A 50,814-nucleotide genomic window follows, 5' to 3' on the forward strand; every position below is an offset into this window, starting at 1 on the left:
TTTAAAGCTCAGTCAAAAAAAAGGATGTTTTTTGAAGGAGAGTGGCACAAAAAAAACAGTGTCATTATTTCAATCTCATGTTTTTAAACATGAGTTTTTCTGTTCCCTGTTGCCCGTTCCCTGTTCCCTCTGAATTGAGGCGCTGACGCGGATTCAGTCGAACGCTTGTCGAAACTCACGGCGGAAGCCTGTCAGCTGCCATACTATAAAAATAAGGCTGATGGTTGTTGAATAGGGATTCTGAGCAAATATCCCCACAATCGGTTAATAACTTGACAAATAATTTGCCATAGCCACTACCAAGTGTGGGGACAATATGATCACATGAAGAAATTTATTGCCATCAAGTGCTAACGTCTGATATCTCTAGTAGACTCAAAATCCACTGGGAGAACCAGCACAGGTTTTAGATTAGGACATCGCTTGAATGATGTAATCAAAGTAAGGTGCTGCTTCGGCCGCATCTTCAGCACTCAATAAATCTAATGATGCTTGCTTGAGGGAAGTGATAGCTTCAACCATTCCAGGAACAGGAACGCCCAGAGAGTTGTACATTTCCCGCACGCCCACTAAACCAATTTTTTCAATTGGTTCTTTATCGCCAGCAAGTACACCGTAGGTAATCAGGCGTAAGTACCAACCGAAATCACGGATACACAAAGCACGTTGCTTTTCACCGTAAGCATTACCACCGGGGGAGATAAAGTCAGGACGCTTTTGCCAAAGTTTTTTGGTGGCTTCTTGGACTATCTTTTTTTCATTTTCGGCGAGGGTAGTGACAATTCTTGTGCGTTGTACACCAGTTTCCAAAAATTCTTTAATACTCTTGAGTTCGCCACTACTGGGGTAGCGCAGTTCGTCATCGGCTTGGAGAATAACTTGGCTAATTACAGTCATGATTATTAAGCTGTTACGCGAAATATTATTTGCTAGTTTAACCAGTTAGAGGTACAGAAGTGAAGGGTGTGAGAAGATGGGGATGGGAACTGGGGATTGGGGATTGGGGAAAATTAAGGAAGTAATTGTAATAATTCTTCAATCACCAAATCCAAAATCCCACATCCAACATCCAAAATTGAATGACTAATGACTAATACAGCTTGGCGACAGGGTGAAGTAATTGAAGTTGATATTTCTGATTTGAGTGATACTGGTGATGGAGTGGGACGCTTTGATCAGCGTGTGGTATTTGTTCCAGACACTGTTAGGGGCGATCGCGTGCTGGTGAAATTATTACAAGTTAAACCAAAATATGCTTATGGTAAACTGGAGCAGATAGTCAAACGCTCTCCAGGACGTATCCGACCCAGTTGCATTGTGGCTGATAAATGTGGTGGCTGTCAGTGGCAGCATATTAATTATGATTACCAGTTAATAGCCAAGCGTAATCAGGTGGTTCAAGCTTTAGAACGTATTGGCGGGTTTGTTCAACCACCTGTAGACGATGTATTAGGGGCTGATTCATCCTTAGGTTATCGGAATAAAGTTACCTATCCTCTGGGTGTCTCAGCGACAGGCCAAGTACAAGCTGGTTATTACCAAAAAGGTAGCCACCAATTAATTAACTTAAATCAATGTCCCGTCCAAGACCAACGCTTAAATCCGATGCTGGCTGAAGTCAAGCAGGATATCCAAAAGCAAGGTTGGTCAATTTACAACGAACTTCGTCACCAAGGGCAAATTCGCCATCTGGGTTTACGCATAGGTCGTCGTACAGGTGAAATGCTGCTGACTTTAGTGGTGAAGGATTGGAAATTACCCAGAATAGAAAGCCAAGCAGAAGAATGGTTGCAGCGATATCCCCAATTGGTGGGGGTGTCACTAAATCGGAATAGCGATCGCACAAATGCTATCTTTGGCAACGAAACTCGTTGTATTGCCGGAGTTCCTGCCCTGCGCGAAATATTTGCTGGGCTAGAATTTCAAGTACTCCCAGATACATTTTTTCAAGTATCCACCGAAACCGCAGAAGCCCTATTAAAGGTAATTCAGTCAGAACTCAATCTTCAAGGTCATGAAGTTCTAGTCGATGCCTACTGCGGTATTGGGACTTTAACCTTGCCTTTAGCGAAACAAGCCCGGCAAGTTACAGGCTTGGAAGTGCAATCAGCAGCCGTAGAACAGGCTATTTCCAATGCCCAACATAACGGGATTAATAATGTTACATTTCAAATAGGAGCAGTGGAGAAAATCCTGCCAGATTTGGGGATTATACCAGATGTTGTATTACTTGATCCGCCACGTAAAGGATGTGAAGCTAATGTCATCAAAACTTTACTTGACTTGAAACCATCTCGGATTGTTTACGTCAGTTGTAAAGTAGCGACCCTAGCCCGTGACCTCAAATTACTTTGTAAAGATGGAACATACACTCTTACAAGAGTACAGCCAGCTGATTTATTTCCCCAAACCGCTCACGTCGAAGCTGTCGCTTTTCTGGTATTATCACCTTTGGCGTAAAGTTAGCGAATTCTTTACAAAAACCCAAATGAAAAATTTGTAGTCTAGTGCATAGTACTAATGCTAAGATCTAATTAGGCTAAAAATAGAAATTCTTTTTTTACATTGAAGTTGCATAGGCTCTTAAAAAGGTGAATTAGATTGCGTAAATTATAAAGAGGCAATTAAATAGAGTAGTTCCATACTCCTTCAAATTAATAGCAACTTAAAAGTTGTTAAATACATTAGTCAAAATAATTACAGCCAATTTTGAACCAAGCAATTCTAACTTATGTTTAGAGTCAATGCTCCCCAGCATTTTCAAAATTTAGTTTTACAGACGCTAGTTTGAAAGCAGCATGACCACCTCAATTTTTATCAGGGTGCCTGTGACAGCAAACTGATGTCTAGCTAACTAAAAGCTACGGGGTTTCTCTTGTGATTACCATTTCTCTTCGTCCAGTTGGACGTTCTTGGGGTACTATTAGTTTTGCCTCGACTCTTTATCTTTGTCCGATATTAGATTTACTATTGGCAGAAGTTCCCGCCAAATTACAAGCAGAGTTGCGCCTAGGACTTCAAGAAGCCCTAGTAAACGCAGCTAAACATGGAAATAATCTTGATCCCGGTAAATTAGTAGTAGTGCGTTTTTCCTTGATAGATAATCAATATTGGTGGATCATTTCCGACCAAGGTAGTGGATTCACACCTTTACCTGATTTCGATAGCGATCCCACAGACTATTTACCTCCAGATGAAGCCGAAAGTGGTCGCGGAATGTCTCTTCTTCATCAGATTTTTGATCAGGTAGAATGGAACCGCAAAGGAACAGAATTAAGGCTTTGTAAGCAATTAGAAACCCGTCGGTTACTATCTTTACGGCGATGAAGGCAGGAGGCATACGTAGGGGCGTATTGCAATACGCCCCTACCCTGATCCTCATCTCCGCGTCCCCGCATCACCTCATCATTTTTTCCCGTGACTTTCACAAGGAGGGGCTGAAATGGACTTATCTAGCCAACCAATAGCCTGTTCTAATCTCGCTTGAGCTTCTTGTGGCTGGTTTTTGACCAAAAACACGATCGCGGCGGCTACCTGTTCACTAGCGCGGGAATTGCGGTTAGACTTGAGACGATGCCAATCATCAGGAGAGATACTTAGTCTTTCCATCAGGGCTTGTGCCAGTTCTAAAGTGCTAATTTCATTCAGTTGACTGGTTTGAGAAATTTGAGACATAAGACTAAGTGCTGAGTGCCGTTAGCGGTAGTGGGGCGTTTAGCCCGTGCTGAGTCAAAAGTTTTTAGTTCAGAACCTTGACTAATGACCAATGACTATTGATTAATTATCCTAGTTTACTAGTTTGTCGATGAAGCCGCCCAAACAATCAACTCAACCGTCACCAGAGGAAAATCCCGAAGCCGATTTTGCACAGGAACTGGAAGAAGTGGAAAATTCCCTCTTATTATTGAAAGAACGGTATGCCCAAGTGCAAAGGGATCAAGAACAAAAGGCACAATGGCAACAAGAACTAAAAAATCTCAAGCAAAATAAGCATCAGCACCCAGGAATCAAAAAGGAGTTAAAACGCATTCAACAACAATTGGAAGCCTTAGAAATAAATTTGGAAAGCCAGTTGTTTTCTTGGACGAGTCTGAAAAGACCTTTTTGGCAAGTAGTCCGCTTTGGGGGAATGGGAGTTATTATCGGTTGGTTATTAAAATCTTGGGTTGGGTAGTTCTAATTTGGGATTGTAAAATTAGGTAGGATTGGCTTAATTGTTAATTTTTCTTAAAATAAAGACTATACACATTTACAAAATACAAATTGTAGAAAATGGTAAATCGGCGAATTGCAGAAATATTAAAAACTGGTCAACCTGAAGAGTCTTTAGTAGTTCAAGGTTGGGTAAGAACAAAACGCGAGTTAAAAGGTTTTGCTTTTTTAGAAGTTAATGATGGTTCTTCATTAGGTAATTTGCAAATTGTCATTAATCAAGATTTACCAGACTACGAAGGAATCTTAAAACAAATCAATACTGGTGCTTCTGTAGAAATAACAGGTGTACTTGTCGCTTCCCAAGGAAAAGGACAGCGCATAGAATTAAAAGCTGATAGCGTTAAAGTCTACGGTGATGCTGATCCCGATATATATCCTCTACAAAAGAAACGTCATTCCTTTGAGTTTCTACGCACCATTGCACATTTGCGTTCTAGAACCAACTCCTTTGGTGCAGTCTTCCGAGTCAGAAATGCTTGTTCAGCAGCTATTCACCAATTCTTTCAAGAAAAAGGATTTTTGTGGGTACATACTCCCATTATTACCGCTAGTGACTGCGAAGGTGCTGGAGAATTATTTAGCGTTACCAATTTCAATTTAAAGAATGTTCCCCGCACCGAAAATCAAGAAATTGATTATAGCCAAGACTTCTTTAGTAAACCAGCTTATTTAACAGTAAGTGGACAGTTAGAAGCGGAAATTATGGCAATGGCTTTTACTAACGTCTACACCTTTGGTCCCACATTCCGGGCTGAAAATTCTAATACTTCTCGTCACTTAGCAGAATTTTGGATGGTTGAACCAGAAATGGCTTTTTGTGATTTAGAAGGTGATATGGATTTAGCGGAAGAGTTTCTGAAATATATCTTTAAATATGTATTAGAAACTTGTCCAGAAGACATGGAGTTTTTCAATGAACGTATTGATAAGACTGTCTTAGAAACCGCAAATAACATTATTAATAATCAATTTGAAAGATTGACTTATACAGAAGCAGTCAAACTTTTAGAAAAAGCTGATGTTAAATTTGATTATCCTGTTAGTTGGGGTGCAGATTTGCAATCAGAACATGAACGCTATTTAGCAGAACAACTGTTTAAAAAGCCTGTGATTGTTACAGACTATCCAGCCCAAATCAAAGCCTTTTATATGCGGTTGAGTGACGATGAAAAAACCGTCCGCGCTATGGATATTCTCGCACCGAAAATAGGCGAAATAATTGGCGGTTCTCAACGGGAAGAAAGACTTGATGTGTTAGAAAAACGGGTATTAGCCCAAGGTATGAACCCAGAAGATTTATGGTGGTATTTAGATTTGCGTCGTTATGGTACAGTTCCCCATGCTGGTTTCGGTTTGGGGTTTGAAAGATTGGTGCAATTTATGACGGGTATGGGAAATATTCGGGATGTAATTCCGTTCCCGCGTACACCACAAAGCGCGGAGTTTTAATTGTAGGGTGGGTTAGGACGGTAGTCCGTAACCCACCATTATCTCTAAGTTTTCGGTGGGTTACGCTGTCGCTAACCCACCCTACGGCTATAATTGATTATGGTTTTGAGGCTTTCAATATGGTTGCTTCTCCCCAAATCTACATTACCCCAGAAGAGTATTTAGAATTAGAAGAAAACAGCCCTGTCAAGCATGAATATATTGATGGATATATCTACGCAATGGCTGGCGCTTTTGATCCCCATGTTACCATTGCGGGAAACTTGTTTACTCTACTTCGTAATCATGTCCGTGGTTCTGGTTGTCGGGTATATATTTCTGATATGAAAGCCAGAATCGAATCTTTAAATAGATTTTTTTATCCTGATATCATGGTAACTTGCGACCAACGTGATCAAGAAACACCAGGATATAAAAGATTTCCTTGTTTAATAATTGAAGTTTTATCTGATTCTACGGAAGGATTTGATAGAGGTGACAAATTCATTGATTATCAAACTTTGGAAAGTTTACAAGAATATATTTTAATTAATACAAAAAAACCGAGAGTTGAATGTTTCCGACGCAATGATGAGGGACTTTGGGTGTTACAGTCTTATGCGGGAGAACAAGCATCATTTCAATTACACAGCATTAACTTTGAAGGAACAATGACGCAACTTTATGAAGATGTAAATTTTCTTCCTCCAGGGTAATTGGCTAAAATTAACCATCTACTTGGTATTATCTCAAGTCCGGTTATTTACAGGTTATTTTTAAATCACTTATATTCATGGTGCAGCAAATGTAATTCTTTATATACGTATATGTAAAAGACCGACTTTTAATTAATTCTCTGTTGTATAGAAACTTATCAAGCCCCTATCCGCTATATTTCCTTTATAGTCGGGGAAATTAGGAGATTTGCGTGAGGTGATGTAGTGATATTTTTAGGTGATATCCGGGTTGGAAGATAGGAGTTAAGGACTGTATCATAAACTATGAATTATGAAGTTTGAATTTAGAAAATCCAAATTTGACTTCACAATTCATAATTTATGAGCTTTCAGGCTGAATGCAAAAGAAAAATTCTAGTTTTGAGTTTTGAGTTAGGACACTGTAACTCAAAACTCATAACTTTAAAATTTCACCAAATCAGCAGTGGGTTTAAGCCATTTGATTTTCAATCGCCCAACGCGCTAGTTCGGTGCGGTTGTGGAGATTGGTTTTACCCAACATATTGGATACATGGCTTTCAACAGTACGCTGACTGACATTTAATTCTTCAGCGATTTCCCGGTTAGCTAAACCTCTGGCTACAAACTGGACTACTTTCAGTTCAGTTGGAGTTAACTGCACATCAAAGGGAACCTGGATACGGGAACCGTTTTCCCCTCCCTTTGTCTGGTGTTCTTTCCAACGGATGGTTTGCTTGAGTGAGGATTCTACTTGTGCTACGAGTTCTTCAGGTTCAAAGGGTTTGACCATGTATACATCAGCACCTTTGTTCAAACCTTTAACTCGGTCTGCACTTTGTCCTTTAGCGGAGAGGAAAAGAACAGGTATCCAACTAGTACGTTCGTTTTGCCGGACTTGTTCAACGAAAGTATATCCGTCCATTTCTGGCATCATCACGTCACAGATGATCATGTCTGGAACTTCATGTTCTAAAATTTCCAGAGCTTCTCGTCCATTTTCGGCTGTGATGACTTCGTATCCCCGGAATTCCAAGTAATCCTTCACCAGCAAGATGAGGTTAGGGTCATCGTCAATCAATAGAAGTCGTTTGTGATCTTTCATGCTGGGCTCTTTCATAGCAGTGGCACTTGTCGCGCTTCGATCCATCAAGGTCTTGAATAGTTATCCTCTATGGTGGATTATTGAGATGCTGTTTTTTTCCCACTTAACTTGCCCTTGCTGCCTCGAAGTCTAAAAAGTGACGGTCACTTTCAATCTTACAGGCAGATGGATGGCAAAATTCCAGTAAAGATACGGAGAGAAACAGTATTTATAATGCGCTATTATATACTGCTTTGAAAGGGGCGGACTAAAAAAGATTGATAAAATCAAAATCCTTTTGGTTGACAACTTCAGTATTGACTGAAGATGATCCTAGTTCAAAACTAACCCCCACTTTCATTCGCTTACTGCTGCTCTGCTATCTCCTTTGGATGTTAAGCCTCTATTTCAGAGGTTTACAAGAAACGGGGTAAGTTTCTGGCAAAGGATGGGTCAAAAATGCATATCCTTCAACCACCACCATTCTGCCGATTAAGTGTTCTTGGATGATCCGCTCAATGACTTCCGGTTTCGTTTGGCTATACCAGACCCCATCTGGGTAAACTACCATTATCTGCCTAGAACAACAAACACGCAAGCAGTTGGATTTAGTTCTGAAGATGCAAATGGGATGACGAAGAAAGCATTTGGTTGAGATGTAGCTCCTTGAGAGGGTCTTGCAAGCATTTGCCGGATTCCAGACTAGCTTGTTTTCACCCGGAGTGAGCAACCACCTGCTCAGAAAAAACAGAAACCTGTCCCTTGAATATTTGCCAGTTCTAGATTGTCCAAACAATGACTTGAGGTTTTAAGTTCCACAGTTTTGGTAGTTTTGGGGATTGGACGGCAATGTTACTCATTAAGCGGCTCCCTGATTACAGTTCTATAACAATTTGCCAGCTTTGCAAATAAAGTTGTCCATATAAAAATATTCATTACCTACGCAACAAAACCTGACAACTATACTAATTAAGTACAAATACTTAAGTATAGCCGCGCTTTCATAGTTCGGGAACCCGTACACCTGGAATTATTGCCATTAGACGCTGCACTTCGGTAAATTAGCACTCAGGAGTCGAGAGTGCTAACAAGGCAAGAAAAATTTTTATGGCAGCTGTATCTCTAAGCGTTTCTACAGTTCAACCTTTGGGCGATCGCGTTTTCGTAAAAGTGACCGCCGCTGAAGAAAAGACCGCAGGTGGTCTGTATTTGCCAGACACCGCTAAGGAAAAGCCCCAAGTAGGGGAAGTAGTAGCCCTTGGTCCTGGCAAGCGTAATGACGACGGTAACCGTCAAGAAATGGAAATTAAAATCGGCGATAAGGTGCTGTACTCCAAGTACGCTGGCACTGACATCAAGCTCGGCACTGAAGAATATGTACTGCTTTCTGAGAAAGATATTCTAGCAGTCGTGATCTAAAAGGGTGATGAGGGGTATGAGGTATATGGGGACCAGAAAAAGTTTTCCCCTATGACCAATTACCAATCCCCAATCCCCAATCCCCAATCCCCAAATTCAAGACAAATTTTAAGTTATTACCTTTACCTGGATTTAGACTTATATGGCAAAGCGCATTATTTACAACGAAAACGCTCGTCGCGCTCTAGAACGCGGTATTGATATCTTAGCTGAGGCTGTAGCTGTTACCCTTGGCCCTAAAGGTCGCAACGTAGTTCTAGAGAAGAAATTTGGCGCACCACAAATCGTTAATGACGGTGTCACCATCGCTAAAGAAATTGAATTAGAAGACCACATTGAAAACACAGGTGTGGCGCTAATTCGTCAAGCTGCTTCTAAGACCAATGACGCTGCGGGTGATGGAACAACCACCGCTACCGTTTTGGCTCATGCGATCGTTAAGGAAGGCTTGCGGAACGTTGCAGCTGGCGCTAATGCGATTTTATTGAAGCGCGGTATTGATAAAGCATCTGCGTTTTTAGTAGAAAAAATTGCTGAACACGCTCGCCCTGTAGAAGATTCTAAAGCGATCGCACAAGTTGCGGCAATTTCTGCTGGTAACGACGAAGAAGTCGGCAGCATGATTGCTCAAGCTATGGATAAGGTGGGTAAAGAAGGCGTAATTTCCCTAGAAGAAGGGAAATCTATGACCACCGAACTCGAAATTACCGAAGGGATGCGCTTTGATAAGGGTTATATTTCCCCTTACTTCGCTACCGATGCAGAGCGGATGGAAACGGTTTTCGATGAGCCTTACATCTTGTTAACAGACAAGAAAATTGCTTTAGTCCAAGACTTAGTTCCTGTACTTGAGCAAGTAGCTCGTTCTGGTCGTCCTTTGGTAATTATCGCCGAAGATATCGAAAAAGAAGCTTTGGCAACTTTGGTAGTTAACCGTTTGCGCGGTGTACTCAACGTTGCGGCTGTTAAAGCTCCTGGTTTTGGCGATCGCCGTAAGGCTATGCTAGAAGATATTGCCGTCTTAACTGGTGGTCTACTCATCACCGAAGATGCTGGTTTGAAGCTGGATACCACCAAGCTAGATAACCTGGGTAAAGCTCGCCGTATCACCATCACCAAAGACAGCACCACAATTGTTGCTGAAGGTAACGAAGCTCCAGTTAAGGCTCGTTGCGAACAAATCCGTCGTCAGATGGAAGAAACCGAATCTTCCTACGACAAAGAAAAACTGCAAGAGCGTTTGGCTAAATTGTCTGGTGGTGTAGCTGTTGTGAAAGTTGGTGCAGCTACCGAAACCGAAATGAAGGACAAGAAGCTGCGCTTGGAAGATGCTATCAACGCTACCAAGGCTGCTGTAGAAGAAGGTATTGTTCCCGGTGGTGGTACAACCCTAGCTCACCTCGCTCCCCAGTTGGAAGAGTGGGCTAAGGCTAACCTCAAGGATGAAGAGTTGACTGGTGCTTTAATTGTGGCTCGTGCTTTACCTGCACCTCTAAAGAGAATTGCAGAAAATGCCGGTCAGAATGGCGCTGTTATTGCTGAACGTGTGAAAGAGAAGGAATTCAACGTTGGTTTCAACGCTGCTACCAACGAATTCGTTGATATGTTGGAAGCTGGTATTGTTGATCCTGCGAAAGTAACTCGTTCTGCGCTGCAAAATGCGGCTTCTATTGCGGGAATGGTGTTGACAACCGAATGTATCGTAGTTGACAAGCCTGAGCCTAAGGATGGCGCTCCTGCTGCTGGTGCTGGTATGGGTGGCGGAGATTTCGATTACTAATTCTCTATAATCCACTAATTTGAAAACGGCTGCTTCCGCAAGGGGGCGGCTGTTTTTTTATGGAAATTGAACCGCAGAGGCGCAGAGGGCGCGGAAAGAATATAGAGTTTCAATTCAACTTATAGATAAAAGCTGATTTTTTAGTTCTGGGAATACCATCTTTAAGGTTCGGGTGTCTTTTCGTGGTTAATGGTTAATTTTTAGCTCAAAAATCCCAATTTAATAATATACTTATCAAGCTTGAACTCTAAGTTTAACAAGTATGGAAGATTACCAGGCAGCTTTTATGGAGCGCCATACTGATACTGAAACACTGCATCCTGTAAGGAAAGTTGGGGCTATGCACTTTGGTGGTGTAACCATTGAGTGCTTACTCAAGGCAATTATTTGTAATACTCTAACTGGGGTTACAAGTCAAAACTTGAGGACACATAGTTACACAGAACTTCTTAAACAACATAATAAACTTAAATCTAGAATTGATAATTTTTCAGAAGGAAGGAAATGGCTTGATCAAGTGGAAAATCCCATGGGTCAACATTTTATAGATATGCGTTATTCTAGTCTTGAACCTGATGAATTAAATTACAAACGCTGGTTATACGCATACACAAGTATCAAAAGTTGGTTACTGAAGCAAGCTACTCAACTTTAAAGAGGTGATCAAATGCAGGAAAATTGGCAGGTTTTACTAAAACAGGAAATTACAAACCAGTATGTACAGAAGTCACAGGAATGGGTCGATGTAAATATTTCTACATCAGGTTTATTGAATTTGACTATTGTGAGTAATGCTTTTATAAGTTTATCTATTCCTCAACGTAAAGAACAAATTTCTAACTTACTTAAATCACAAGTTCCTCATTTATCTCCTGGTTTTCTTTCCTTATATACACTTGAAGAAGCTGAATCACTTAATATTTCACCACCACAGATTTTTGATCCAGCATCAATACATACTTGGCAGGATTTAGCTATCCAAGCTGCAAACCCACAAAACCAACCAACAGCACCTCAGCGCGAACTTAGTCTACCCAGAACAGTAACATTTTATTCCTTTAAAGGAGGAGTAGGACGCACTACGGCATTAACTCATGTTGCTTGGATTTTAGCAATGCGGGGACGTAAAGTTGTAGCTGTAGATTTAGATTTAGAAGCACCTGGTTTAAGTACGGCTTTTAACCTACAAGAACAACCAAAAAATGGAATTGTTGACTATTTTTATGAACGTTCCTATTTACCAGAAGGAATAAAACCGAGTATTTCCATTACTGAAATATTTGGTGAAGTGAGAATACCAAACGCTAAAGGAAGATTATTTGTTGTTCCTGCTGGTTGTCTTAGTCTTGATTATATTTCTAAGGTTGATGATCTTCATGCTAATACTGTTATTGATGGAGATCAAAATCTTTGGACTGTTTTCAAGCGAGAAATTTACGAACAATTAAAACCAGATATTCTCTTAATTGATTCGAGAACGGGAATTAATCAATGGGGAGCTTTATCATTAATTCAAGCTGCTGATGAAGCAATTATTTTTCTTTTTCCTAATGAACAAAATAAACAAGGAATAGAAGTCCTTTTGCAATCTCTTCAGAGTTTTAAAAATCTACAAATTAAATTTGTTTTTTCTCCTGTCCCTGATGTTACTAAAATTGGTTTATCTAAAGTAAAAAAAGTTTGGAAATCTTTGATTGAAAGGATAAAAACAGTAACCAATGAAAATAATGACGAGGAGGATTTAGATAATTCCCAATTAAAAATAGAAGAAGCTTTAGTAGTTCCTTACCTGTCGCCAATTGCTTTAGCTGAAAACTATCCCGTGCCAGCTTTACTAGATTATTATAATAAAATTGCCAATTTGATTGATGAGGAAACTGATGAACTCCAACGCAAAAATATTTTAACTAATTTAGAGAAACGCTGGCCAATTATTGAAAGCCTACAATTTCCTGAAGTCAATGCTGCTGATACAAAACAGAATTTGAATCTACTATTTCAGCGCACCACTGATTTTGACAAATTTTTGGATGATACAACCTGTTTGATAAGAGGACGAAAGGGAACAGGTAAAACTGCTCTGTATTCGCTTTTTCTCAAACACAAAAGTGTGGCTCAAAGACTAGCTCATGGACGGTTGGATAATACTGTATTTTTGTCGGCTCATGGCAGCTTTAAGGAAAGCCGCCCCGTTCGTGATGAATTCCAAACTATCCATCAAAGTTTGCAGCAAAATAATGGGTCATGGGAAGCTTTTTGGAGGGCTTATTTACTATTGAGGTGTCATCAAGAAGATTTATTTAAATTCCCTAGAAGTGACAAATTTAGTGAAATCAAAGAAATTATCAGTAAGTTGCCTAAAGAAAGATGGCAGTATGAATGCACTCAAGCTTTACTACAATTATCTACTCAATCTCATCTTCCACTTATAGTTAAAGATATTATAGATATAATTAATGAAGAAGCTAAAAAGAAATCTCAAAAGCTATGGTTTCTTTACGATGATTTAGATGAAGACTTTCGTAAGGTAGGAGAAGTAAGACAGCAAGCACTCACTGGATTATTTCAACTAATTCAGTCTTGTGATGCTAACAGATTAACAGCAATTAGGTTTAAAATTTTCTTGAGAGAAGATATATGGCATCGTTTAATTTTTGACAACAGAAGTCATTTCAATGGACGTGATATTCTCTTACAGTGGACTAGGGTTGATTTTTTAAGATTAGCACTGCGCCAAGTAGTACAATCTGAAGGTTTCAAAAATTTAGTTGATAGATTCTCTCCTATTGCTGTTGAAAGTATTGATCAAGCTAGTGAAGAAGTGATTGATAAAGCCTTAGAATTACTTTGGGGAAGTCGTCGCAGAACAGGAGACAAAGCTAAATATGTATCAAGATGGGTTTATGAAAGATTAACAGACTCAAGTGATACTACTTTTCCTCGAAGTTTAAGCATATTATTAGAAGGAGCAAAAGAGCAAGAATTAAGCTATAAAGGAAAATCATCAATTCAACCACCTACTGACCGTTTACTGCGAAGTAAATCTTTAGAAATCGGGTTAAAGAAAGCATCAGAAAAACGCTGTGATGAAATAAAAGAGGAATATCCTGATTTGGCTCAATTTTTTGATTCTCTCAAGCAAAAATCAGCCTTTTTAGATAAAGACGAGTTACGTAATATATGGCAAGAATCAGCACATGATATAGCAGATTTTGAAGAGTTTGCTTCTTTTTTACAAGAGATTGGTATTATTGAATGGCGCGAAAAACAGAAACGCTATAAGGTTGCTGACATCTATGTATATGGATTTGAAATGATTCGTCAAGGTGCAGTATGAAAATGTTTTTGACTTTATATTGCTGATTTAATAAATTGATTGCATCAAAAAGTGAGCAATTAATCAAGTTTTGGCAAGAGTATTTTTTAGAGACATTGTATATAACGTCTCTAATAGATGTAATAATATTTATATTATCAATAATAAAGTTAAAATCAGACAAATTTTATCCATTTATCAATGATTGTTAACAGTCCAATAGATAAAAATTGGCATGGCAAACTTAATTTAGTTTATGCTAATCGCCAAGATTCTACCCAGTTAATTTACAACCACCATCAAGCCCCTTTCAAGGTACAACGCCCCTTTTACCCAGAAGGACAGGAAGTTTGCCATAGCGTCATTTTACACACCGCTGGCGGCATTGTGGGGGGCGATCGCTTATCCTCCGAAATTCACCTCGAAAAAAATTCCCAAACATTAATCACCACAGCCGCTGCTGGTAAGGTATATCGCAGTAACGGCTTACCCGCAAGACAAAGGGTAAATATCCAAATTGATGCTAATGCTTGTTTAGAATATTTACCTCAAGAGACTATTTTATTCAACGGTGCTGTTTATCGCCAAGATTTAAAAGTAAATTTAGATACCAATTCTAGCTTTATCGGCTGGGAAATTACACGGTTGGGAAGGAGTGCGAGGGGAGAAAAGTTTTTAGAAGGAGAAATGCGATCGCACACCGAAATCTGGCAAAATAGTATTCCGTTGTGGATTGATAGACAAATCATACCCGGTAGCAAAGAAGTATTTCACAGTCCCCACGGGTTAGCGGGAAACCCCGTTGTCGGTACTCTAGTTTGGGTAGGAAGTCCAATTCCCGGAGAAATCATTGACAAAGCCCGTTCTTTAATCATTCACAACTCTGGGGCTGGAGTAACTCGCTTACCACATGGATTTTTGTGTCGATATCGTGGTAATTCTACATCAGAAGTCAGAAATTGGTTTACAAATATTTGGCAAATATTACGAGTATCTTTGTTAAATCGTGGTAATTGTATTCCCAGAGTATGGCAAATTTAAACTAACCACAAAAGAAAGGATAATGAAGCTTACACCCCAGGAAAAAGATAAGTTATTAATTTTTACTGCTGCTTTAGTAGCAGAAAGACGCAAAAATAGAGGTTTGAAATTGAATCATCCCGAAGCCGTTGCTTTTATTTCTGCTGCTATTTTGGAAGGTGCAAGAGATGGTCAAACTGTAGCAGATTTGATGAGTTATGGCACAACTTTATTAACTCGTAATGATGTCATGGAAGGTGTACCAGAAATGATTCATGATGTGCAGGTAGAAGCCACTTTTCCTGATGGGACAAAGTTAGTTACTGTACATAATCCTATTCGTTAATGAAAAACCATTAAGATAGGAAAAAGAGAAGATAAAGACTTTTTTTGCTATGGGTTTGAATTCGTTGTAGTACCAGTATCTGAATTAGCTTTGGGCGTATTAGGAGATGTCTGCGTGTTGGAACTCGACTTATCTGGGGTAGAGGTCGATGTTGGAGTCTTGGTGGATGATTCAGCAGGAGCTACGTTAATCGTCGTGTTCTGTTGAGCGGGAGCAGGCTGTGGATTATTAGGGGCAATCACCTTAACATCTGTCTTCTCTTGTTTAGGTGCTTGTGGCTGGGGAACATCAACTTTAACGTTGACATTAGGCGCTCTTTGTTGAGCAGGAGTAGGAACAGTTACTGGTACGGGAACACGCTCAATAGTATTCGTCTTTTCGATGATTGTTGTCTGTTTAGCCGGCTGTTGAGAGGCAGCAGGAGTAGGTACAATAATTACTGAGTTGGTAGTTGGCCGCCCCCAAAAGTAGTAAGCAAGTCCACCCATTCCCAGCAAAGCGGTAATACCCATACCAATTATTAGGCCACTAGCGGTATTATTTTGATCGCGTGCTTCTAGGGCTTCGTTCTTAAGGTTTGTTCCAGAGACACGACCATCAGAGTAACCATGATCGTAAGACCCAGATTTATCATTCCTGACATTATCGTCACGGTTATTAGGATTAGGATTATTGAGATTAGTCATATGTTGCTACCAGAAATCATTAGTGGAATTAGGACACAAACAAATTTAAAAAATCTACCTCTGTTCAATCAAATTTAGCAATGACTGAACGGCTTTTGAATTTCGCTATTTTGATGTAAACCCGATGTTTGATATTTCTTAATTGAAGAGGTTTTGAACCTGGGCTTTCACATCTTCTACGGTGTTACGAACTTGGCTTTCAGCTTGTTTAGCTTTGCCAGCAGCCAGGTCTTTCAGATCACCTGTAATATTGCCGGCTGCTGCTTGAGTTTTGCCATCAATATTCTTAGAGACTGCCTTTGCTCTTCCTGATAAACGAACATTGCTTTTCACATCTTCTATAGTGTTACGAACTTGGCTTTCGGCTTGTTTAGCTTTACCAACAACTTGGTCTTTTGGGTCGCCTGTAACATTACCAAATGCTTCTTGAGCTTTGCCATCAATATTCTTAGAGACTGCCTTTCCTCTATCCATCATTGCTATTTGAATATAGGGTTTATCGGTTATATCAGTGAGTGAAGTTGCCGCCCAACTAGCTCCAGAAGCTAAACCCAATCCTATAGAAGTTGAGACTAATAAAACTAGGCTAATAGTGAGCAATAATTTCCGGGCTTGTTGAAATAAAATCATTCTAAATTCCCAAACTTTTATTTTTAAGGCATTGATTTGACTATTAACTAAAAGTGCAAAACTAGAAAGTATAGATAGTATGATAGCTATTTATACTTTCCAGAAAAATGATACTCTTAATCAATAATTTTTTTGACTTGATCTTTCACATTTTCAACAACGTGAATAGTGCTGGCTTCGACCTGTTTTGCCTGACCTTCAGCTTGAGTTTGGGTATCTCCCGTAACATTGCCTAAAGCTTCTTGAACTTTGCCTTCAATATTTTTGGCAGTTGCTTCAACCCGTTTTTCTAAGCTCATAATTCTCTCCGTATCGATTGTCTAGACTCAAATGAATTAAAAATCACATTACCATTATGAACAATGAGAATATTACCAAGCTTCATCTCTAACACAAAACTCTGCTTGAGAGCTTCCAACATCGCAGCAATTATACGGTGCAGACGATTTTCATTAGGTGACTTGACAAATTACTCTGTTTCTGATTGGTGTAATCTTTTTTATAACTTAACACCAATAATCAGTTTATTTTTATACCTAAAGACATAATTAAGCTGGTATGCAGCAAGATTGTATAATATATGAGGAAGTATAAATGCTGCAAACACATCGGCGAGTTCTAAATATCAAGATATTGTAGAACTATGTCCTCAAGCTTTCAAACCATTTGTATAATTCTGAGAAAAGCTGTAAATCAGGAAAACCAAATTATGATTCCCGGAGAAATAATCACACCAACAGGTGAAATAGAATTAAATGCAGGTCATCAAACCACAAAATTAATAATAGCAAATACAGGAGATCGCCCAATTCAAATAGGTTCACATTTTCACTTTTACGAAGTTAACGCCGCCCTACATTTTGATAGAGAAAAAGCGCGAGGAATGCGATTAGATATCCCCGCCGGCACAGCCGTGAGATTTGAACCAGGAGACGAAAAAGAAATAACATTAATCCCCCTCGTTGGTAAACGCCAAATTTACGGCTTCAACAACAAAATCAACGGCAACCTCTAAAAAACCCTCAGCGAACCTCCGCGCTAACCTCAGCGTTCCTCTGCGTTAAAAAAAAGGATAAAATATGCCCTACAAAATGAACCGTCAAGCCTACGCCGAAACCTACGGACCAACAGTAGGAGACAAAATCAGACTAGCTGACACAGAATTATTTATCGAAGTCGAACAAGACTTCACAACCTACGGCGACGAAGTAAAATTTGGTGGAGGAAAAGTCATCAGAGACGGAATGGGACAATCCCCCATTTCTAATCATGATGGTGCTGTAGATTTAGTAATTACTAATGCTTTGATTCTCGATTGGTGGGGAATTGTCAAAGCCGATATTGGCATTAAAGATGGGAAAATATTTAAAATTGGTAAAGCCGGAAATCCCTATATTCAAGACAACATAGATATTATTATTGGCCCCGGAACCGAAGCTTTAGCCGGAGAAGGAATGATTCTCACAGCGGGGGGAATAGATACCCACATCCATTTTATATGTCCCCAACAGATTGAAGTAGCGATCGCATCAGGTATTACCACAATGATAGGTGGAGGAACAGGCCCCGCAACAGGTACAAACGCCACCACCTGCACTCCCGGCCCCTGGAATATCTACCGAATGCTGCAAGCAGCTGATGCTTTTCCTGTCAACTTGGGATTTTTAGGAAAAGGCAATACAAGTCAACCCCAAGGATTAGTAGAACAAGTTGAAGCAGGTGTCATCGGTTTAAAATTGCATGAAGACTGGGGAACTACCCCTGCCACAATTGATACTTGTTTAACCGTCGCAGATGAATATGATGTTCAAGTAGCAATTCACACCGATACATTAAACGAAGCCGGATTTGTCGAAGATACTATTGCGGCTTTTAAACATCGTGCTATTCACACCTACCATACCGAAGGCGCAGGGGGAGGACACGCACCGGATATCATCAAGGTGTGCGGACAAACCAACGTTTTACCATCTTCCACCAACCCCACCCGTCCTTACACCGTCAACACTCTAGATGAACACCTGGATATGTTAATGGTATGTCATCACCTTGATCCCGCAATTCCTGAAGATGTCTCGTTTGCTGAGTCCCGCATTCGTCGAGAAACTATCGCTGCTGAAGATATTCTGCACGACTTAGGCGCGTTTAGTATGATTGCTTCCGATTCCCAAGCGATGGGTCGTGTTGGTGAAGTGATAATTCGGACTTGGCAGACAGCACACAAAATGAAGGTACAACGCGGAACACTCTACCCTCTCCTGGTAGGAGAGGGGTTGGGGGAGAGGTCAGACAATTTTCGCGCAAAAAGATATGTTGCTAAATATACCATTAATCCGGCGATTACACATGGGATTGCTGAATATGTGGGGTCAGTAGAAGCGGGAAAATTAGCCGATTTGTGTTTGTGGAAACCGGCGTTTTTTGGCGTGAAACCGGAAATTGTGATTAAAGGAGGCATGATTGCTTGGTCACAAATGGGTGATGCTAATGCTAGTATTCCCACACCGCAGCCTGTACATATGCGCCCCATGTTTGGTAGTTTTGCAGGTGCGAGGAATGCCACATCATTAACATTTGTTTCTCAAGCAAGTTTAGAAAGAGAAATTCCCCAAATGTTAGGATTGAAAAAATTAGCAGTTTCAGTTTCGGGAACACGTCAATTAACTAAGCAGGATATGAAGTTAAATGATGCTTTACCTCATATTGAAGTAAATCCTGAAACCTACGAAGTTCGTGCAGATGGTGAATTACTAACTTGTGAACCTGCAACAGTTTTGCCAATGGCACAAAGGTATTTCTTGTTTTAGTTTATGACTGAACAATCTACCGATTACGATAGTCCTTGGAAAGAAATTATAGAACTTTATTTTGACAAGTTTTTAGAGTTTTTCTTTCCCTTAGCTTATTATGAACCATCCTGGTCAAGTCTAGAAACTAGCAAGAATCCTTTTGCTATCGTTGTGATGGCACATTTAAAGAGTAAAGCAACTAAACGTAATCCTGAAAATAGATTACAGTGGAAATTAAGTTTAGTGAGAATGCTCTTAGAAAGTGGTTTAAGTAGGCAAGATATCAGACAGTTATTCCGGTTTATTGACTGGATAATGGTTTTACCTGAAAACTTGGCAATTAATTTTAAAACAGAAATCAGAAGTTACGAAGAGGCAAGAAAAATGCGCTATGTAACCAGTATTGAAAGATTAGCCAAACAAGAAGGAATTGAAGAAGGTCTTGAAGAAGGTCGTCAGTTAGGAGTTCTTCAAACAAGTCAAGATAGCGTGATTGAAGTCTTAGAAACAAGATTTGGTGAATTACCAACATCTATAATTGATGCGGTGAATAATATCAATGATTTATCTGTATTGAAAACACTGCATAAAAGAGCAATTTCTATTCCTTCACTTTCGGAATTTGAGCAATTATTACCACAAAATTGAAATGTTGTTATTGATGCAGTCGAAAATAAATCATCTGCCTTAATAACATTTCATAAAAAAGAGATTCTTTCTACAGATAAATTTCAGCAACTCTTACATGATATTTCTGTTGAAACTTAAACAGATAAAAAGATAAAAAATTTTAAAATGGCTGTTGAAGGATAAAAATAGCCAAAATATAGGACACCTCCTGAAAACGCAGATACTTGTGCTTTATATCGATTGGGTTTTACTGAAAACGCCTCTCAACCCCCTTACCAAAGACAAATGAGTTGTATTAAAAATATATGTGATACTGAAGGGACATTAGACTCTGACAAAAACTCTATTGCTGAAGCGAATTACTCATAGATGGTTACAGATTCAGCTAACCTAAGAAAAGTTGACTTTTTGCCTCTACCTTTCAAAATCTATGAGTTCAAAATCTCCTCGCACCGGCAAAATACTAGTTGTAGACGACTCACCCGATAACATCTTTCTTGTCAAAACCATCTTAGAAACCGAAGGCTATATAATTAGTACTGCTGAAAATGGTGCCCAAGCAATGGCACAACTGCAAGCATCTCCCTGTGATTTGGTGTTACTGGATTTAATGATGCCAGGAATGGATGGCTATGAAGTAACTAGATGTATTCGTAGCGAAATGAATTTGCAGCAATATATTCCCATATTACTAATTACTGCCCATGATACTCCTAACGTCGCCCAAGGATTGGATTTAGGTGCTGATGACTTTATCCGCAAACCCGTAACAGTCGATGAATTATTGGCCAGAGTGCGATCGCTTTTACGACTCAAACATAGTATAGATGAACGTGATGAAATTGCCCTCCAGCGCCAAGATTTCGTTTCCCGTCTCACCCATGACTTACGCACTCCCTTAGTAGCCGCAGATCGGATGTTAAGCCTATTACAGCAAGGTGCTTTAGGAGAGTTATCACCGCCAATGCAGGAAGTCATGACTATCATGGCACGTAGTAACATCAACCTCCTAACTATGGTTAATACTTTATTAGAAGTTTATCGCTTTGAAGCAGGGCGCAAAACTCTCACATTTCAACCAGTTAATCTCAGCCAGTTACTTAAAGAAATCGCTGGAGAATTAGCCCCTTTAGCCGCAGAAAAAGCACTAGCTATAAATCTGGAATTCCCTGATAACTCAACCGCAAAAACCTTCATGGGCGATCGCTTAGAACTACATCGCCTATTTACAAACCTGATAGGTAACGCGATCAAATTTACAGATTCCGGTTCAGTTACCATCCGCCTCAACTGTGAACATCAACTAGAAAAAAATGACCAATTTATAAATATTATTGAAGTAGCTGATACAGGTTATGGTATTCCTCCAGAAGAACAACCCACCTTATTTGAAAGATTTCGTCAAGGGAATCACAACCGTTCTGGTAGTGGATTAGGACTATACTTAGCGCGTCGTATTGTAGAAGCACATCAAGGTTTTATTCATGTAACATCTGAATTAGGTCAAGGTAGTATTTTCATTGTTCATTTACCTATAAAATCTTGATTACCCCCTCAGAGTAAGACTACTTATCTTCCTCCTTCTTCCTTCTTCCTTTGCTACGCGTACTTCGCGTCTTTCCCTACGGGACACTATGGCTAACGCCTCCCGTCAGGGATACGTGAACGCGGTTCATTAAAGCATTTCATTTAATCGGTATTCTTCTAGAAGGGAGTAAACAATTCAAAAATCCAAATTCAAATTAGTTACAAGATAAAAAAATGGTCGCTACTGAAATATCCAAAATTACCGAAATTCTCAACCTACAAAGGGATTTTTTCAAAACAGGTGCAACTAAAAACGTTGCTTTTCGGATTGCACAACTCAAAATTCTCAAACAAGCAATTATTGAAAATCAACCAGCAATCATCCAAGCATTAAAAGCAGATTTGCATAAGCCAGAATTTGAGACTTATACCTCAGAAATTGGTGCAATCAAAGAAATTGACTATGCGATCAAAAATATCACTGATTGGACTAAACCTAAAAAAGCAGAAGTTCCCTTAGAATTCTTTCCTTACTCAGCTAAAATTCATCCAGAACCTCTAGGAGTAGTTTTAATTATCGGAGCTTGGAACTATCCCTTTCAGTTAATTATCTCACCTTTAGTCGGTGCAATTGCCGCCGGGAATTGTGCAATTATCAAACCTTCAGAAATTGCTCCCCATACTTCACAGCTTTTAGCGGAAATCATTGGTAAATACTTTGAAAAAAATTATATTTCTGTAATAGAAGGAGGTGTAGAAATCAGCCAACAGTTACTAGAAGAAAAATTTGATCACATCTTCTTTACTGGTGGTACAGCCGTCGGGAAAATCGTCATGGCAGCAGCGGCTAAGAATCTTACCCCAGTCACCTTAGAATTAGGTGGGAAAAGTCCTTGTATCGTCGATACAGAAATTAATATTGAACATACTATCAAACGCATTATTTGGGGCAAATTTATTAACGCTGGACAAACTTGTATTGCTCCTGATTATCTATTAGTAGACCAAAAAATCAAACAAGATTTGCTAAATGGTCTGCAAAAATGCCTCAAAGAATTTTATGGTGATAATCCAGAAACCAGTCCTGATTATGCCAGAATTATTAGCCAAAAACAATTTGCAAGATTGGCCAATTTTCTCAAAGATGGTGAAATTGTCATTGGTGGAGAAACTAACCCTGAACAAAATTATATTGCTCCCACAATAATTGATAATATTTCTTTAGAAGATTCAGTTATGCAGGAGGAAATATTTGGCCCCATTCTGCCGATAATTGCATATACAGATATTGCTGAAGCGATAGATTTAATTAACTCTCGACCAAAACCCTTAGCTTTATACTTGTTTTCCCAAAATAAAGACCTGCAAAAACGAGTTTTACAAGAAACTTTATCTGGTGGCGTATGTATCAACGATACAGTTATGCAATTTGGGATTTCATCTTTACCATTTGGTGGTGTAGGTGATAGTGGTATTGGTAGTTATCACGGTAAAGCTAGTTTTGATACTTTTTCCCATCACAAAAGTGTTTTGAAAAACTCATTTTGGCTGGATTTAAATTGGCGATACATTCCCTATAAAAACAAATTATGGCTACTGAAGCGAATTCTGGGGATTTAGCCATTTTTGCTAAAAGCCAAAGTTGTAATATCAAATCACTTAGATTAAAGCTACAAATTAATATCCGTGTCTCCGCGCCTCCGTGTCAGCCCTAATGATAAGTCTTTAACCGGACATGATATTAAGACTGGGAAGCCTTGAGCTAGATGTTGGCCAGGAGGAACCCGTTCACTTTCTTCTAGACCTGGTTTCTGAAAAAATTTCATCAAATTACCTCCTGGAAACATCCGCCATAACGCGGGGCGTTTAGCGGTTTGTAGTTGATTTCATCAGGAAAGCCCAGAAAAAGCGCTTGTTCTTGCTGTGCTATTTGTGCTGTTCCTGATGAAGAAATTATGACTCTTCTTCTGGTTCTTCAGCCGTTGGATAAACGAATCGAGAACGTCCAGACAAAATTGATTTACCGAGAGAGAGCGCTTTTTGAGCTTCAACAACAGCCTTGTGTGTCCAGGTAGCGCGGCGTTTGTCTCGTTTGGATTTGGATGTTTTCTTCTTTGGAACAGCCATGATAGCGGATATCGTGATTCTTGACAACCTTTTTATTCTAAGCCATCAATTGACATCAGCAATGGTAGATGCTGCAAATTTCGGCTAAGAGGTTGTTTGAAAAGTATTAGATGAAACCAATAATTTCCAAGAACCTAACCCCCCAGCCCCCCTTCCCTACCTCTCCCTAACCCTCTCCTACAAGGAGAGGGAAAAGGAAAAACTTTTGTTACTGGAATGGGGGTTTCAAAGCCTCTCCCCGCCTCGGGGAGAGGTTTGGAGAGGGGTTTATTTATACATTAAAAACTTTTAAAACATCCTCTAAGTCGAATACAGTTAATGATCTGCTTATGGTGTTTTGGGCGTAGGTTGGTTAACTGTGGCAGGTACATCAGGTGCAGGATCAGGGAGTGGAGTCTGTGTTTTAAATAAGAGTAGCGATCGCGCAGTTTTGAAGTAAGTTACCCAACGTTGGGGATCAGGGCGCTGTTTCCATTCCACGCGACTGACATCTAAAGTTAAAACTGGGGCGATCAATCCATGACTTTGGACTGTGACAATTATAGAAACATCTGTAACTAATATATCTTGGTCAAAGCTGCGTTGAGCCGCAGCCCTAGCAACCATTTCTGCTCTTCTCAGAACGGTTTCGTAGTTTTCATCCTTTAGACTTTCAATGCCTAAGTCAACTCTGGCTGTGTAAGCTTGCACATTTTGGGGTGCGATCGCGGACATGGCAAACCACAGAGGAACCGATAGTAACAGCCACATTCCCCCTTGAATTATCCGGATTTTCCTGCCAAATTGGCCAATAAATGAAAAGGGGATGATTGATGATGGTTCTTGAGTGTAAATCCTAATCATTAACTCCTGTCTCCTGAATAATGACCTTTCGTTTTAATTGAGTAAAAGTATTTTCCGCTTTATTAACGTCATAAAGATTACATTTTATCCGGTGATTAGCAAGAAGGACAGTAGGCAGAAAATATATTTTGCTCGCTGTTAAAGGTTGAAACTTCCTAACTAAATTTTTTTGTGGGAATTCCCTACACACCACACCTTTGTTCATAGGTTAGCTTTGTTATTTGAGCAAGGCCAACCGCAATTTTAGGCAAACAATAAATAACCGACAAAGAGCGGGATGGTAAATTACTGGGCGATCGCTATTGGTATCAATCAATATCAATTATTCCAACCTTTAAGTTGCGCTCAAGCAGATGCTGAGGCGTTAAAGGATTTTTTGGTAACAGAAACAGGTTTTTTGCCTGAAAACTCCCTGCTGATGACAACTACTTCGCCACCGATAGGGGAGCGAGCCTCCTACCCAACTAAGGAAAATATTCTGTTTTTGCTGGAGGAATTAGCCGCCACATCTTGGCAACCAGAGGATCAGCTATGGTTCTTTTTCAGCGGCTATGGAGTTAACCACAACGATAAAGATTACTTAATGCCGGTAGAAGGCAATGCGGAACTTGTTCGGGATACAGGCATAGAAGTGCGATCGCTAATGCAAGGGCTACAAGTTACCGGACTCAATGTCTTACTCATATTAGACATCAACCGCGCCTTTGGTACTCAAGCCGATGCTCCTGTTGGTCAAGAAATCATCGAACTAGCCCAAGAATTACAATTAGCAACTATTCTTTCTTGCCAACCAGAGGAATTTTCTCACGAAAGTAGCGAACTAGGTCACGGATTCTTTACAGCCGCCTTATTGCAAGCTTTACGTTCTGGAAAGGGCAGCAGCTTGGCAGATTTAAACAGCTATTTGAGTTCTTTCACCCCAGAACTATGTCAACATCACTGGCGACCGATCCAAAACCCTGCCACTTTTATTCCTTCTAAACCGCAAGTCATTTTGCCCACCTTGACGTTAGACAGCGACTCGGAAGCAGAGCAAATTATTTTTCCTGAAGAAAACTTTGCTGTAACTCGTGCCGCACCTCCCCTGGGAAATAAAGACGCTCAAAATTCTACCTCAGACAAAGCTTGGTGGGCAGAAAGCAAAACCGTAGAAACTACACTCAACAAAACTTCCCCAGCGGTTGAAAAGCCGACAAATGCAGATGGAACAGTCGCCAATCCGCTGGTTGATAGTCATCAAATGCTGGCAACTTCTCCAGAATTAAATACAGCAGGCAGGTTTATCCCCTCCGCTGCTAAAGACTACGCCAGTCCTTCATTTCAGGCCAACACCCCCATTTGGAAGCAATTTATCTTATGGGGTGGAGGCAGCATGATCATAGTAGGTTTAATGGCTACTTTTCTTCTCCGCAATCAGGCTAGTTTTCGGTTTAAACAGTTATCAACAGCCGTTAGTAATCCCACAGTTTCCCAAACAATTGAACCAACACAACCAGTCAGCGCCCCCATTGCTTCGACTCCTGACCCCAAAAAGCGTGAACAAGCAATTTTTGAATTAGCGAAAATGTCCCTCAGCGAAACTAAAACTGCTGATTTGAGTCAAGCGATCGCCACGGCTAGAAAAATTCTACCCGGTGAACCGCTTTATCAACAAGCTCAGGATAATATTCAGGTTTGGAGTCAGATGATTTTAGATTTAGCCACAGAACGCGCTCAAAAAAGACAATATGGTGAAGCGATCGCTATTTCTAAGTTAATTACTACTTCTGAGCCTCTTTATCCCCAAGCACAAGCGGCAATGGAAAAATGGCGGCTAGAAGCCAAGCAGTATGTAAGTAACAAAACTGTGTTAGATGCGGCTAATGCTTTAATTCGACCCGGACAAGCTTCTAGCTACAATCGCGCCATTGAAGTTGCCAAAAAAGTACCACCTGGAGAACCAGGCTTTGACATTGCCCAAAAATCTATTAATCAATGGAGTGAAAAGATTTTAGATTTGGCTAAAAATCGCGCCGCTCAAGGTAATTTCAGCACCGCTATTGAAACAGCTGCTTTAGTCCCAGAGGTGACAGTCGCTTACGAAGACGCTCAGGATGCTCTTCAAAAATGGCAAGCTAAAAAGAATTAGTTATTAGTCATTAGTCATTGGTCATTAGTCATTAGTCATTGGTCATTGGTCATTGGTCATTGGTCATTGGAGAAAAACCAATACCCAATCCCTGCGTCTCCCGCTCTCCCGCTCTCCCCATCTCCCCGTGTCTCCGCGTCCCCGTGTCTCTCCATCGGTCATTGGTCATTAATTAAAAAGTCCAGAGTTGACAGTAACTGTAATCAACTCTGGACTCGGTACTCAATACTCGGTACTCAACACTCGATACTCAGCACTCAGCACTCCATTAGCAGTACTGTGAAATATCTTCGCCGCACTCATCAGCTAAATAGCACATCGCTCTAAACCTTAAACCTACTACTTCTTCATACAAAGGGTTTAGTTTGCACATTGGCGGAATGTGAAACATGGTTTTACCAAATACTTTGACATCACGCTCAAAAGGACATTGAGCGGGAATGAATTTACACAACCGATGAGCAAACAAGCGATCGCTCACTTTGAGGTTATCCAACCACTGACGTAACGGTCCCAGAAAATCCCAATTAAACTTAGAATGTGAACTTTGTAATTGGGTAGCATCAGCTGTACTCGTCTCTGCTTGATGGAGCGATACCCAACTGACTAGAAAAATCTTTTTAGTGGTATTATTAAATACCTTCATGATCACGCCTCTCTTTTAATGAGGGTATTCACCTTACCGATGAATATATATACAATTAAGACAATTGCCTTTCCTGAACAAAAACTATTCTGACGAAAATTATATAAAAAGTGTGAGTAGGCACTTAATGTCAGAACCGATGTATTACTAAGTCAAGTTAAGCCTAATTTTCCCGGAAGTGGTACTGTATTCCTTGGAACTTTTCCATAACTTCACACAGTTTAAATTCTAATGAAGACCTCTACCTTTGGACAGGTTTTAGTGTAACATTTACAAGTCTTATTATATCTAATAATCATTAGTAGTTTGAATAAGTATAAATGCTGCAAATAGTTAAGTTTAACGGTTGATTGTGCTGCAATTTACCATTTATGGCGTGTTAGGGCTAACTTACCTGGGTTTAGCACTGGGTTACATTCCCGGTTTACGGATCTACTTCTAATTTACCTCTGGATTCATTGGCTGAACTACCTATCATATTTCATTACACAATTTCCACTGATTGAGTATTAATTTCTATTAAGTTGGCCAGTTTTAGATCATTTGTAAATAATGTGGCGTTGAGAGATTTTGCAGTTGCTACAATTACTGCATCAGGAAGTCTAAGTTTGTATTGTTTGCGAAGTGAAATCGTTAAATTTTTAATATTATTATCAATACCAACAACTGTAATTTTATTTAAAAAATCAATTATTTGTGTTTCTTCAACTGAACTCAGGCTAGGATAAGATAGCAATTCGATTTCAGTAATCACTGAAACAAAATATTGCCCGGATGCTAATGGGTTTACTAACCTACCACCCAAAAAATACAGCAATATATTTATTTGTATCTAACAATATTAAAGGCTGCGTCAACTCCATTCATCCCTAATTTGTTGTTGATATTCTAAAGAGTCTTGAGTTAATTTAATAATACCCGCGTACTTGTTTAAATCACTATTTGCTTGTTGTTGTAATTGATAGACATTTAATATTTGTTCAATTTTCTGCCAGTCTTGATAATCAATTAAAACAGCCACTGGTTGCATTGCGGCATCAGTAACAATTTTTTTGTTAATAGGTAGCATAACTATTTACTTGCTATGTAATCTTGATCTTTATTGATCTTAGCTTTTCACATCTTGAAAAAAAAGTAATTCTCTGAGCCTCAACACAAAAAAGCAAAGATGCTGAAAAACACCTTTGCCCCTTTGCGTCTACCCTTCGGGATCGCTAAGATCGATTGCGTGAGCTAACTCTTATGAAGCTACTTGCGCCGTTGGCCGAGTCCGCCGCCTTCTACCATCAGCAACCTTCACAGGTGGTTCCTCAGGGATTTGCATCAACAAAGTCACAGAAGGTTGACATTGCAATTCTCGACGCATGGAACGTGCCAATTCTTTTTCTAAAGTTCCTTGTAAACCACCCCAATCGATATCGGCTGGTTCACCTCCGGCTGCAAATTCCGACCAACGGACACTGAGAATTTCTTCAATTCGCTGTTGTACCCACTTTAGTAGGAGCGATCGCTCTATACTTGTCACCACACCCCGGAGGTGAATTTCAGGTTTTGCCAACAGTTTACCAGTCCAATCAATGGCAGCAGCAACAGTAACAATACCTTCTGAAGCCATACTTTGCCGTTCTTGCAAGACTTTAGCGCTGACCATACCAGAACTAGTAGTATCCACAAGTTCAATCCCTGATTGCACTTTACCCGCAACACGGATAGATTGCTCCGTCAGTTCTATCACATCCCCATTCTCAATAATAATCATATTTTCAGATGGGATGCCCATACTTTGAGCCGTTTCCGCGTGCTTCACCAACATCCGATGTTCGCCGTGGAAAGGCACAAAGAACTTGGGTCGAGTTAAAGCAATCATCAGCTTTTGGTCTTCTTGGCAACCGTGTCCCGAAACGTGAATGCCTTTATCCCGTCCATAGACCACTTTTGCTCCCTGTATCATCAATTTATCGATGGTGTTCACCACCGCAATTGTATTCCCAGGAATTGGGTTAGCGGAGAATACGACTGTATCTCCTGTGCGAATTTTGATGTGGGGGTGTTGTTTGTTAGCAATTCGGGTCATGGCTGACATCGTTTCACCCTGAGAACCAGTGGTCAAAACCAGCACATTCTCATCTGGCATACTGCGAACCATGTGCAGCGGTTGCAGCAAATTATCTTCGCACTTGATATAACCTAAATTCCGGGCATGGGCAATCAAATTCAGCATCGAACGCCCGACAACTGTCACTACACGATTGTGTTTCTTTGCTAAATCCAAAATCATGTTGATGCGATGCACGCTGGAAGCAAAGGTGGTGACAAATAGTCTTCCAGTCGCTTGAGAGAAGACTCGATCCAGATTAGGATAAACAGAACGTTCTGAAGGTGTAAAACCTGGTACTTCTGAGTTAGTGGAATCACTTAATAAACAAAGTACGCCTTTCTCGCCATGTTCTGCTAGACGTTGCAAGTCAAATTTTTCCCCATCGACTGGGGTGTGGTCAATTTTAAAATCTCCTGTGTGGATGACTACACCCAGGGGAGTATGCAGGGCAACTGTGAAGCTATCAGCGATGGAGTGGGTATTGCGGATATATTCGACAAAAAAGGCTTTGCCAATTCGGACTACATCGCGGGGAAGGACTGTTCTTAATTCTGTGCGATCGCGTACCCCTGCTTCTTCCAATTTACCCTCTAGCATTGCCATTGCTAGTCTGGGGCCATAAATCACCGGGATATCAAATTGCTTGAGGTGAAATGCAATCCCCCCGATATGGTCTTCATGACCATGAGTCACGACCATGCCTTTAATTTTGTGGCGATTTTCTCGTAGGTAAGTTGTATCTGGTAATACGATGTTAACGCCATGCATTCCGTTGGTGGGAAAAGCCAATCCTGCATCTAACAGGATTATTTCATCTTCGTACTCGAATACACAGGTATTTTTACCGATTTCGTGCAAGCCACCCAAAGGAATAATTTTGAGGGCTGATTCAATTTCGTTCTTAACCATTTTCTCCTTGAGATTGTTGTTGGTTGTGAATCAGTTGATAGTTAGCTTTCTTGTATGAAATACAACACTGATTTTATATAGTGTAGTCAGTGTAAAAACAGCCAAGTTTTAATTCCGATATCCAATTTTTTATTGAATAAAATGAAATTTTTACTGTTCGCGGAGTATCTCGGAGAACAGGATTTTTATATCTTTCAGTTGTAGCACAAATGTTTAAATCGCACCTTGGTAACAATTATTGCCAATTATTTATATGTATTTTGGGCAATCGGAGTTTGCCAGTATCCAACATATTGGCGCTTAGATTAAACTAAGTTCTTTCAGCACAGCCTCTAACTTTTGACAGATTTCTGCGTCACCTTCACATAGGGGCAGACGCATGGAACCAACCTCCCAACCTTGAAGTTTTAGTGCTTGCTTAACTAGGATAGGATTTGTAGTTAAAAATAAAGCTTTAAACAAGGGGAACAGTTGTAGATGAATCTCAGTGGCAATTTGAATTTTACCGACATTAAAAGCCTGAATCATCTGTTGTAGTTGATTACCTACCAGATGAGAAGCTACACTTACTACACCCTTAGCACCTATAGCTAACATAGGCAAGGTTAAAGAATCATCTCCAGCGTAAATCAGAAATTCTTTGGGTGTCAAGCGGCGAATTTCACTAGACTGGTCTAAGTTGCCGCTGGCTTCTTTAATTCCCACAATGTTGTCAATTTCTGCTAGACGTACAACTGTTTCTGGACTCAGGTTTTGACCTGTACGACCAGGGATGTTATATAACAACATTGGTAAGTCGGGACAGGCTTTTGCTATTGCCTGGAAGTGTTGATACAATCCCGCTTGCGGCGGTTTGTTGTAATAGGGGACAACTTGTAAAGAACCATGTACTCCTATTCTAGCTGCTTTTTCGGTTGCTGCGATCGCTTCGGTTGTTGAGTTAGAACCACAGCCAGCAATTACTTTAGCTTTCCCAGCTACGGCCTGCAATACCTCAACAAACAACTGGTATTCCTCGTCCCAACTTAAGGTAGGAGATTCTCCCGTTGTCCCACATACAACTAATGTATCTGTACCGTTATTAACTAGATGCGCTGCTAATTTTGCTGCTACATCATAGTCAACGTTGCCGTCTGCTTTAAACGGCGTAATCATAGCAGTTACAATCGTACCAAAATCTCCCACCCTCTTTGTACTCCTGATTAGTCGTTAATCATTAATTATTAGTCATTAGTCATTAGTCATTAGTCATTAGTCATTAGTTATTAGTTATTAGTCATTGGTTATTGGTGACGAGGTAGAAGAAAGGAAGATTACACAATTACCAATTACCAATTACCAATTACCAAACTACGCTGTAGTCGATTGGAGTAGATTTTTCTCTATTAATAATTCGGCAATTTGCACTGCATTTAATCCTGCGCCTTTGCGAATTTGGTCACCACACAGCCATAGTTCCAAGCCACAATGATGAGAAATATCTTGACGAATTCTCCCCACTAAAACTTCGTCTCGCCCACTAGCTTCTATTGGCATGGGAAAATGATTTGCTTGCCAATCTTCTACCAATTTTACACCAGGGGCTTGACTTAAAATTGCTCTAGCCTCATCTGGATTAAAAGGTGTCTCGAATTCTAGATTAATTGCTTCTGAATGAGCGCGGAGTACGGGAACCCGTACACAAGTTGCAGTTATTCTGATTTCTTGACTACCAAATATTTTGCGGGTTTCGTTGACCATTTTCAGTTCTTCTTCACAATACCCTAAATCGGTTAATGGGGAATTATGAGGAAATAAATTAAAAGCCAACGGGTAAGGTAGTACTTCAGCTACTGGCTGTTTCCCTTGTAATATGTCGCTGGTTTGGGTTAGGACTTCTTCCATTGCTTTAGCACCAGCGCCACTAGCCGATTGATAGGTAGCCGCGACAATCCGTTTTACTGGTTTAATTTTATGCAATGGCCATACTGCTAACGTCATTAAAATTGTTGTGCAGTTGGGATTGGCAATAATGCCTTTGTGACTAGCTGCTGCTTGGGGATTTACCTCTGGTACGACCAAGGGAACTTCTGGGTGCATACGGAAAGCACTGGAGTTATCTATCACTACTGCGCCTTTTGCTACTGCTACCCCAGCCCAGGTTTTGGATGTTCCGCCGCCCGCACTAGCCAGCACTATATCCACGTTTTCAAAAGCCTGTTCAGTCACAGGCTCAACCGGTATATTTTCCCCTTTAAATTTGAGTGTTTTGCCGACACTGCGCTCAGATGCTAACAATTTTAAATTAGCAATCGGAAAATTTCGGCTTTCTAGTAGTTCCAGCAACTCTGTGCCGACAGCACCAGTCGCTCCCAAAATAGCTACACGATAGGATTTAGACAAACTCAACTCCTCCTTTAAGAGGTTATGAACAATTTTTTGGCACAAATCACAATATTTATAATGGGCAAATCAGACATTAAATACGTTTAAATAGTTTTGAGAGCTTTTTTTCAGCGACGCTGAATCAAAATACAGCAGAATTCAGGAGTAAAACTGGCTTGCTGTCTAGGTTTCAATTTTGATTCTGTACCTCATTGATCTGCAATCTGCTATATGAAATTCAAAAATCTAATCATCTCAACTTTGGCTGTTCGCGCTTAGTTCGATTGCCTATGCCTCCCGAAATCCTAGGAAAGAGCGAGCGCCTTATACTTATTTATACTTCAATTCAGCACCATCTTTTTTCTAAATTTATTCAAAATTTCAACCCTTTATATTTTTTATACTTAAGCGATATGCAATTTTACAATAATTTAGTGAATTAAATTTCACTCACGAATTTTAATCACATATTATCATATAACAAACTGTACTTTCAGAGAAAAATTGAAATATTGGCATTGAGGTATTTTCTATATCCCTGACCTATCAGGTAAAAAAGCCTGTTACCTGTAAAGTTAGGTTGCCGATAGTCTGAAATATACTTGCTTTGACGATAGATTCAGAATCAGGACATTAGAAAATATCTATGTAAGTAGGTTGGCGTTAAAAATTGTCGTTGGGATAAGGCAGGGGGCAGGGAGAAAAGGGGTTTAGCCTTATTTACTTTTCTTTACACAGTTTGGTTCTATTCTGCCCACCTACTTAGCAAGATAATATTAGCACTCTTTTTGCAGAAAGCTGTGAGAACCAATGGTAGAACCCTAGACTGAGAGTTACTATGTTGAAAGGATATCATGGTATGAGCAATCTGATCACCACTACCAAGGCCCAGTTGCTTGTAAAAAACCCAAACAGCCGAGAATTTAGCAGGTTTTTGAGTCCCAAACACTGAATAACTGCTCAAGACTTATGAATTTGAGGTAAAAATGCTATCGGTAAAGATATTGCAGTAAAGTGTTAAGTCTTTTGCCATTGGCAGTAAACTGGATATCTGCTAGAGGGCAACCGTCCCGACCTTGGATGAGATCATGTCTACAAGGCATATCCTATCCCCTGAGACAGCAAGTTAGTAACGCGAACCATACGCGTCTTGGTATGTACTCAGAGATGAAAACACCAGAAAATTAGAGACAACGCATGAAAGTCACCCAGGAAAAACTTCCCGCCAGCCAAATAGGGCTGGAAATAGAGATTACACCGGAAATTACCAAACAAAAATACGAACAGGTTGTTAAAAACTTAAGTAAAAGTGTCAATATTCCTGGGTTTCGCAAAGGCAAAGTACCCCGGCAGATATTATTACAGCGCCTAGGCGTAACTCGTATTAAAGCAGCAGCCCTGGAAGAATTAATTCCAGATGGTATTGAAGAAGCAGTCAAACAAGAAGCCATCCAGGCCATTGGTCAACCGCGTTTACGCTCATCCTTTGATGATTTGATTAATAATTATGAACCTGGGCAACCCTTGGTGATTTCAGCTGCGGTTGATATAGAACCAGAAATCAATTTGACGCAGTACACAGGTTTGCAAGCCAAAGCCGAGGAAATCAAGTACGATCCCACAAGGGTGGATGAGTTACTAGACAAGGAACGCCAAGAAATGGCCACCTTGATTCCTGTGGAAGGACGAGCCGCCCAAATTGGGGATATCGCCGTAGTTGATTTTAAAGGTGTAATCACCAAAGCTGAAGGTGAAGACGAATCAACAGAACCCACACCAATTCCCGGTGGAGAAGCGACTGATTTTCAAGTCGAGTTACAAGAAGATAAGTTTATCCCAGGTTTTGTCTCCGGGATGGTAGGAATGAACCCTGGAGAAACTAGAGAAATTGCGGCGCAGTTTCCAGATCCTTATGCTAACAAAGAGTTAGCTGGTAAACCCGCACTGTTCACAGTGACACTCAAAGAAATTAAGGAAAAAGAACTACCGGAATTGAATGACGATTTTGCTCAAGAAGTGAGTGAATTTGAGACATTGGAACAATTGCGGGCATCTTTAGAAACGCGCTATCAAAAAGAGGCTGAAGATAAAACTAAGGCAAATCAGCAAGAAGCCTTGTTAGAAGTACTGATCAAAAACGTAGAAGTTGATTTACCAGCGACCTTAATTGAACAAGAAGTCGATGCCATGTTGACACAGACAGCAATGAAACTGTCACAGCAGGGGCTAGATGTGAAAAAGCTGTTTACCCAAGATATTATTCCCCAATTGCGGGAGCGATCGCAGCCAGAGGCAATTGAACGCCTAAAACGTTCCCTAGCCATCCAAGAAATCGGCAAACGCGAATCTATCCAAGTGACACCTCCAGAAGTTCAAGCTAGAGTCAAAGAACTGATAGAACAGTATCCTGACGAAGATGTAGATCCGGTCAGACTACAATCAGTGGTAGAGAACGAACTGTTAAACGAAAAAATCATTGATTGGCTTTTAGCCAACTCCAGTGTGGAACTAGTACCTTACGGTTCTTTAAGTGCGACAGAGGAACCAGCAGCAGAATCAGCAGATCAAAGTCCTGAAGCTGCTACCGAAGAACCAACTACAAGTCCTGAGTAAGGAAGATGGGGAGATGGGAAGACGAGGGAGATAGGGAGAAATAATTACCTTCTGCCTTCTGCCTTTGCGTCTCCTACTTCCTGCCTCCTGACTTCACACTCAGCATCCAAGACTAACTTCAACGGCAAGAATTTATATTTATATAAGGCATAATGGTTAACACATAGCTCAAATCAAAATTCAATCTGTGAAAAAATCAGCCATAACGGCTGCAAAATCTGTCCCACTTATTGTTAAATATTCTTGTATGCTTGTATCGCAGTCGGGAAATTACCCAATTAGCAGCTTGAGTCCCATCGGCATTAGTTGCAACTTGAGCAGTCCTAGCAACATCGTCCCGATGGTGGTAGAACAATCAGGTGTGGGAGAAAGGGCTTTTGATATCTACTCCCGCCTACTGCGAGAGCGGATTATTTTTTTGGGAACACCAATAGATGATGCTGTAGCCAACTCAATAGTTGCCCAATTGCTATTCTTAGATGCTGAAGACTCAGAAAAGGATATTCAACTTTACATTAATTCTCCTGGTGGTTCCGTCTACGCAGGGATGGCAATCTATGATACAATACAGCAAATACGTCCCGATGTTGTAACCATCTGTTTTGGACTAGCCGCGAGCATGGGGGCCTTTCTATTGACATCTGGAACTCCTGGAAAGCGGATGTCTTTACCTGACTCTCGGATTATGATTCACCAACCCCTTGGTGGCGCTCAAGGACAAGCCATTGACATTGAAATTCAAGCGCGAGAAATTCTTTACATTAAGGGTAACTTGAACCAGTTAATGGCCAAGCATACTGGTCAACCCTTAGAAAGAATCGAAGCAGATACAGAACGCGACTTTTTCATGTCGGCAGAAGAGGCGAAGAATTACGGTTTGATCGATCAGGTCATTTCCCGACAAAATCTTCCCACAGCAGGGGAAAACGTCACCATTCTGAAATAAGAGGCTGGTATGTCTAAGTACGACTCCCATTTAAAATGTTCATTTTGTGGCAAGTCTCAAGAGCAGGTGCGTAAATTAATCGCGGGGCCGGGAGTCTACATCTGCGATGAATGCGTAGACTTGTGTAATGAAATCCTAGATGAGGAGTTACTTGATACGAATGCTGCCGCTTCCCAACCAGCACCACGGTCAGAACCACCTCAAAAACGCCGTACCCGTTCTGCCAATCTCTCATTTAACCAAATACCCAAACCCAGAGAGATTAAAAAATATCTAGACGAACACGTTATTGGTCAAGATGAGGCCAAAAAAGTTCTGTCAGTGGCAGTTTACAATCACTATAAACGCTTGGCTATTGTTCAGTCTAAAGCGAATGGAAAAGGTGGGGTAGATGATGCCATAGAACTACAAAAGTCCAATATTTTGTTAATGGGACCCACCGGTTGCGGCAAAACTCTCTTAGCCCAAACTCTGGCAAAAATCCTTGATGTTCCCTTTGCTGTTGCTGATGCCACAACTCTGACAGAAGCAGGGTATGTGGGGGAAGATGTGGAAAATATCTTGTTGCGACTGTTGCAAGTGGCAGATTTAGATGTAGAGGAAGCACAGCGGGGAATTATCTACATCGACGAAATTGATAAAATCGCCCGCAAGAGTGAAAATACATCGATTACAAGGGATGTTTCTGGAGAAGGCGTACAGCAAGCTTTGCTGAAAATGTTGGAGGGAACAATTGCCAACGTTCCCCCCCAAGGCGGACGTAAGCACCCTTATCAAGACTGTATCCAGATTGATACTAGTAACATTCTCTTTATCTGCGGCGGTGCCTTTGTGGGCTTGGAAAAAGTCGTAGATCAGAGAGTGGGTAAAAAGTCAATGGGCTTTGTCCAACCGGGAGAAGGCCAAAGTAAGGAAAAACGGGCAGCAGATACTCTACGCCATCTCCAACCAGATGACTTGGTAAAATTTGGGATGATTCCCGAATTCATAGGGCGGATGCCAATGGTAGCGGTGGTAGATCCCCTGGATGAAGAGGCGCTAATGGCAATTCTCACCCAACCACGCAGCGCTTTGGTGAAGCAGTACCAAAAATTGCTGAAAATGGATAATGTCCAGTTAGATTTTAAACCAGAAGCCTTGCGAGCGATCGCTCAAGAAGCCTACCGTCGCAAAACTGGGGCGCGGGCTTTACGGGGTATTGTGGAAGAATTGATGCTGGATGTTATGTATGAGTTACCATCTCGTAAGGATGTAACTCGCTGCACTGTCACCAAGGAAATGGTTGAGAAGCGTTCTACTGCTGAACTGCTAGTGCATCCTTCTTCACTACCTAAACCAGAATCAGCATAATAGTCATTAGTCACTAGTTATTAGTCATCAGTAAAGGCACAATGACTAATGACGAAGGACTAATGACAAAGGACTAATGACTAATGCCTTATATCAGGGTTCGCGGGGTTGAGCATTACTACGAGTGGATGAAAAAGCCATCGGATTTGGTAAAGCCAGTGATGGTTTTCATTCATGGTTGGGCTGGTTCGTCTAGGTATTGGCGAAGTACGGCTGAGGCTTTATTAGCAGAATTTGATTGTTTACTCTATGATATGCGGGGGTTTGGACGTTCTCATGGTAAACCTACCATTGTCCAAGCTGGGGAGTCTGTGGTTGAGTCACAGTCAACTGAGGAAAAAGCTGAGGCCATTGCTGAGTTAAGTTATGAATTAGAAGAATACGCTGAAGATTTAGCTGCTTTGTTAGATGATTTGCAACTTCAGCGCGTTTATATTAATGCTCATTCAATGGGTGCTTCCGTTGCGACTTTGTTTCTCAACCGCTACCCCCAAAGAGTGGAAAAAGCGATTTTAACTTGTAGCGGCATTTTTGAATATGACGAAAAAGCCTTTGCTGCCTTTTATAAATTCGGTGGATTAGTAGTTAAATTCCGTCCCAAGTGGTTAGGGAAAATACCCTTGGCTGACAAAATATTTATGGCGAGATTTTTGCATAGTCCCATTCCTAAATTTGAACGTCAGGCTTTTTTACAAGATTTCATTGATGCTGATTATGATGCAGCTTTAGGGACAATTTTTACTTCTGTTAATAAACAACAAGCAGAAATAATGCCCCAAGAATTTGCCAAATTAACAGTACCAACGCTGCTGGTAGCTGGGGAATATGACATCATTATTCCGGCTGAATTGGGACGGAAAGCGGCAGCACTAAGTGAGAAAGTTGAATTGGCTTTGATTCCGAATACAGCCCATTTCCCCATGCTGGAAGACCCAGAAACCTACTTGCAGCGAGTGCGAGAGTTTTTACAAATTAGTCAAAATAATTCGTAATTCGTAAACAGGGAACAGGGAACAGGGAACAGGGAATAAATAGGCAGGGGGCAGGGGGCAGGGGGCAGGGAGAAAGAGGGTTTTACTCTACTTAATTGCTGATCAAACAAACTCTCCGCGTCTCCGCGTCCCACTGTCTCCGCGTCTTCCCCTACCCGTATCTCCCCATCTCCCCATCTCCCCATCACCGCGTCACCGCGTCCTCTTCTTCCCCAAGTCCCCGAACTTAAACCAAACCAAGTTCTCGTTTAAGCAAATTAATTGACAGAGAACCAATGTAGTTTTCACAGCGAATCAGTTTGGGTGGACGAATGAGATCGTCTAGAACTATTTGCACTCCTGCTTGTACTGCTAAATAGCTGGTTTGATCGGTACAAAAAGTTATTTCCGCCCGTTTGATGATTGCTTGTAGTTTATAAGCATCTTTTGGTTGGGAAGTCATCACCAATAATTCATCTCCCCGTAAACCGTGCAGGATGATCTCTGTAGCTCTGAGAATACCAGGACTAAGGCTGACGATGCCTATACAACTAGCTTTGGGAAGACTTTTAACTACATTAAGTTCCTTCGCATAGTCGTGAATATCTAGGGGAATGACACGCACAGCTTTTGGTGCTGCGATCGCTTCTACTTCTCCGATAAAATATCGACTGGTGACTAATGTGGCCGAGGTAGTTTGGTCTAATACCGCCGATAATTCTTCCATTGCTACCAACTGGACTGGGATTTTTAAGGCTTCTTGTAATTCATCCACCATTAATTCCCCAGCACCAATGTCTTGAGATGGTACTACTACCAGCACTCTAGCACTACAACGCAAGCGCCAGTCTACTTCTGCTAAACATAGTTCTCGTGCTTCATTCAGAGAGCAACCTTGATTGAGCAATTCATCCAAGGCTTGTTGGACTACTTTGTATGCTTCGGGATATTGCTTAAGAATAGGTGACTTTGACCTACTTCCGCCCTCATGACCTTGGGTTCGGACATATATTCCTGAACCTGCCAGACTTTCAACAAATCCTTCTTCCTCCAACTGCCGATAAACCTTGCTAATCGTATTGCGATGTAATCCGGTTTGCATTGCTAATGCCCTAGTGCTGGGCAATTTATATGCAGGTGGATATTGCCCAGAAGCGATCGCAAATCGGATTTGATTAAACAGTTGGTTAGATGCCGGAATTTCACTATCTGGCTGAATACGGAATTGAATCATCACCAATTCTCCTGATTACTGGTAGCTGCTCTTGATCATCTGTGTATGCTACCCGTTAAATATATTATTGATACATTAAGTGAGTCGGCACAATCAAACCAATGTATGTGTAGTTTTGTAAAAACCTTGAACTGAAATATTTTCAAGGTATTTGTTGATTTTACATTTTGTTACAGAGGTTGATTTTTTAACGCCGATTTACTTGGATTTTGCTGATAAATATTGCGAATACATACAAGGAAAGATAATTTGGTTGAAAACAGCCTGAAGATACTGGCATAGTTATATCAGACAATTACAGCGCTATAGTAAAAATTATTATGACAGAACGAGTCATAGACACCACAACGGTTAATCTTTCTCTACAAGACGCTACGTCAACGCCAGATAATTTGCAAATGGCTGCTTATCTGGCACAACCTCAAAATCCTGGTACTTATCCAGGGATTGTGATTCTGCAAGAGATTTTTGGTGTTAATGATCATATTCGGGATGTAACAGAACGGATTGCTAAACTAGGATATGTAGTCATTGCTCCCGCACTCTTTCAACGTCAAGCACCTGGATATGAAGCAGGTTACACCCCTGAAGATATTGAAACGGGTAGAGGTTACGCCATGCAAACCAAAGCCTCAGAACTATTAAGCGATATTCAACTAGCTATCAATTATCTCAAAAGTCTTCCCAAAGTCAAACCAGATGCCTTTGGCTGTATTGGCTTTTGTTTTGGCGGTCATGTAGCATATTTAGCCGCCACCCTTCCAGACATTCAAGCCACCGCTTCCTTTTATGGTGCTGGTATTACCACCCGCACTCCCGGTGGTGGAGATCCTACTGTTACCCGCACCCAAGAAATTACAGGAACTATCTACACCTTTTTTGGCAGCGAAGATATTAGTATTCCTCAAGAACAGATCAACCAAATCGAAGCTGAGTTAGAAAAATATAACATTTCCCATCGTGTGTTTCGCTACGATGGATCTGAACACGGATTTTTCTGTGACCGTCGTGCCAGCTATAATCCTAAAGCTGCGTCCGATGCTTGGGAACAAGTACAAAAACTTTTTGCCAGCGTTTTAGCAGTGTAAAAAGAGTTTTTTAAGAGACTCGCTAGTTGATTTCTCCTGAACTCCTGGAAAGCGTAGCTTCACGAAGTAGCACTCCTTCTTCTCATAACAATTTATCTTCAAACGTCATGAATTCCGAATCACCACTTTCTCAAACAGCCAATTCGTCTTTTTCAATGGACGATTTTGCCAAAGCACTAGAAAAACACGACTACCAATTTCAAAAGGGACAGGTTGTACATGGTAAGGTGTTTCAACTTGAGCATGATGGAGCTTATGTTGATATTGGTGGTAAGTCGTCGGCTTTTCTCCCCCGCGAAGAGGCTTCTTTGAGAGCAGTAACTGATTTGGCAGAAGTCCTACTGTTGCAGGAGGATATGGAGTTTTTGATTATCCGAGATCAGGATGCTGAAGGTCAAGTTACTCTTTCTCGTAAGCAGTTAGAAATTCAGCACATCTGGGAGAAACTCGTACAAATGCAGGAAAATTCCCAGACAGTCCAAGTGCGGGTAACGGGTGTGAATAAAGGTGGTATCACTGTTGATCTTCTTGGTTTACGGGGATTTATTCCGCGATCGCACCTCGCCGAACGTGATAACCTAGACGCACTCAAAGGTCAAACTCTAACTGCGGGATTTTTGGAAGTCAACTCTAACACCAAAAAACTCATTCTTTCCCAACGTTTAGCCACTCGTTCTAGCAACTTCAGTTTATTAGAAGTCGGTCAATTGGTGGAAGGAAAAATTACCGGCATCAAACCTTTTGGTGTATTTGTGGAGTTAAATGGTGTCAGCGCCTTACTGCACATCAAACAAGTCAGCCAAAAATTTATTGAATCTTTGGAAAAAGTCTTTCAAATCGGTCAACCCATCAAAGCTGTAATTATTGACTTAGATGAAGGTAAAGGTCGAGTCGCTATTTCTACCAGAGTTTTGGAAAACTTCCCTGGTGAAGTGCTGGAAAACATGGAAGAAGTGATGAGTTCAGCTGAAGCCCGTGCTAACCGTGCTGCTAATAAACCGGCAGAATAGGGGACTCTTAACAGGTGACTCTTGACAGTAAGAAGGGAATAGGTAATAGGGAAAAGAAAATTACTTCCTCTTGCCTTTTACCTCTTGCTCGAACATCATTTTTACTTGACGATGGCTGGTTTGGAGTTGTTGTAATGTTTCTTGAGAAAAAGCAAAATTAATTAATCCAATTAATTGCCACCAACTAGATAACATCGACTCCGAAGAAGCTGCCCCAAACTGAAGAGTAAAAAACTCTGTCCACCATGAAGGTGCGTGCTTTCTTTGACCATAATTATGGCACTTACGCCAGCGTTTACGCCACTTGATACAATCTGAAGTAGTGGGAGAATCTACGCTGATAATAGGCGGAAAATCGGCGTAACTGACAAATTTACTTAAACCTTTTCCGTGGACATAAACCACGTAACGCCAACATTCAACTGTATAAATATTCTCAAAACTTATTTTGAACATCACGCAAACAGCATCTTCAGTGACAAATCGTGCTAGTTGATGGAGAGTTGACGATTTGTGGACAATTTTTGATGTGCGAATAGGAGTTGTTTTTGGCTTGAAAGATGATACCATAATGTTAAGTGTCTTTTGAAAGTGAAAATTTTACTTTTGAAAGCGATGACACCTTTGGGATCGCTTTTCAGTTTCTACAGCCGGAGGGCGGTCTTTTTATTTGATAAAATCTATTAAACGATATAATTCAATCGTTTGTCAATAGTCAATGGGGCTGATTAAGTTAAAAATTAGAGAATTCGCTGATGAAAAGGGTTGGACACTCAAAGAAGTTTCTGACCGTTCCGGTGTGGCATATAGTTCTGTGAGAGCCTATGCAAGAGCGCCTGGGTTAGCTATGGTAGACTTTACATCCATACTCAAAATGGCTCGCGCTTTGGATGTAATGATTGAAGACTTAGTTGAAGTAGTGGAAGAGTAATTACACGTCAAATCGAGACGTTATATAGAATATCTCTATAGGTTTAGACAGTAAAAACTATTTTTGGCAATAATAATAGTTAGTTAAGCGAGTTGAAATTTGGCTAACTATGGATAATTTACCCGAAATCAAGTCTAACTCCCCTGCTGGGGGTGGTTTACCTGTAATCCAATATTGGGTAGAAAAAACCCTCTCACCACAAGGGTTACAATTATGGCAAACCCTTAATCATAAAAGTACGTGTTTATCCTGTGCTTGGGGTACAGGTGGACAAAAAGGGGGGTTTGTAAATGAAGCAGGAGAATATTTACAACGCTGTGCTAAAAGTGTAGAAGCGATCGCAGCGGAATTGCAACCAGGAATTAAACCAGATTTTTTCCAACAATATAGCATCAGTGAATTACAACAACTTACTTCTCAAGAATGCGATGATTTAGGTAGACTTAGTTATCCTCTCATTCTCAGATCAGGATCATCCCATTATCAACGCATTAGCTGGGAAGAAGTTTACCAGATTGCAACAACAGCTTTTGATCAATCACCAGAACGCCTTGCTAGTTATAGTTCTGGACGTTCATCTAACGAAGCTGCCTATTTACTACAATTATTGATGCGATCGCTTGGTAGTAATAATTTAGCAGACTGTTCTGATTTATGTCACGCCCCCTCAACAGTGGGGTTAAAAAAAGTTTTTGGCTCAGGCACATCAATGGTAAGTTTAGAGAGCCTCAAACATAGTGATTGTATAGTTTTAATTGGTTCTAACGCACCTGCAAATCATCCGCGATTGATGAACGAATTAATCAAATTGCGAGAAAGAGGTGGTAAAGTAATTGTTATTAATCCCCAAATTGAAATCGGTTTAGTTAAATTTGCATCTCCTGCGTTTCCCATCAAATCTTTACTCACAGGAGGTTCAGATATATCTTCTTTGTATTTACAACCAATTCCTGGTAGCGATGTTGCATTATTTGTAGGGTTGCAAAAATCCCTCATTGAACAAAATTTAATCAAAACAGAATATCTCAATTCTTATACTCAAGACTGGCAACAAGTTTTAGATTATGCTAATAATATATCCTGGAATAATATCACTAAAACTTGCGGTTTATCTCAAGAAGAAATTACAGCCACAGCTTATCTAATTGGTAAATCAGAGAGTGTCGTTTTTGCTTGGGCTATGGGTGTAACTCAACAAGCAAAAGGAGTTGATAATGTTTTTAGTATAGCAAATACAGCCTTAATTACAGGTAACGCTGGTAAAATTGGTGCGGGAACAATGCCGATTCGTGGACATTCAAATGTGCAAGGATTTGGTTCAATGGGTGTCACAGTTCACTTGCGCGAAGAAATCAAACAAGCACTATCGCAACTATTAGGAAAACCCGTTAGCGAAACGCCTGGTTATCATACCCGTGATTTAATAGAAGCAGCAGAATTAGAAAAGATAAAGACACTTTTTTGTTTAGGGGGAAATCTGTATGCAGCAAATCCAGACTTACAACAAGCAAAACGAGCATTATCACAAGTAGAAACTATATTTTATGTATCTACTAAACCGAATTTAGGACATTTTCACGGATTAGCGAAAACGCAAACTCTAATTTTACCTGTTTTCAATCGGTTTGAAAATCCCCATAAAACGACAACTGAATCAGGTAATAACTTTGTGCGTTTAAATGATGAAGGTAAAAGTCATTTACAACCACATAATTCTGATTTGATTTCAGAAATAGAATTAATTACAGAAATTGCTCATCGTTTACATGGAGAAAAACCGATAAATTGGCGTAAATTACAAGATACAGTTTATGTCAGAGAATTAATTGCTAAAACCATTCCTGGTTATGAAAAAATAGCTGATATTGATAAAACTAAAGAAGAATTTATGATTGCAGGACGGATTTTAGAAGAACCGAAATTTCCCACATCTGATGGTAAAGCGCAGATGTTTGTTACACCTTTACCGCAATTATCTTTACCGAATAAATCTGATTTTGGAGTTTCAGAAAATCAGTCAGGAATTATAGTCATATTAGGAACAGGACGCAGTTATGGACAACATAATACAGTAGTCTATCGCAGTGAAGATAAATATAGAAATATGCCCCATCGTCATTGTATTTTAATGAATAGTTTGGATATTAAAAAAGCAGGTTTTCAGGAACATCAACGAGTTACAGTTAGAGGGAATGCGGGAGAATTAAACAATATTGAAATTATTTGTGGTGAAATTCGTGAAGGTGTAGCTTTTATGTTTTATCCTGAAGCGAATGTGTTATTTAAAGCAGAAATTGACCCGCAAAGTGGGACACCTGCATATAAAAGAGTTCCGGTTTTTGTTTATCAATAAAATGGGGAGAAACAAACCACTCCAGGCACAGAGGACGCAGAGAAAAGAGGGTTAAACTCGTTCCCAGTCTCCAGACTGGGAATGCTATCAGGAGTCTCTGACTCCCTCTAAACAAAAGGTAGAACCTTTTAACATTCATTTCCATACAGAGTATGGGAACGAGAAAATAATAATAACATATTCCCAATACTGACCTTCAAAAACTTTGCACTTGCTTTACTTTAAAAAGCTTTAATCCCTCGATTTATCTACTTTCTGGGTTTATATGGCTATTGAATATTTTAGGAATATCAACTTATCAAGGTAACTTCAAATTTAATTCTTTTAAAGTTGGATTATCTGGGTTAATCGTCACTGTATTAGGTTCAGCAGGTTTACCATTAACTGTTAATTGATATGTTCCTAATGGTAATTGTTCTAAATAGAAAATACCAGCACTATTAGTAATAGATATCGTTGATGATTTATTATTAGGGTTAATCGCTTCAACTTTAGCACCAGCAATAGGTTTTCCTTGGGAGTCTGTGACAGTACCGGCTAGAGTATAGGAAGCAACAAAAGGTATGGAAAAATTAGTATAACTACCTGCAACTACTTCTATTGCAGAAGAAACTTGAGTAGGTTTATAATCCAGAGGATAACCAGCAGGATCTAAATCTAAACGATAAATACCAGGTTCAAGTCTGACAAATACACCTTGTTTTGTAATATTTGAATTGTTACGATTCAGCTTTTTATTATTCAGCATTAATAATAATTCGATATCTTGAGTATAAATCTCTTCATTATTATCTCTAATACCATTATTATTCTTATCTAAAAATGGTTGAACAAACATTCCTCCTTCACTGCGTAAACGTTCAAATCTTGTATCTCCAGGGCTAAAAATGGGACTAAAATTAACTGCTGAACCAATTTCAATCCGATAAGAAGCACTATCTGAAGTTAAAGAAACACCATCATAACGTAAACGTAAAGATAAACCGGGAATAAACACAGTAGAAACAGAAGCTAAAAAACCACTACCTTGAGAACCTATACCATAACCTAGATCAAAATCCCAGATAAAACGTTGATCACTTTGACGATATGGTGATTTATATTTCCATTTTAAGGTCAATAAATCATTATTGCGATTATTAGAATTATTAGTTTCATAATTTAAAGTTAAAGATTCATTTCCTGGTAAGTTAAAAATATCACCATCATAATTTAACTGTAATCCTAAACCAGTAGAACTTGATCTAGCTGATACATTAAATTTACGCCACCGAGCGTTAGAGTTCCAGTCTAATTGTCCTTTATTATCCAATTTTAAATTAGAAGAAGTAAATATATTACCAAAATTCTGATTAAAATTAAAACCCACATTAATAATATCGCTGTTATTATTACCACTGCTGGTAATATTGAAACCTCTGGCTAAATTCCAATTCAAATTAAAACTCTGAAATAGTTCATTACTAGATAAATTTAGATTAAATTTAGGAGAAGGTCTAAATTCAATATTAGCATTATATTTGAATTTTTCTGGTGTTTGTAAAGCTGATACCGCTAATTTCAAGGGAAAGTTATTAGGTTGATAAAATATATCAAATAATCCTAATAGATGTCGATCATAAACAACACCAGCACCCAAAGTTAAAGAATCGGAAACACCATAACGATAACCAACTCCTCCGCGAACATCTGTTAAATCACCAAAAAATTCATTAGTTGTTGTTTGTCTACTCAAACCACCGGATACAATTAAACTTGATGTACCTTTAGTTAACTGTCCAGGAAGATTTAGAAATATCGGTTCTTGTTCTACAGGGGTACTTGCTAACTGTCCATTTGCATATAATAAAACTCGATAATTTCCGCCATTACTACCAATAGGAATATTATCAAAACGATAAACTCCTGTAGAATCAACTAATACCTGATCAAAAATTGTATTATCAAAACCAGAAACTAATTTTACTAAAGTTCCTGGTGCTGCTGTTCCCTCAATAATACGGTTAATAGTATTACTTTGTAAACGTTGAGAAGGAGAATAGGCAGTACCATTAAGAGTATCTGCTTTAAAACCAAATCTTCTAATAGTAGTCAAACCCCAATAATCACCCCTACCTTGACTTTGCCAAAAAGTTGGTTGAGACCCTATAATATAATCATTAAACTCACCTGGTTTAAAATATTGTGCTTCTTGAATTTGCCAAGTTTTATTATCAAGTAAATCTGGTTGATTAATTCTTAAAAACCAACTTCCTCCTAAGATTGTACCAATGGTTGTTAAAGTACCTTGAGTGGTTAATTTATTACTATTTTCACTACCACTAAGATTAATTTGTTGTCCAAAAGTGGAAAAAGTCAAATCAGGAGATTTAACAACAGGTAAACCTTCTAATATGACTGGAATTTCTTGTTGGTGGTTTTTTTTACCTTGAAAATTTAACCAAGGAGGATCAAGTATAATAGAATAGGATACAATATCAAATTGAGTTTTAACTCCTAATAATTCCTCAATTTTAGCAACTGAGATTACTAAACCTAATTCGGGATCTGTAGTTAATTCTTTGGGGTTAATGCGTTTAATTAAACCAACTCCAGTTACTTCTATTTGTCCATTAGGTAAATTATTAACATTTAAATTTAATGCTGTAGTTAAATCTTGAAATGTCACCAACCAATCAGCAAAATTAACTGCTTTTGCTCCATCTTCATAACCTCTGACAAAGGAAGAGTCTAAAATATTACGCTTACCAACTTTAATTCCTACTGGTAAAATAACAAATTGCGGTGATTTTTCTTCGGGTTTTTGGTTAGAAGCATCAGGAGATTGAGTAATTTTAGAAATTAAATTATGATTAATCTGACGTTGAGATGTACTAAAATTTATGGTTTGCTCTAGCTCAGGTTGGGGAGATGAACTAAAAGTTTTTGTTTGATTACTTTCAGGTTTGGGGTAGGATGGCAAAACTTTAACTTCATTGATAGAATGATTAACAATCTGTTCAGATGAAGTTAAAGCAGGTTGTTGATGGTAATTCAGCAGTACGTAAGCTGGAAACACATAAATTAAATCAACACGAGGTTTTCAGTTATTTATTTCGGGTTTAAGTAGGTAAACAGAAAAATTTAAAGGTATGTGAAGAAAAGTCAAATCGCCCAAAACTCTCTTCCTGTTCCCTGTTCCTTGTTCCCTGTTCCCTGTTCCTTGTTCCCTGTTCCCTGTTCCTTGTTCCCTGTTCCCTGTTCCCTGTTCCCTGTTCCCTGTTCCTTGTTCCCTGTTCCCTGTTCCCTGTTCCTTGTTCCCTGTTCCCTGTTCCCTGTTCCCTGTTCCCTGTTCCTTGTTCCCTGTTCCCTGTTCCTTGTTCCCTGTTCCCTGTTCCTTGTTCCCTGTTCCCTGTTCCTTGTTCCCTGTTCCCTGTTCCCTGTTCCCTGTTCCTTGTTCCCTGTTCCCTGTTCCCTGTTCCCTGTTCCTTGTTCCCTGTTCCCTGTTCCCTGTTCCTTGTTCCCTGTTCCCTGTTCCCTGTTCCCTGTTCCCTGTTCCTTGTTCCCTGTTCCCTGTTCCCTGTTCCCTGTTCCCTGTTCCCTGTTCCCTGTTCCTTGTTCCCTGTTCCCTGTTCCCTGTTCCCTGTTCCCTGTTCCCTGTTCCTTGTTCCCTGTTCCCTGTTCCTTGTTCCCTGTTCCCTGTTCCTTGTTCCCTGTTCCCTGTTCCTTGTTCCCTGTTCCCTGTTCCTTGTTCCCTGTTCCCTGTTCCTTGTTCCCTGTTCCCTGTTCCCTGTTCCCTTGCCCCAACGACAATTTTTAACGCCCACCTACTTAATCAGATTTTGTTTCTCTTTTAATATCTTCTGGAGAAACAGTGAAATTGACATTAAAAGGTAAAGTTCCGCCTTTTTTGGGAAAGTCCCATTTTAATTGTCCTGAAAAGTTATATGTACCGGGTGTGAGGGTTTGTCCTTTGGGGGGATAGACAATTCTAATATATCTATCACCTTCAGCAACAATCGTAGTTTCCTCTAATTTACCAGAGTTAACAGGCTTACCATTTTGAGTTAAATTCCATTCAGTTCTTGGGCGAGTTGTAGCTTTTCCTGTATTCTTAACTAAAAGTCTAATTTCTTTAGTCTTACCATCATAAAATGCCTTTTCAATATTTAAAGTGGGAATTAGCTCACCGTTACGCACAAAAATAGTTGCAGCAATATTAACATCAATACCCACTTCGTTTTTGGTATTAGGATCACTTTTGTCTTGCAACTGCTCTACAGAAAACATTGCCCTATACTCTCCTTGCGCTAAACTGGGAAGCAACCTAGCATTGAAACGAATAGAGCGTGTTTGTCCTGGTTCAACCACTAATTCACGGGGAGAAAATGTTAAATAGGGTGTTAAGTCATTAGGACTAGATTCTAAAACTTTAAGTCCTTCCCGGATATAAGTAAAAGGTTTCAAAGAAACTCTGGCTCGAAATGTTTTATCAGAATTATTAGTAACATCAATAACACCCCTTGCTTGTCCTGATGCTGCTTGGCGTTCAATGACTAAAGGGGAAACCCGCAATTGTTGACTATAAGCTGGTATGGGAGCAAAACCAATACCAAATAAACATAATAAGGGAAGAATATTTTGTAATTTTTTCAGCATTTCAGTTATTAATTTTATCTGTATTACACCTGGTATACTCAGAGGATAAAATTCATATAAGGGTGAAAGACTGTCCACCCCTACAGAAGTTTATCGCCGTCTCTGAAAAATTATTGGGGTGCTAAGGAAAGATTGACACGGAAGCCATAATTGCCAACAGGTAAAGTTGTTCCACTTATAACAGTGATACTAACCGGATAATTTTGATTGACAATAGGTCCACATTCTCATAAGAAATATTCAATTTTTCCGCAATTTCTTTATATGATAATTCTTCCTTAAAGTGCAAAATAAACGTTTCTCGCAGTTTAGGAGGTAACTCATCCATAGCAAGACAAAAAAAATTATCTAATTCTTGTTGCGTAGCAACAAGAATTAGATTTTCTTCTTCCTGACTAGCTATTTCCTCTTGATATTCAAAACCTATTGCATCCAAACTTTCAACCTGCTTTCCACCCCGACGACGTTCTCTATGGATATCAACACAGAGATTATAAGTTAGTTTTGTTACCCAAGTTTTAAAATTTTTAATCTCAACCGTAGAATTACGTATTTTATCCCAAGCTTTCAACATTGCTTGACTCAGCACATCTTCCCCATCAATAGCGTTACCCATCCACTTGACACAACAACGGTATAGATAGTCTTGATATTCTTGCCATAACTGCCAAAAATCGGAGTTGAGATTTTGATACTCAACGCTTGATAATAAGGAAGAATCACAAACGTACATATTCAGTGAATTTATATATGTATGTCACTAGCACCATAGTAAAATAACTTAATAACTGCCTAATAAGCAATGGTAATTTTGCGTAAGGGTATAATATTTATCAAAATTTTATAAATATGAAGTTGGGATCAAGAACATGACACCACAAAACATGATATCTCGTTCCCAGTCTCCAGACTGGGAATGCTATCAGGAGTCTCTGACTCCCTCTAAACAAAAGGCAGAGCCTATAAAATAAAAATAGTCGGTTTTAACCGACTTTAGCTT

Annotated in this window: 47 protein-coding genes and 2 pseudogenes; 26 read left to right on the forward strand and 23 right to left on the reverse strand. The window is 39.9% G+C overall.

Annotated features, from left to right (window positions below):
• Nucleotides 1–411: 411 nt before the first annotated feature.
• Nucleotides 412–897: an allophycocyanin subunit alpha-B gene (gene apcD, locus A9Y75_RS17990; protein ID WP_071190894.1), complete on the reverse strand. Its 486-nt coding sequence runs from the start codon at nt 895–897 to the stop codon at nt 412–414.
• 189 nt (nt 898–1,086) lie between these two features.
• On the opposite strand from apcD, the gene rlmD reads away from it, so the two are divergent.
• Together rlmD and A9Y75_RS18000 are read left to right on the forward strand one after the other, a co-directional pair.
• A complete protein-coding gene (gene rlmD, locus A9Y75_RS17995) occupies nt 1,087–2,460 on the forward strand; it encodes a 23S rRNA (uracil(1939)-C(5))-methyltransferase RlmD (RefSeq protein ID WP_071190895.1) in 1,374 nt (457 codons plus the stop codon).
• 417 nt (nt 2,461–2,877) lie between these two features.
• Nucleotides 2,878–3,327: an anti-sigma regulatory factor gene (locus A9Y75_RS18000; protein WP_016951442.1), complete on the forward strand. Its 450-nt coding sequence runs from the start codon at nt 2,878–2,880 to the stop codon at nt 3,325–3,327.
• Nucleotides 3,328–3,405: 78 nt separating this feature from the next.
• On the opposite strand, the gene A9Y75_RS18005 is transcribed toward A9Y75_RS18000, so the two are convergent.
• Nucleotides 3,406–3,675, reverse strand: a complete 270-nt coding sequence (locus A9Y75_RS18005) for a DUF6439 family protein (protein WP_071190896.1) — start codon at nt 3,673–3,675, stop codon at nt 3,406–3,408.
• A 130-nt stretch (nt 3,676–3,805) separates the two neighbouring features.
• Between A9Y75_RS18005 and A9Y75_RS18010 the strand changes: the two genes are divergently transcribed.
• The 3 genes from A9Y75_RS18010 to A9Y75_RS18020 all read left to right on the forward strand — a co-directional run bounded on the left by A9Y75_RS18010 (nt 3,806) and on the right by A9Y75_RS18020 (nt 6,359).
• Nucleotides 3,806–4,174 (forward strand): hypothetical protein, encoded by a 369-nt coding sequence (locus A9Y75_RS18010; protein WP_071190897.1) that lies wholly within the window; start codon nt 3,806–3,808, stop codon nt 4,172–4,174.
• 98 nt (nt 4,175–4,272) lie between these two features.
• Nucleotides 4,273–5,664, forward strand: a complete 1,392-nt coding sequence (gene asnS / locus A9Y75_RS18015; RefSeq protein ID WP_071190898.1) for an asparagine--tRNA ligase — start codon at nt 4,273–4,275, stop codon at nt 5,662–5,664.
• Between the two features lie 119 nt (nt 5,665–5,783).
• Nucleotides 5,784–6,359, forward strand: a complete 576-nt coding sequence (locus A9Y75_RS18020; RefSeq protein WP_071190899.1) for a Uma2 family endonuclease — start codon at nt 5,784–5,786, stop codon at nt 6,357–6,359.
• Between the two features lie 451 nt (nt 6,360–6,810).
• Here the strand turns inward: A9Y75_RS18020 and A9Y75_RS18025 are convergent, their stop codons facing one another.
• Nucleotides 6,811–7,488, reverse strand: a complete 678-nt coding sequence (locus tag A9Y75_RS18025) for a response regulator transcription factor (protein ID WP_071190900.1) — start codon at nt 7,486–7,488, stop codon at nt 6,811–6,813.
• Between the two features lie 337 nt (nt 7,489–7,825).
• On the reverse strand, nt 7,826–7,993 hold the full coding sequence (locus A9Y75_RS28655; RefSeq protein WP_177176227.1) for a hypothetical protein: 168 nt from the start codon (nt 7,991–7,993) through the stop codon (nt 7,826–7,828).
• A gap of 536 nt (nt 7,994–8,529) precedes the next feature.
• Here A9Y75_RS28655 and groES point away from each other — a divergent pair.
• From groES to A9Y75_RS18055, 6 genes are all read left to right on the forward strand, one after another.
• A complete protein-coding gene (gene groES, locus A9Y75_RS18030) occupies nt 8,530–8,841 on the forward strand; it encodes a co-chaperone GroES (RefSeq protein WP_016951426.1) in 312 nt (103 codons plus the stop codon).
• A gap of 142 nt (nt 8,842–8,983) precedes the next feature.
• Nucleotides 8,984–10,621, forward strand: coding sequence for a chaperonin GroEL (groL, locus tag A9Y75_RS18035; RefSeq protein ID WP_071190901.1), 1,638 nt, complete (start codon nt 8,984–8,986; stop codon nt 10,619–10,621).
• Nucleotides 10,622–10,883: 262 nt separating this feature from the next.
• Nucleotides 10,884–11,276 carry a hypothetical protein gene (locus tag A9Y75_RS18040; RefSeq protein WP_071190902.1) on the forward strand — a complete coding sequence of 131 codons (393 nt, stop codon included), beginning with the start codon at nt 10,884–10,886 and terminating at the stop codon, nt 11,274–11,276.
• Between the two features lie 12 nt (nt 11,277–11,288).
• Nucleotides 11,289–13,958 carry an AAA family ATPase gene (locus tag A9Y75_RS18045; RefSeq protein WP_071190903.1) on the forward strand — a complete coding sequence of 890 codons (2,670 nt, stop codon included), beginning with the start codon at nt 11,289–11,291 and terminating at the stop codon, nt 13,956–13,958.
• Between the two features lie 180 nt (nt 13,959–14,138).
• Complete coding sequence (locus A9Y75_RS18050) at nt 14,139–14,978, forward strand: urease accessory protein UreD (protein WP_071190904.1); 840 nt, start codon at nt 14,139–14,141, stop codon at nt 14,976–14,978.
• Between the two features lie 22 nt (nt 14,979–15,000).
• Nucleotides 15,001–15,303, forward strand: a complete 303-nt coding sequence (locus A9Y75_RS18055; protein ID WP_071190905.1) for an urease subunit gamma — start codon at nt 15,001–15,003, stop codon at nt 15,301–15,303.
• Between the two features lie 47 nt (nt 15,304–15,350).
• Here the strand turns inward: A9Y75_RS18055 and A9Y75_RS18060 are convergent, their stop codons facing one another.
• The 4 genes and pseudogenes from A9Y75_RS18060 to A9Y75_RS18070 all read right to left on the reverse strand — a co-directional run bounded on the left by A9Y75_RS18060 (nt 15,351) and on the right by A9Y75_RS18070 (nt 16,918).
• Entirely contained in the window at nt 15,351–15,989 is a 639-nt protein-coding gene (locus A9Y75_RS18060; protein WP_071190906.1) for a hypothetical protein, read from the reverse strand.
• Nucleotides 15,990–16,127: 138 nt separating this feature from the next.
• Nucleotides 16,128–16,322, reverse strand: coding sequence for a CsbD family protein (locus A9Y75_RS29760; protein ID WP_236721455.1), 195 nt, complete (start codon nt 16,320–16,322; stop codon nt 16,128–16,130).
• Nucleotides 16,305–16,472 (reverse strand): annotated as a pseudogene (locus tag A9Y75_RS29765) (CsbD family protein); the annotation flags it as partial. The pseudogene A9Y75_RS29765 and the gene A9Y75_RS29760, both read right to left, overlap by 18 nt.
• A gap of 263 nt (nt 16,473–16,735) precedes the next feature.
• Nucleotides 16,736–16,918 carry a CsbD family protein gene (locus A9Y75_RS18070; RefSeq protein WP_071190908.1) on the reverse strand — a complete coding sequence of 61 codons (183 nt, stop codon included), beginning with the start codon at nt 16,916–16,918 and terminating at the stop codon, nt 16,736–16,738.
• A gap of 410 nt (nt 16,919–17,328) precedes the next feature.
• Here A9Y75_RS18070 and A9Y75_RS18075 point away from each other — a divergent pair, with 410 nt between their 5' ends.
• From A9Y75_RS18075 to A9Y75_RS18095, 5 genes are all read left to right on the forward strand, one after another.
• Complete coding sequence (locus tag A9Y75_RS18075) at nt 17,329–17,634, forward strand: urease subunit beta (RefSeq protein ID WP_071190964.1); 306 nt, start codon at nt 17,329–17,331, stop codon at nt 17,632–17,634.
• Nucleotides 17,635–17,698: 64 nt separating this feature from the next.
• On the forward strand, nt 17,699–19,426 hold the full coding sequence (gene ureC / locus A9Y75_RS18080) for an urease subunit alpha (protein WP_071190909.1): 1,728 nt from the start codon (nt 17,699–17,701) through the stop codon (nt 19,424–19,426).
• A 3-nt stretch (nt 19,427–19,429) separates the two neighbouring features.
• Nucleotides 19,430–20,056: a hypothetical protein gene (locus A9Y75_RS18085; RefSeq protein ID WP_071190910.1), complete on the forward strand. Its 627-nt coding sequence runs from the start codon at nt 19,430–19,432 to the stop codon at nt 20,054–20,056.
• Nucleotides 20,057–20,468: 412 nt separating this feature from the next.
• On the forward strand, nt 20,469–21,584 hold the full coding sequence (locus tag A9Y75_RS18090; protein WP_071190911.1) for a hybrid sensor histidine kinase/response regulator: 1,116 nt from the start codon (nt 20,469–20,471) through the stop codon (nt 21,582–21,584).
• A gap of 215 nt (nt 21,585–21,799) precedes the next feature.
• On the forward strand, nt 21,800–23,185 hold the full coding sequence (locus A9Y75_RS18095; RefSeq protein ID WP_071190912.1) for an aldehyde dehydrogenase: 1,386 nt from the start codon (nt 21,800–21,802) through the stop codon (nt 23,183–23,185).
• A gap of 122 nt (nt 23,186–23,307) precedes the next feature.
• On the opposite strand, the pseudogene A9Y75_RS28660 reads toward A9Y75_RS18095, so the two are convergent.
• From A9Y75_RS28660 to A9Y75_RS18105, 3 genes and pseudogenes are all read right to left on the reverse strand, one after another.
• Nucleotides 23,308–23,391, reverse strand: a pseudogene (locus A9Y75_RS28660) (sulfite oxidase-like oxidoreductase); the annotation flags it as partial.
• A gap of 127 nt (nt 23,392–23,518) precedes the next feature.
• Nucleotides 23,519–23,692 carry a 50S ribosomal protein L32 gene (gene rpmF / locus A9Y75_RS18100; RefSeq protein WP_071190913.1) on the reverse strand — a complete coding sequence of 58 codons (174 nt, stop codon included), beginning with the start codon at nt 23,690–23,692 and terminating at the stop codon, nt 23,519–23,521.
• 327 nt (nt 23,693–24,019) lie between these two features.
• Complete coding sequence (locus tag A9Y75_RS18105) at nt 24,020–24,535, reverse strand: hypothetical protein (protein ID WP_071190914.1); 516 nt, start codon at nt 24,533–24,535, stop codon at nt 24,020–24,022.
• 277 nt (nt 24,536–24,812) lie between these two features.
• On the opposite strand from A9Y75_RS18105, the gene A9Y75_RS18115 reads away from it, so the two are divergent.
• Both A9Y75_RS18115 and A9Y75_RS28665 read left to right on the forward strand, forming a co-directional pair.
• Nucleotides 24,813–26,663, forward strand: a complete 1,851-nt coding sequence (locus A9Y75_RS18115; protein ID WP_071190916.1) for a caspase family protein — start codon at nt 24,813–24,815, stop codon at nt 26,661–26,663.
• Between the two features lie 38 nt (nt 26,664–26,701).
• The gene (locus A9Y75_RS28665; protein ID WP_177176228.1) at nt 26,702–26,839 is read left to right on the forward strand and encodes a hypothetical protein; all 138 of its coding nucleotides are present in this window, start codon (nt 26,702–26,704) and stop codon (nt 26,837–26,839) included.
• 92 nt (nt 26,840–26,931) lie between these two features.
• Here A9Y75_RS28665 and A9Y75_RS18120 read toward each other — a convergent pair whose 3' ends face one another.
• The 6 genes from A9Y75_RS18120 to A9Y75_RS18145 all read right to left on the reverse strand — a co-directional run bounded on the left by A9Y75_RS18120 (nt 26,932) and on the right by A9Y75_RS18145 (nt 32,698).
• Nucleotides 26,932–27,309 (reverse strand): Mo-dependent nitrogenase C-terminal domain-containing protein, encoded by a 378-nt coding sequence (locus A9Y75_RS18120; protein WP_071190917.1) that lies wholly within the window; start codon nt 27,307–27,309, stop codon nt 26,932–26,934.
• Between the two features lie 484 nt (nt 27,310–27,793).
• Complete coding sequence (locus A9Y75_RS18125) at nt 27,794–28,126, reverse strand: type II toxin-antitoxin system VapC family toxin (protein WP_236721453.1); 333 nt, start codon at nt 28,124–28,126, stop codon at nt 27,794–27,796.
• Nucleotides 28,127–28,162: 36 nt separating this feature from the next.
• Nucleotides 28,163–28,378 carry a hypothetical protein gene (locus A9Y75_RS18130; RefSeq protein WP_071190918.1) on the reverse strand — a complete coding sequence of 72 codons (216 nt, stop codon included), beginning with the start codon at nt 28,376–28,378 and terminating at the stop codon, nt 28,163–28,165.
• Between the two features lie 171 nt (nt 28,379–28,549).
• A complete protein-coding gene (locus A9Y75_RS18135; protein ID WP_071190919.1) occupies nt 28,550–30,316 on the reverse strand; it encodes a ribonuclease J in 1,767 nt (588 codons plus the stop codon).
• 300 nt (nt 30,317–30,616) lie between these two features.
• Nucleotides 30,617–31,501 carry a 4-hydroxy-tetrahydrodipicolinate synthase gene (gene dapA / locus A9Y75_RS18140; protein WP_071190920.1) on the reverse strand — a complete coding sequence of 295 codons (885 nt, stop codon included), beginning with the start codon at nt 31,499–31,501 and terminating at the stop codon, nt 30,617–30,619.
• A gap of 165 nt (nt 31,502–31,666) precedes the next feature.
• Nucleotides 31,667–32,698 carry an aspartate-semialdehyde dehydrogenase gene (locus A9Y75_RS18145; protein ID WP_071190921.1) on the reverse strand — a complete coding sequence of 344 codons (1,032 nt, stop codon included), beginning with the start codon at nt 32,696–32,698 and terminating at the stop codon, nt 31,667–31,669.
• 1,179 nt (nt 32,699–33,877) lie between these two features.
• Between A9Y75_RS18145 and tig the strand changes: the two genes are divergently transcribed.
• The 4 genes from tig to A9Y75_RS18170 all read left to right on the forward strand — a co-directional run bounded on the left by tig (nt 33,878) and on the right by A9Y75_RS18170 (nt 38,581).
• Nucleotides 33,878–35,293, forward strand: a complete 1,416-nt coding sequence (gene tig, locus A9Y75_RS18155; RefSeq protein WP_071190923.1) for a trigger factor — start codon at nt 33,878–33,880, stop codon at nt 35,291–35,293.
• A gap of 247 nt (nt 35,294–35,540) precedes the next feature.
• Entirely contained in the window at nt 35,541–36,239 is a 699-nt protein-coding gene (gene clpP, locus A9Y75_RS18160; RefSeq protein ID WP_071190924.1) for an ATP-dependent Clp endopeptidase proteolytic subunit ClpP, read from the forward strand.
• Nucleotides 36,240–36,248: 9 nt separating this feature from the next.
• Nucleotides 36,249–37,589 (forward strand): ATP-dependent protease ATP-binding subunit ClpX, encoded by a 1,341-nt coding sequence (gene clpX / locus A9Y75_RS18165; protein ID WP_071190925.1) that lies wholly within the window; start codon nt 36,249–36,251, stop codon nt 37,587–37,589.
• An 83-nt stretch (nt 37,590–37,672) separates the two neighbouring features.
• A complete protein-coding gene (locus tag A9Y75_RS18170; protein ID WP_071190926.1) occupies nt 37,673–38,581 on the forward strand; it encodes an alpha/beta hydrolase in 909 nt (302 codons plus the stop codon).
• 226 nt (nt 38,582–38,807) lie between these two features.
• Here A9Y75_RS18170 and A9Y75_RS18180 read toward each other — a convergent pair whose 3' ends face one another.
• Nucleotides 38,808–39,794 (reverse strand): GntR family transcriptional regulator, encoded by a 987-nt coding sequence (locus A9Y75_RS18180; protein ID WP_071190928.1) that lies wholly within the window; start codon nt 39,792–39,794, stop codon nt 38,808–38,810.
• A gap of 320 nt (nt 39,795–40,114) precedes the next feature.
• Between A9Y75_RS18180 and A9Y75_RS18185 the strand changes: the two genes are divergently transcribed.
• Together A9Y75_RS18185 and A9Y75_RS18190 are read left to right on the forward strand one after the other, a co-directional pair.
• Nucleotides 40,115–40,882 carry a dienelactone hydrolase family protein gene (locus A9Y75_RS18185; protein ID WP_071190929.1) on the forward strand — a complete coding sequence of 256 codons (768 nt, stop codon included), beginning with the start codon at nt 40,115–40,117 and terminating at the stop codon, nt 40,880–40,882.
• A 107-nt stretch (nt 40,883–40,989) separates the two neighbouring features.
• On the forward strand, nt 40,990–41,892 hold the full coding sequence (locus tag A9Y75_RS18190; RefSeq protein ID WP_071190930.1) for a S1 RNA-binding domain-containing protein: 903 nt from the start codon (nt 40,990–40,992) through the stop codon (nt 41,890–41,892).
• A 60-nt stretch (nt 41,893–41,952) separates the two neighbouring features.
• Here A9Y75_RS18190 and A9Y75_RS18195 read toward each other — a convergent pair whose 3' ends face one another.
• Nucleotides 41,953–42,462: a hypothetical protein gene (locus A9Y75_RS18195; protein ID WP_071190931.1), complete on the reverse strand. Its 510-nt coding sequence runs from the start codon at nt 42,460–42,462 to the stop codon at nt 41,953–41,955.
• Between the two features lie 148 nt (nt 42,463–42,610).
• Between A9Y75_RS18195 and A9Y75_RS18200 the strand changes: the two genes are divergently transcribed.
• Nucleotides 42,611–42,823, forward strand: a complete 213-nt coding sequence (locus A9Y75_RS18200; protein ID WP_071190932.1) for a helix-turn-helix transcriptional regulator — start codon at nt 42,611–42,613, stop codon at nt 42,821–42,823.
• A gap of 109 nt (nt 42,824–42,932) precedes the next feature.
• A complete protein-coding gene (locus tag A9Y75_RS18205) occupies nt 42,933–45,176 on the forward strand; it encodes an FdhF/YdeP family oxidoreductase (protein WP_071190933.1) in 2,244 nt (747 codons plus the stop codon).
• A gap of 298 nt (nt 45,177–45,474) precedes the next feature.
• Here A9Y75_RS18205 and A9Y75_RS18210 read toward each other — a convergent pair whose 3' ends face one another.
• The 4 genes from A9Y75_RS18210 to A9Y75_RS18225 form a co-directional block, all read right to left on the reverse strand.
• Nucleotides 45,475–48,234 carry a carboxypeptidase regulatory-like domain-containing protein gene (locus tag A9Y75_RS18210; protein ID WP_071190934.1) on the reverse strand — a complete coding sequence of 920 codons (2,760 nt, stop codon included), beginning with the start codon at nt 48,232–48,234 and terminating at the stop codon, nt 45,475–45,477.
• Between the two features lie 86 nt (nt 48,235–48,320).
• Entirely contained in the window at nt 48,321–48,968 is a 648-nt protein-coding gene (locus A9Y75_RS28670; RefSeq protein WP_177176229.1) for a hypothetical protein, read from the reverse strand.
• A gap of 18 nt (nt 48,969–48,986) precedes the next feature.
• A complete protein-coding gene (locus tag A9Y75_RS18220) occupies nt 48,987–49,814 on the reverse strand; it encodes a hypothetical protein (RefSeq protein WP_071190936.1) in 828 nt (275 codons plus the stop codon).
• 175 nt (nt 49,815–49,989) lie between these two features.
• Complete coding sequence (locus A9Y75_RS18225) at nt 49,990–50,547, reverse strand: RNA polymerase sigma factor (RefSeq protein WP_071190937.1); 558 nt, start codon at nt 50,545–50,547, stop codon at nt 49,990–49,992.
• Between the last annotated feature and the right edge of the window lie 267 nt (nt 50,548–50,814).

The organism is Trichormus sp. NMC-1 (genome assembly GCF_001858025.1).
Lineage (GTDB): Bacteria > Cyanobacteriota > Cyanobacteriia > Cyanobacteriales > Nostocaceae > Anabaena.

Bases quoted from the DNA above. Each gene is read 5' to 3' on its own strand.
- apcD (WP_071190894.1), bottom strand. From the start codon at position 897: ATGACTGTAATTAGCCAAGTTATTCTCCAAGCCGATGACGAACTGCGC.
- rlmD (WP_071190895.1), top strand. From the start codon at position 1,087: ATGACTAATACAGCTTGGCGACAGGGTGAAGTAATTGAAGTTGATATT.
- A9Y75_RS18005 (WP_071190896.1), bottom strand. From the start codon at position 3,675: ATGTCTCAAATTTCTCAAACCAGTCAACTGAATGAAATTAGCACTTTA.
- A9Y75_RS18010 (WP_071190897.1), top strand. From the start codon at position 3,806: ATGAAGCCGCCCAAACAATCAACTCAACCGTCACCAGAGGAAAATCCC.
- asnS (WP_071190898.1), top strand. From the start codon at position 4,273: ATGGTAAATCGGCGAATTGCAGAAATATTAAAAACTGGTCAACCTGAA.
- A9Y75_RS18020 (WP_071190899.1), top strand. From the start codon at position 5,784: ATGGTTGCTTCTCCCCAAATCTACATTACCCCAGAAGAGTATTTAGAA.
- A9Y75_RS18025 (WP_071190900.1), bottom strand. From the start codon at position 7,488: ATGGATCGAAGCGCGACAAGTGCCACTGCTATGAAAGAGCCCAGCATG.
- A9Y75_RS28655 (WP_177176227.1), bottom strand. From the start codon at position 7,993: ATGGTAGTTTACCCAGATGGGGTCTGGTATAGCCAAACGAAACCGGAA.
- groES (WP_016951426.1), top strand. From the start codon at position 8,530: ATGGCAGCTGTATCTCTAAGCGTTTCTACAGTTCAACCTTTGGGCGAT.
- groL (WP_071190901.1), top strand. From the start codon at position 8,984: ATGGCAAAGCGCATTATTTACAACGAAAACGCTCGTCGCGCTCTAGAA.
- A9Y75_RS18040 (WP_071190902.1), top strand. From the start codon at position 10,884: ATGGAAGATTACCAGGCAGCTTTTATGGAGCGCCATACTGATACTGAA.
- A9Y75_RS18045 (WP_071190903.1), top strand. From the start codon at position 11,289: ATGCAGGAAAATTGGCAGGTTTTACTAAAACAGGAAATTACAAACCAG.
- A9Y75_RS18050 (WP_071190904.1), top strand. From the start codon at position 14,139: ATGATTGTTAACAGTCCAATAGATAAAAATTGGCATGGCAAACTTAAT.
- A9Y75_RS18055 (WP_071190905.1), top strand. From the start codon at position 15,001: ATGAAGCTTACACCCCAGGAAAAAGATAAGTTATTAATTTTTACTGCT.
- A9Y75_RS18060 (WP_071190906.1), bottom strand. From the start codon at position 15,989: ATGACTAATCTCAATAATCCTAATCCTAATAACCGTGACGATAATGTC.
- A9Y75_RS18070 (WP_071190908.1), bottom strand. From the start codon at position 16,918: ATGAGCTTAGAAAAACGGGTTGAAGCAACTGCCAAAAATATTGAAGGC.
- A9Y75_RS18075 (WP_071190964.1), top strand. From the start codon at position 17,329: ATGATTCCCGGAGAAATAATCACACCAACAGGTGAAATAGAATTAAAT.
- ureC (WP_071190909.1), top strand. From the start codon at position 17,699: ATGCCCTACAAAATGAACCGTCAAGCCTACGCCGAAACCTACGGACCA.
- A9Y75_RS18085 (WP_071190910.1), top strand. From the start codon at position 19,430: ATGACTGAACAATCTACCGATTACGATAGTCCTTGGAAAGAAATTATA.
- A9Y75_RS18090 (WP_071190911.1), top strand. From the start codon at position 20,469: ATGAGTTCAAAATCTCCTCGCACCGGCAAAATACTAGTTGTAGACGAC.
- A9Y75_RS18095 (WP_071190912.1), top strand. From the start codon at position 21,800: ATGGTCGCTACTGAAATATCCAAAATTACCGAAATTCTCAACCTACAA.
- rpmF (WP_071190913.1), bottom strand. From the start codon at position 23,692: ATGGCTGTTCCAAAGAAGAAAACATCCAAATCCAAACGAGACAAACGC.
- A9Y75_RS18105 (WP_071190914.1), bottom strand. From the start codon at position 24,535: ATGATTAGGATTTACACTCAAGAACCATCATCAATCATCCCCTTTTCA.
- A9Y75_RS18115 (WP_071190916.1), top strand. From the start codon at position 24,813: ATGGTAAATTACTGGGCGATCGCTATTGGTATCAATCAATATCAATTA.
- A9Y75_RS18120 (WP_071190917.1), bottom strand. From the start codon at position 27,309: ATGAAGGTATTTAATAATACCACTAAAAAGATTTTTCTAGTCAGTTGG.
- A9Y75_RS18130 (WP_071190918.1), bottom strand. From the start codon at position 28,378: ATGCTACCTATTAACAAAAAAATTGTTACTGATGCCGCAATGCAACCA.
- A9Y75_RS18135 (WP_071190919.1), bottom strand. From the start codon at position 30,316: ATGGTTAAGAACGAAATTGAATCAGCCCTCAAAATTATTCCTTTGGGT.
- tig (WP_071190923.1), top strand. From the start codon at position 33,878: ATGAAAGTCACCCAGGAAAAACTTCCCGCCAGCCAAATAGGGCTGGAA.
- clpP (WP_071190924.1), top strand. From the start codon at position 35,541: ATGCTTGTATCGCAGTCGGGAAATTACCCAATTAGCAGCTTGAGTCCC.
- clpX (WP_071190925.1), top strand. From the start codon at position 36,249: ATGTCTAAGTACGACTCCCATTTAAAATGTTCATTTTGTGGCAAGTCT.
- A9Y75_RS18170 (WP_071190926.1), top strand. From the start codon at position 37,673: ATGCCTTATATCAGGGTTCGCGGGGTTGAGCATTACTACGAGTGGATG.
- A9Y75_RS18180 (WP_071190928.1), bottom strand. From the start codon at position 39,794: ATGATTCAATTCCGTATTCAGCCAGATAGTGAAATTCCGGCATCTAAC.
- A9Y75_RS18185 (WP_071190929.1), top strand. From the start codon at position 40,115: ATGACAGAACGAGTCATAGACACCACAACGGTTAATCTTTCTCTACAA.
- A9Y75_RS18190 (WP_071190930.1), top strand. From the start codon at position 40,990: ATGAATTCCGAATCACCACTTTCTCAAACAGCCAATTCGTCTTTTTCA.
- A9Y75_RS18195 (WP_071190931.1), bottom strand. From the start codon at position 42,462: ATGGTATCATCTTTCAAGCCAAAAACAACTCCTATTCGCACATCAAAA.
- A9Y75_RS18200 (WP_071190932.1), top strand. From the start codon at position 42,611: ATGGGGCTGATTAAGTTAAAAATTAGAGAATTCGCTGATGAAAAGGGT.
- A9Y75_RS18205 (WP_071190933.1), top strand. From the start codon at position 42,933: ATGGATAATTTACCCGAAATCAAGTCTAACTCCCCTGCTGGGGGTGGT.
- A9Y75_RS18220 (WP_071190936.1), bottom strand. From the start codon at position 49,814: ATGCTGAAAAAATTACAAAATATTCTTCCCTTATTATGTTTATTTGGT.
- A9Y75_RS18225 (WP_071190937.1), bottom strand. From the start codon at position 50,547: ATGTACGTTTGTGATTCTTCCTTATTATCAAGCGTTGAGTATCAAAAT.